General features: G+C 68.6%; 45 protein-coding genes and 1 pseudogene (2 of these 46 cut by a window edge). 35 read left to right on the forward strand and 11 right to left on the reverse strand.

From position 1 onward, the window contains the following. From mprF to ACFSC3_RS00935, 3 genes are all read left to right on the forward strand, one after another. On the forward strand, positions 1 to 2040 hold the 3' portion of the coding sequence (mprF, locus tag ACFSC3_RS00925) for a bifunctional lysylphosphatidylglycerol flippase/synthetase MprF (RefSeq protein WP_380937805.1). Its footprint begins 1026 nt before the window's first position; the window shows 2040 of its 3066 coding nt (coding positions 1027-3066); its start codon lies beyond the left edge, outside the window; its stop codon occupies positions 2038 to 2040. Further along, entirely contained in the window at positions 2037 to 2762 is a 726-nt protein-coding gene (locus ACFSC3_RS00930; protein WP_380937807.1) for an AcvB/VirJ family lysyl-phosphatidylglycerol hydrolase, read from the forward strand. The genes mprF and ACFSC3_RS00930 overlap by 4 nt, the downstream gene beginning before the upstream one ends. A 75-nt stretch (positions 2763 to 2837) precedes the next feature. Continuing rightward, positions 2838 to 6134, forward strand: a complete 3297-nt coding sequence (locus ACFSC3_RS00935; protein WP_380937809.1) for a trifunctional glycoside hydrolase family 18/polysaccharide deacetylase/glycosyltransferase family 2 protein — start codon at positions 2838 to 2840, stop codon at positions 6132 to 6134. A 201-nt stretch (positions 6135 to 6335) separates the two neighbouring features. On the opposite strand, the gene yghU is transcribed toward ACFSC3_RS00935, so the two are convergent. From yghU to ACFSC3_RS00955, 4 genes are all read right to left on the reverse strand, one after another. Continuing rightward, positions 6336 to 7208, reverse strand: a complete 873-nt coding sequence (yghU, locus tag ACFSC3_RS00940) for a glutathione-dependent disulfide-bond oxidoreductase (protein WP_380937811.1) — start codon at positions 7206 to 7208, stop codon at positions 6336 to 6338. 82 nt (positions 7209 to 7290) lie between these two features. Continuing rightward, complete coding sequence (locus ACFSC3_RS00945) at positions 7291 to 9222, reverse strand: S9 family peptidase (RefSeq protein ID WP_380937813.1); 1932 nt, start codon at positions 9220 to 9222, stop codon at positions 7291 to 7293. Positions 9223 to 9253: 31 nt separating this feature from the next. Further along, on the reverse strand, positions 9254 to 9931 hold the full coding sequence (locus ACFSC3_RS00950) for a CDP-alcohol phosphatidyltransferase family protein (RefSeq protein ID WP_380937815.1): 678 nt from the start codon (positions 9929 to 9931) through the stop codon (positions 9254 to 9256). Positions 9932 to 10045: 114 nt separating this feature from the next. Further along, the gene (locus tag ACFSC3_RS00955; protein WP_380937817.1) at positions 10046 to 10615 is read right to left on the reverse strand and encodes an RBBP9/YdeN family alpha/beta hydrolase; all 570 of its coding nucleotides are present in this window, start codon (positions 10613 to 10615) and stop codon (positions 10046 to 10048) included. Between the two features lie 223 nt (positions 10616 to 10838). On the opposite strand from ACFSC3_RS00955, the gene ACFSC3_RS00960 reads away from it, so the two are divergent. The 11 genes from ACFSC3_RS00960 to ACFSC3_RS01010 all read left to right on the forward strand — a co-directional run bounded on the left by ACFSC3_RS00960 (position 10839) and on the right by ACFSC3_RS01010 (position 23788). Then, positions 10839 to 13175, forward strand: coding sequence for a VIT domain-containing protein (locus tag ACFSC3_RS00960; protein WP_380937819.1), 2337 nt, complete (start codon positions 10839 to 10841; stop codon positions 13173 to 13175). Beyond that, positions 13142 to 13927, forward strand: coding sequence for an archaeosortase/exosortase family protein (locus tag ACFSC3_RS00965; protein WP_380937821.1), 786 nt, complete (start codon positions 13142 to 13144; stop codon positions 13925 to 13927). The genes ACFSC3_RS00960 and ACFSC3_RS00965 overlap by 34 nt, the downstream gene beginning before the upstream one ends. Continuing rightward, positions 13924 to 14421, forward strand: coding sequence for a hypothetical protein (locus ACFSC3_RS00970; RefSeq protein WP_380937823.1), 498 nt, complete (start codon positions 13924 to 13926; stop codon positions 14419 to 14421). Before ACFSC3_RS00965 ends, ACFSC3_RS00970 begins: the two co-directional genes overlap by 4 nt. 25 nt (positions 14422 to 14446) lie before the next feature. Beyond that, positions 14447 to 15157, forward strand: a complete 711-nt coding sequence (locus ACFSC3_RS00975) for a response regulator (protein ID WP_380937825.1) — start codon at positions 14447 to 14449, stop codon at positions 15155 to 15157. Next, positions 15148 to 16698 carry a sensor histidine kinase gene (locus ACFSC3_RS00980; RefSeq protein WP_380937827.1) on the forward strand — a complete coding sequence of 517 codons (1551 nt, stop codon included), beginning with the start codon at positions 15148 to 15150 and terminating at the stop codon, positions 16696 to 16698. The genes ACFSC3_RS00975 and ACFSC3_RS00980 overlap by 10 nt, the downstream gene beginning before the upstream one ends. Positions 16699 to 16833: 135 nt before the next feature. After that, on the forward strand, positions 16834 to 17274 hold the full coding sequence (locus ACFSC3_RS00985) for a hypothetical protein (RefSeq protein WP_380937829.1): 441 nt from the start codon (positions 16834 to 16836) through the stop codon (positions 17272 to 17274). A 188-nt stretch (positions 17275 to 17462) separates the two neighbouring features. Then, positions 17463 to 18560, forward strand: coding sequence for a PepSY-associated TM helix domain-containing protein (locus ACFSC3_RS00990; protein WP_380937831.1), 1098 nt, complete (start codon positions 17463 to 17465; stop codon positions 18558 to 18560). Positions 18561 to 18794: 234 nt separating this feature from the next. Continuing rightward, positions 18795 to 19436, forward strand: coding sequence for a choice-of-anchor C family protein (locus ACFSC3_RS00995; protein ID WP_380937833.1), 642 nt, complete (start codon positions 18795 to 18797; stop codon positions 19434 to 19436). Positions 19437 to 19710: 274 nt separating this feature from the next. Next, positions 19711 to 21750 (forward strand): HAD-IIB family hydrolase, encoded by a 2040-nt coding sequence (locus ACFSC3_RS01000; protein ID WP_380937835.1) that lies wholly within the window; start codon positions 19711 to 19713, stop codon positions 21748 to 21750. Beyond that, positions 21747 to 22880 carry a glycosyltransferase family 28 protein gene (locus tag ACFSC3_RS01005; RefSeq protein ID WP_380937837.1) on the forward strand — a complete coding sequence of 378 codons (1134 nt, stop codon included), beginning with the start codon at positions 21747 to 21749 and terminating at the stop codon, positions 22878 to 22880. The genes ACFSC3_RS01000 and ACFSC3_RS01005 overlap by 4 nt, the downstream gene beginning before the upstream one ends. Continuing rightward, positions 22877 to 23788, forward strand: a complete 912-nt coding sequence (locus ACFSC3_RS01010; protein ID WP_380937839.1) for a glycosyltransferase family 2 protein — start codon at positions 22877 to 22879, stop codon at positions 23786 to 23788. The genes ACFSC3_RS01005 and ACFSC3_RS01010 overlap by 4 nt, the downstream gene beginning before the upstream one ends. On the opposite strand, the gene ACFSC3_RS01015 is transcribed toward ACFSC3_RS01010, so the two are convergent. Together ACFSC3_RS01015 and ACFSC3_RS01020 are read right to left on the reverse strand one after the other, a co-directional pair. Then, entirely contained in the window at positions 23722 to 24819 is a 1098-nt protein-coding gene (locus ACFSC3_RS01015; protein WP_380937841.1) for a glycosyltransferase, read from the reverse strand. The two genes, ACFSC3_RS01010 and ACFSC3_RS01015, sit on opposite strands and share 67 nt — an antisense overlap. After that, a complete protein-coding gene (locus tag ACFSC3_RS01020; RefSeq protein WP_380937843.1) occupies positions 24820 to 24996 on the reverse strand; it encodes a hypothetical protein in 177 nt (58 codons plus the stop codon). Positions 24997 to 25121: 125 nt separating this feature from the next. On the opposite strand from ACFSC3_RS01020, the gene ACFSC3_RS01025 reads away from it, so the two are divergent. Further along, positions 25122 to 26117 (forward strand): LacI family DNA-binding transcriptional regulator, encoded by a 996-nt coding sequence (locus ACFSC3_RS01025; protein WP_380937845.1) that lies wholly within the window; start codon positions 25122 to 25124, stop codon positions 26115 to 26117. Here the strand turns inward: ACFSC3_RS01025 and ACFSC3_RS01030 are convergent. Then, positions 26109 to 27437, reverse strand: coding sequence for an MFS transporter (locus ACFSC3_RS01030; protein ID WP_380937847.1), 1329 nt, complete (start codon positions 27435 to 27437; stop codon positions 26109 to 26111). The two genes, ACFSC3_RS01025 and ACFSC3_RS01030, sit on opposite strands and share 9 nt — an antisense overlap. Positions 27438 to 27595: 158 nt before the next feature. On the opposite strand from ACFSC3_RS01030, the gene ACFSC3_RS01035 reads away from it, so the two are divergent. Both ACFSC3_RS01035 and ACFSC3_RS01040 read left to right on the forward strand, forming a co-directional pair. Continuing rightward, complete coding sequence (locus tag ACFSC3_RS01035) at positions 27596 to 30097, forward strand: TonB-dependent receptor domain-containing protein (protein ID WP_380938532.1); 2502 nt, start codon at positions 27596 to 27598, stop codon at positions 30095 to 30097. Beyond that, complete coding sequence (locus ACFSC3_RS01040) at positions 30084 to 31235, forward strand: glycoside hydrolase family 68 protein (RefSeq protein ID WP_380937850.1); 1152 nt, start codon at positions 30084 to 30086, stop codon at positions 31233 to 31235. Before ACFSC3_RS01035 ends, ACFSC3_RS01040 begins: the two co-directional genes overlap by 14 nt. 52 nt (positions 31236 to 31287) lie before the next feature. Here the strand turns inward: ACFSC3_RS01040 and ACFSC3_RS01045 are convergent, their stop codons facing one another. Beyond that, the gene (locus tag ACFSC3_RS01045) at positions 31288 to 32268 is read right to left on the reverse strand and encodes a cupin domain-containing protein (protein WP_380937852.1); all 981 of its coding nucleotides are present in this window, start codon (positions 32266 to 32268) and stop codon (positions 31288 to 31290) included. Between the two features lie 13 nt (positions 32269 to 32281). After that, positions 32282 to 33196: a VOC family protein gene (locus ACFSC3_RS01050; protein ID WP_380937854.1), complete on the reverse strand. Its 915-nt coding sequence runs from the start codon at positions 33194 to 33196 to the stop codon at positions 32282 to 32284. A gap of 98 nt (positions 33197 to 33294) precedes the next feature. Here ACFSC3_RS01050 and ACFSC3_RS01055 point away from each other — a divergent pair, with 98 nt between their 5' ends. From ACFSC3_RS01055 to ACFSC3_RS01115, 13 genes are all read left to right on the forward strand, one after another. Continuing rightward, entirely contained in the window at positions 33295 to 34203 is a 909-nt protein-coding gene (locus ACFSC3_RS01055; protein ID WP_380937856.1) for a LysR family transcriptional regulator, read from the forward strand. Between the two features lie 99 nt (positions 34204 to 34302). Then, positions 34303 to 35862: a bifunctional 3-(3-hydroxy-phenyl)propionate/3-hydroxycinnamic acid hydroxylase gene (locus ACFSC3_RS01060; protein WP_380937858.1), complete on the forward strand. Its 1560-nt coding sequence runs from the start codon at positions 34303 to 34305 to the stop codon at positions 35860 to 35862. Then, a complete protein-coding gene (locus ACFSC3_RS01065) occupies positions 35859 to 36698 on the forward strand; it encodes a fumarylacetoacetate hydrolase family protein (RefSeq protein ID WP_380937860.1) in 840 nt (279 codons plus the stop codon). Before ACFSC3_RS01060 ends, ACFSC3_RS01065 begins: the two co-directional genes overlap by 4 nt. A gap of 31 nt (positions 36699 to 36729) precedes the next feature. Continuing rightward, positions 36730 to 39063, forward strand: a complete 2334-nt coding sequence (locus tag ACFSC3_RS01070; RefSeq protein ID WP_380937862.1) for a TonB-dependent receptor — start codon at positions 36730 to 36732, stop codon at positions 39061 to 39063. Next, on the forward strand, positions 39063 to 40034 hold the full coding sequence (locus ACFSC3_RS01075; RefSeq protein ID WP_380937864.1) for an MBL fold metallo-hydrolase: 972 nt from the start codon (positions 39063 to 39065) through the stop codon (positions 40032 to 40034). The genes ACFSC3_RS01070 and ACFSC3_RS01075 overlap by 1 nt, the downstream gene beginning before the upstream one ends. Then, positions 40031 to 40876, forward strand: coding sequence for an alpha/beta hydrolase (locus ACFSC3_RS01080; protein WP_380937866.1), 846 nt, complete (start codon positions 40031 to 40033; stop codon positions 40874 to 40876). The genes ACFSC3_RS01075 and ACFSC3_RS01080 overlap by 4 nt, the downstream gene beginning before the upstream one ends. Further along, the gene (locus tag ACFSC3_RS01085) at positions 40873 to 42189 is read left to right on the forward strand and encodes a family 1 glycosylhydrolase (protein WP_380937868.1); all 1317 of its coding nucleotides are present in this window, start codon (positions 40873 to 40875) and stop codon (positions 42187 to 42189) included. Before ACFSC3_RS01080 ends, ACFSC3_RS01085 begins: the two co-directional genes overlap by 4 nt. 56 nt (positions 42190 to 42245) lie before the next feature. Further along, positions 42246 to 43127 (forward strand): alpha/beta hydrolase, encoded by an 882-nt coding sequence (locus tag ACFSC3_RS01090; protein WP_380937870.1) that lies wholly within the window; start codon positions 42246 to 42248, stop codon positions 43125 to 43127. Beyond that, positions 43124 to 43573 carry a hypothetical protein gene (locus tag ACFSC3_RS01095; protein WP_380937872.1) on the forward strand — a complete coding sequence of 150 codons (450 nt, stop codon included), beginning with the start codon at positions 43124 to 43126 and terminating at the stop codon, positions 43571 to 43573. Before ACFSC3_RS01090 ends, ACFSC3_RS01095 begins: the two co-directional genes overlap by 4 nt. A 10-nt stretch (positions 43574 to 43583) precedes the next feature. Then, complete coding sequence (locus ACFSC3_RS01100) at positions 43584 to 46901, forward strand: glycosyl hydrolase (RefSeq protein ID WP_380937874.1); 3318 nt, start codon at positions 43584 to 43586, stop codon at positions 46899 to 46901. 291 nt (positions 46902 to 47192) lie between these two features. Then, positions 47193 to 47441 carry a glutaredoxin domain-containing protein gene (locus ACFSC3_RS01105; protein ID WP_380937876.1) on the forward strand — a complete coding sequence of 83 codons (249 nt, stop codon included), beginning with the start codon at positions 47193 to 47195 and terminating at the stop codon, positions 47439 to 47441. A 114-nt stretch (positions 47442 to 47555) separates the two neighbouring features. Further along, complete coding sequence (locus ACFSC3_RS01110) at positions 47556 to 48296, forward strand: cytochrome c oxidase assembly protein (RefSeq protein WP_380937878.1); 741 nt, start codon at positions 47556 to 47558, stop codon at positions 48294 to 48296. Then, on the forward strand, positions 48293 to 48961 hold the full coding sequence (locus tag ACFSC3_RS01115; RefSeq protein ID WP_380937880.1) for a cytochrome b: 669 nt from the start codon (positions 48293 to 48295) through the stop codon (positions 48959 to 48961). The genes ACFSC3_RS01110 and ACFSC3_RS01115 overlap by 4 nt, the downstream gene beginning before the upstream one ends. Before the next feature lie 13 nt (positions 48962 to 48974). On the opposite strand, the pseudogene ACFSC3_RS01120 reads toward ACFSC3_RS01115, so the two are convergent. Next, positions 48975 to 49544: pseudogene (locus tag ACFSC3_RS01120) on the reverse strand (c-type cytochrome); the annotation flags it as partial. Here ACFSC3_RS01120 and ACFSC3_RS01125 point away from each other — a divergent pair. The 5 genes from ACFSC3_RS01125 to ACFSC3_RS01145 all read left to right on the forward strand — a co-directional run bounded on the left by ACFSC3_RS01125 (position 49536) and on the right by ACFSC3_RS01145 (position 55770). After that, positions 49536 to 49958: a c-type cytochrome gene (locus ACFSC3_RS01125; protein WP_380937882.1), complete on the forward strand. Its 423-nt coding sequence runs from the start codon at positions 49536 to 49538 to the stop codon at positions 49956 to 49958. The pseudogene ACFSC3_RS01120 and the gene ACFSC3_RS01125 sit on opposite strands and share 9 nt — an antisense overlap. Then, entirely contained in the window at positions 49951 to 50976 is a 1026-nt protein-coding gene (locus ACFSC3_RS01130) for a cytochrome c oxidase subunit II (RefSeq protein ID WP_380937884.1), read from the forward strand. The genes ACFSC3_RS01125 and ACFSC3_RS01130 overlap by 8 nt, the downstream gene beginning before the upstream one ends. Further along, entirely contained in the window at positions 50973 to 53513 is a 2541-nt protein-coding gene (locus ACFSC3_RS01135) for a cbb3-type cytochrome c oxidase subunit I (protein ID WP_380937886.1), read from the forward strand. The genes ACFSC3_RS01130 and ACFSC3_RS01135 overlap by 4 nt, the downstream gene beginning before the upstream one ends. After that, a complete protein-coding gene (locus ACFSC3_RS01140; protein WP_380937888.1) occupies positions 53510 to 53809 on the forward strand; it encodes a hypothetical protein in 300 nt (99 codons plus the stop codon). Before ACFSC3_RS01135 ends, ACFSC3_RS01140 begins: the two co-directional genes overlap by 4 nt. A 62-nt stretch (positions 53810 to 53871) precedes the next feature. After that, complete coding sequence (locus ACFSC3_RS01145; protein ID WP_380937890.1) at positions 53872 to 55770, forward strand: AI-2E family transporter; 1899 nt, start codon at positions 53872 to 53874, stop codon at positions 55768 to 55770. Positions 55771 to 55833: 63 nt separating this feature from the next. On the opposite strand, the gene ACFSC3_RS01150 is transcribed toward ACFSC3_RS01145, so the two are convergent. After that, on the reverse strand, positions 55834 to 57671 hold the 3' portion of the coding sequence (locus ACFSC3_RS01150) for a catalase (protein WP_380937892.1). It continues 235 nt past the right edge of the window; 1838 of the gene's 2073 nt are visible here — the last part of the coding sequence; the start codon falls outside the window, past its right edge; the stop codon is at positions 55834 to 55836.

A 57671-nucleotide genomic window follows, 5' to 3' on the forward strand; every position in this document is an offset into this window, starting at 1 on the left:
CTGGGCATGACCATCCCGTTGCCCGGACCGCGGCAGTTCCTGGCGCAACTGGCGATCGCCGCCGCCGACCTGTCCTGCGCCAGCGCCGCGCTGTTCGTCCTGATGCCCTCGGCCGCGCCCGCGCTGCTGCCGGCGTTCGTGCTCGCCTATGCGCTGGGGATCGTCGCATCGGTCGTCACGCACGTCCCCGGGGGGATCGGTGTGTTCGAGGCGGTGGTCGTCGCGGTGCTGCCGGGGGACAAGGCGGTGCTGCTCGCCGCGCTCGTCGTCTACCGCGTCGTCTATTATCTCGCGCCGCTGGTGCTCGGCATCCTGCTGCTCGCCCTTCACGAGGGGCGGCGCCAGCGTCATGCGGCCCGATTTCTGACGGGGATCGAGGCGGCGGTCGAAAGCGTCGCGCCGACCATGCTGGCCGCTGCGGCGTTCGGGGGCGGGGCGCTGCTGCTGCTGTCGGGCGCGTTGCCGGCCGAGCACGGCCGCCTCCGCGATCTGGCGCACGTCCTGCCGCTACCGTTCATCGAGGCGAGCCATCTCGCCGCCAGCGTGGTCGGCACGTTGCTGCTGCTGCTCGCGCCGGGGCTGTATCGGCGCCTCGACGGCGCCAATCTGGCGGCGCGGATATTGCTGGTCGCGGGTGCCGTGTTTTCGCTGGCGAAGGGCTTCGATTACGAGGAAGCGATCGTCTGTCTGGTGATCGCCGGGCTGCTGCAATGGACACGCGCGGCCTTTTACCGCCGCACTGCGCTGACCCAGATCCCGGTCAGTGGCGGCTGGCTGGTCAGCATCGCGACGGTGTTCGCCGCGGCGATGTGGGCGGGCTTCTTCGCGTTTCGTCATGTTCCCTATTCGGACGATCTGTGGTGGCGGGTCGCGTTGCGTGGCGGCGATGCTCCGCGCTTCCTGCGGGCGAGCTTGATCAGCGGGATACTGCTGGGCGCGGCGGTGACGTGGCGATTGCTGGCGCCGGCGCGTGCGCTGCCCGAAGCGGCCGCACCCGATCCCGAGCGACTGGCGCAGGCGCTGGACCATGCCGAACGATCGGACGCGATGCTCGCGCTGACCGGCGACAAGCGTTTCTTCTGGTCCGACGATGGCCGCGCCTTCGCCATGTATGCGGTGGCCGGCGACAGCTGGGCGGTGATGGGCGACCCGGTCGGCCCGCAGGATGCCTGGCCCGAACTGCTGTGGCAATTGCGCGAAGCGGCGCACCGGGTGCAGGCGCGGCTGCTGCTCTACGAAGTCTCGGGCGCGGTCCTCGACCTGGCGATCGGCATGGGGCTGGAGATCGTGAAGTTCGGCGAGGAGGCGGTGATCGACCTTGCCGAATTCGACCTGGAGACGCCGCGCCTGCGCAGCGTCCGCAAGGCGACGCGTGCGCTCGATCGCAAGGGGCTGAGCTTCCGCATCGTCCCCGCGGCGGCGCAGGGCTGCATCATCGACGAATTGCAGGCGGTGTCCGATGCCTGGCTGGCGGCGAAGGGCCAGCGGGAGAAGCGCTTCAGCCTGGGGCGGTTCGACCGCGACTATCTCTCACGCTTCGACATCGCGGTCGCGATGCTCGACGGGCGTGTCGTCGCCTTCGCCAACATCTGGGCGACGGCCAATCGCGGCGAGGCGTCGTTCGACCTGATGCGCCACAGCGACGACGCGCCGAGCGGGACGATGGATTTCCTGTTCGTCCACCTGGCGCTCTGGGCGAAGGCGCGCGGCTATCGTCGCTTCTCGCTCGGCATGGCGCCGCTGTCGGGAATTGCCGACCGCCGGCTGGCCCCGGCCTGGGCGCGGCTCGCGGCCTTCGCGTTCCGCCATGGCGAGCGGCTGTACGGCTTTCGGGGCTTGCGCGCTTACAAGGACAAGTTCGCCCCGCGGTGGGAGCCGCGCTATGTCGCCGGGCCGAGCGGGATCGGCCTGTTGCTCGCCCTGCGCGACGTGACCCGGCTGATCGGCGATCGCAATCCGGCCTCGGCCGCGACATCGGTGCCGCCGATCGCATCGACGCGGGTCGCATATGGGCTCGCGCTGGTGCCCGCGGCGGCATGACCCGCGGCCGATCGCGCTATCGCCGGACCGCCGCGGTCGTCGGCGCAGTGACGTTGCTGCTGACGACGCTCGTGGCCTGCGTGCCGGCGTTCCTGAGCGGCAGCCGGTATCAGGCGATCCCGGCGACCGGTGCGTTTCACGGGACCGCGGCTCTGTTCGTGTCGGGCGATGCGGGGCTGCGCTTCGGTATGGGCAAGCCCGTCGTGCGAGCCTTGGCGGCGCAGGGCATTCCGGTCGTCGGCATCAATTCGCCCAGCGCCTTCGGGGTGACGCGGACGCGGGAGCAGGTGGACGCGGTGCTGGCGGACGGCATCCGTCGCGCGTTGGCGACGCCGGGGACGCAGCGTCTGCTGCTGATCGGCCAGTCGTTCGGGGCCGACATGCTGTCGGTCGCCGCGCCCGATCTGCCGGTCGACCTGCGTCGTCATGTGGCGGCGGTCGTGCTGGTCGTACCGGCGCGTACCGCCTATTTCCGGTCCGATCCGCTGGGTCTGGCTTATCACCGCGCGCCGGACGCGCGGCCGGCGGCGGGGATGCGGACGCTCGACTGGGCGCCGGTCGTCTGTATCCAGGGGGCGGCGGAGAGCGACAGCCTGTGCCCGCTCGTTTCCGGACCGCGCGTCGCATCGATCGCGCTGCCGGGCGGGCATTTCCTGAATCATGACGATGCACGGCTGATCGGGACGATCCTGTCGCAGCTCGCCCGGCTCGGCATCGCGTGAGCCGACGGGGACGCATGACCGATCTGTAATCTCCCCCCAATCGTGCGCCCATGCGGCGGACGGCATGGGCGGAATATGAAACCGATCTTCTTCGATCCGACCGGCCGTCGCAGCCGTGTCGCCAAGCGTTCGCTGGCCCTCGTCATCCTGGCGATCGTCGCCGGCGCGGTGCTGTTCGCCAGCACCCTGGTCGCCGTCCCCGGATCGCGCCAGCTGACCTTGCCGCTGCCCCAGCCGCATGCCGCCGCCGTCCGCGGTACGCCGCCGCGCCACGGCATCGCCCGCTGGTTGCCGCGCACCACGGCACCGGGCGCGAACACGCCGCTGACGGTCGGTTTCTATGTTCCCGGCGACCAGTCCAGCCTCGCCTCGCTCCAGCGCAATATCCAGTCGCTCGACTGGGTCGTGCCCGCGACCGTGACGATCGCCGGCGGGACGAGCCCGACCCTGAAGGTCGATCCCGACCCGGTCTTCGCCCGCACGATCGCCGCCGCGCGCCGCGCGCCGCGCATCCTGCCGATGGTGCAGAATTTCGCGAACGGCGGCTGGGACGGGGAGGGGACCGCGGCGCAGCTTGCCGCGCCCACCGCGCGCGCGCAGCTGCTGAACCAGCTCGTCGCCCTGTCGCATACGCCGGGAACCTCCGGGCTGATGATGGATGTCGAGGCGCTGCCCGAGCGCGCGATGCCCGGCTATCTCGCGCTGCTCGCGCAGCTTCACGCCCGGATGCCGAAGGGCGCGCAACTGGCGGTGACGGTGCCGGCCGAGGACGACGCCTGGCCGCTCGCCGATCTGGCGCGCGTCGCCGATCGTGTCGTGCTGATGGCTTATGACCAGCATTACGACGGCGGCACGCCGGGTCCGATCGCCGCGCAGGACTGGTTCGTGCGCGAGGTGACGAAGGCGCGCAAGGCGGTCGGGCCGGACAAGCTGATCGTCGCGCTCGGCAGCTATGGCTATGACTGGCACGGCAAGACGACGGACGCGCTGTCGATCGAGGAAGCCTGGCTCGCCGCGCACGACAGCAGCGCCACGCCGACGTTCGATCCGGTCAGCGGCAACACGCAGTTCGCCTATGACGAAGACGGCGAGCGGCATGCGGTGTGGATGATGGATGCCGCCACCAGCTGGAACCAGCTCGTCGCGCTGAAGCGGATGGGCATCGACGATGTCGCGCTGTGGCGGCTCGGCAGCGAGGATTCGGGCATCTGGCCGGCGCTTGCCGCCTTCCGCACTGGCGGTCGCCCCGACCTGACCCACCCGCGTGCGATGCTGGAGACGGACGTCGAGGGCTCGGGCGAAATCCTGCGCATAACCGCTACCCCGACGCCGGGTGCGCGGACGCTCGACTTCGACGCGTCAGGGCTGATCCGTGACGAACGCTATGGCACGGTGCCGACGCCCTATGTCGTCCAGCGCACGGGTGCGGCCGATCCCAAGGCAATCGCGCTGACCTTCGACGACGGGCCGGACGGCACCTGGACGCCGCAGATCCTTGACGTGCTGGAACGCAGGCATGTGCCCGCGACCTTTTTCGTCATCGGCGAGAATGTCCTGCGCCACCCGGGGCTGGTCAACCGCATCGTGGCGGATGGCAGCGAGCTGGGTAACCACAGCTATACCCATCCCAACCTCGCCAGTGCGTCGGAGACGTCGGCCCGGCTGGAGATGAACGCGACGCAGCGTGTCGTGGAGGCCTATACCCGGCACCGTATGACGCTGTTCCGCGCGCCCTATTTCGGGGACGCGGAGCCGACGACGACCGACGAACTGCTGCCCGCGCTGACCGCGCAGCGGGCGGGCTATACCGTCGTCGGGCTGCACGTCGATCCGAACGACTGGCAGCGGCCGGGGGCGGACGCGATCGTCCATCAGGTGCTGGCGCAGGTCGCCGCCGCCACGCCGACGGTGTCGGGCAATGTCGTGCTGCTGCACGACGGTGGCGGTGATCGTGCGCAGACCGTGGCGGCGCTGCCGCGGATCATCGATGCCTTGCGCGCGCGAAGCTATCATTTCGTCACCGCGTCGCAGCTGGCCGGCGTGCCCCGCGCCGCCGCTATGCCGCCGGTCTTCGGCAGCGACCTGACCGCGGTGCGGATCGATCTCGCCAGCTTCCTAGTCGTCGCAGGCGTCGTCACGCTGCTGGGCTGGATCTTCGGCCTCGCCATCTCGCTCGGCATCGCCCGTGCCCTGTTGATGACGGGCCTCGCCTGGTGGCAGAGCCGGCGAACGAAGGCCGTTCCGCCGACCGCGACGCCGCGCGTGTCGGTGATCCTGCCCGCCTATAACGAGGAACGCGTCATCGCCGCCTCCGTCGCCCGCGTGCTGGCGAGCGACTATCCGGAGATCGAGGTGATCGTCGCCGACGACGGGTCGGCCGATGCGACCAGCGCGATCGTCGCGCGCGAATTCGGCCACGATCCGCGCGTGACGCTGCTGACGCTGAAGAACGGCGGCAAGGCGGCGGCGCTCAACCGCGCGCTGACCCATGCCTCGGGCGAGGTCGTCATCGCGCTGGACGCCGATACCCAGTTCGAGCCTGCGACGATCCGCCGCCTGGCGCGCTGGTTCGACGATCCACGCATCGGTGCGGTCGCGGGCGACGCGCGGGTCGGCAACCGGGTGAACCTGGTCACCCGCTGGCAGGCGGTCGAATATATCACCGCGCAGAACCTCGAACGCCGCGCGCTCGCCGGCTTCGATGCGATGACGGTCGTGCCCGGTGCGGTCGGCGCCTGGCGCCGCGCGACGCTGGATGCGGTGGGTGGATACCCCGAGGATACGCTGGCCGAGGATCAGGACCTGACGATCGCGATCCAGCGCGCCGGCTGGCGGGTGCTCTACGATCCGGAGGCGGTCGCCTGGACCGAGGCGCCCGAGACGTTCAAGGGCCTCGCCAAGCAGCGCTATCGCTGGGCGTTCGGCACGCTGCAATGCCTGTGGAAGCACCGGGCGGTGATGGCCAAGCGTCGCCCGCGCGGGCTCGGATTTGTCGGCCTGCCGCAGGCATGGGTGTTCCAGATCCTGTTTGCCGCGATCTCGCCGCTGATCGACCTGGCGCTGGTCATCTCGATCGGCGCGACCCTGCTCGGCATCGCGCAGCATGGCTGGGCGCAGACGGCGGGCGATGCGGGGACGATGGGGCTCTACTGGCTTGCCTTCACCAGCATCGACGTGTTCTGCGGCTGGGTCGCCTACCGACTCGACGCACCGCGGGTGCGCTATCCGGCGCACCTGCTGGTGGCGCAGCGGCTGGTCTATCGCCAGATCATGTACTGGGTGGTGGTCCGCGCCATCGCCGCGGCGATCGGCGGCTGGGTGGTCGGGTGGAGCAAGCTCGACCGCACGGGACGCGCGACAGCGGCGGCGTGATCGTCGCCCTCACCCTCACCCTCACCCTCACCCTCACCCTCACCCTCACCCTTCCGGCGCTCCGCGCCTCCCTCCCTCTCCCATCGGGAGAGGAGTGTCGGGTCGTCCATGCCCCCGGCATGGACTGAACAGCGCGGGGCGCTGTTCACCCGACACTGGGCCCGCCCGGCGCAGCCGGGTGGGAAGGGTGAGGGCGATGGCTTAGAAGGTGATGCCCTCGAAATCGCTCCCCGAATGCCGCTCGCGCAGGAACGTCCCCGGCTCGCCGCTCGCTTTGTTCACGATCGCGCCGCGTCGCACCGCCGGGCGTGCGCCGACCTCGTCGCGCCAGCGCTTCACATTGGGATATTCGTGCAGGCCGAGGAATTCCTCGGCCTTGTAGATGCCGGCGAACAGCCCGCCGTACCAGGGCCACGCCGCCATATCGGCGATCGTATAGTCGTCGCCCGCCAGATAGCGGTTCGCGGCCAGATGCGTGTCTAGCACGTGCAATTGCCGCTTCGCCTCCATCGCGTAGCGATCGATCGCATATTCGATCTTGAACGGCGCATAGGCGTAGAAATGCCCGAACCCGCCGCCGACGAACGGGGCGGAACCCATCTGCCACATCAGCCAGTTGATGGTGCGCGCCCGCGCATGACGATCGGTCGGCAGGAAGGCGCCGAACTTCTCGGCGAGGTACATCAGGATCGATCCGCTTTCGAACAGGCGGATTTCCGGGCTGACGGAGCGATCGACCAGTGCCGGGATCTTGGAATTGGGATTGACCGCGACGAAGCCGCTGCCGAACTGGTCGCCCTTGCCGATCTCGATGATCCAGGCGTCATATTCGGCGCCAGCATGGCCCGCCTCGATCAGCTCTTCGAGCAGGATCGTCACCTTCTGCCCGTTCGGCGTCGCCAGCGAATAGAGTTGCAGCGGATGCTCGCCGACCGGCAGGTCGCGCTCGCTGGTCGCGCCGGAGACGGGGCGGTTGATGCTGGCGAACTGGCCGCCATTGCCGGGGTTCCATTGCCACACCGCCGGCGGGACATAGCCGGCCGGTTGGTTGTTCGCCGCGTCGTCGTTCGCCATGTCGTCCCTCGCAAATGGTTGCGGGCGCGATATGGGGCCGGCGGGCGAGCGATCAATCGCCCGCCCGCGCGGGCGAACCGGCTTACGGCTTCGCGAACAACCGGCGCAGGAACAGCGTCTCGACTTCGCGGCGAAGGTCGTTGTTCGGCTTCTTCAGGAAGCCGTGGCCTTCGTCGGCGAACAGGACGTACCAAGTATCGTTCCCATTCGCGCGCAGCTTGGCGACGACCTGATCGCTCTCCGACTGCGGCACGCGCGGGTCGTTGGCGCCCTGCATCACCAGCATCGGCTTGGTGATCCGCGCGATGTTCGCCATCGGTGAGATCTTCGCGAACACCGCAGCCATCTTCGGATCGCGCTCGTCGCCATATTCGGCACGGCGGTTGTCGCGGCGATAGGCCTCGGTGTTCTGGAGGAAGGTCGTCCAGTTGCTGATGCCATAGCGTTCGACCCCGCCGACCAGCCGGTCGGAATAATGGGTCATGACGGCGAGGCTCATATAGCCGCCATAGGACTGGCCATAGACCGCGACGCGCTTCGCATCGAGCCCCGGCTGCGTGCCGATCCAGTCGAGCAACGCCCCGATGTCCCTGACCGAATCCTCGCGCTTCTCGGCATTGTCGAGGTTCAGATATTTGCGGCCATATCCGTCGCTGCCGCGCACATTGGGCAGGATGACGGTCGCCTGGAGCACGTCGGCGAAATATTGTGCGCCATAGTTCCAAGATGGCCGCGTCTGCGCCTCCGGCCCGCCGTGGATGTCGATGATGACCGGCGTGCGGGTGCCGGCGGGCAGGCCGGTCGGACGATAGACGAAGGCGGGGACCGACAGGCCGTCGAACGACTTGAAGCGGATCAGTTCGGGCTCGGCGAGCTTCGCGGGATCGAGATCGCCCAGTTCGGACGTCGTCCAGCGCGTGAGCCCTGCGCCGCCGACGTCCCACGCCCACACGTCGCCCGCCGATGTCGCCGAACTCAGCCCGATCGCCAGATTGCGACCGTTGGGCGAGAATTTGAGCGCCGTCAGCACGCCCTTCGGCAGGCTCGGCTGCGGCAGCGCGCGACGGGTTACGCGGTCCTGCACGACGACGCGGGAGACGCCGTCCTCGTTCACCGCATAGGCCAGCACCCGACCGTCCTTGGTCAGGTCGAAGCTTTCAACGTCCCATTTCAGCCCGGGCGTCAATACCGTCTGCGCGCCGGTCGCGATGTCGATCTCGACCAGCTGTCGCGTGTCGCTGTCACGGTCCGAGATCGCGATGATGCGGCGCCCGCCGGGCAGGTAGCGCGGCTGGCTGTAGGTCGCGGCCGCCGCAGTCGGGGCGATGCGCGTCGCCTTGCCGGTCGTCAGGTCGAGTTCGAACAGCTGATCCTCGCGGTTCGACAGGCTGCGCACGAAGATGAGCCTGGACGCGTCGGGCGCGATGTCGGCGGGCGCGACCGCCCCGTCTGCCTGAAAAAGCGTGCGCGGTGTGCCGCCGGTGCGCGGATCTAGGCCGAGGATCGTATAGGCCGCCGAGCCCTTGGTCGCGCGGCTCCATGCCAGCAACCGGCCGTCAGGGCTGAACACCGGGTTTGCGTTGCGCGTGTCGGCTTGCGTGAGCTGCGCCGCCGTCCCCGTCAGGCCGCGCGCGTAAAGCTGGAACCATTCGTCGCCGCCGGTGTCGCGGGTCAGCACGAAGCGGTCGGTGCCCGGGATGACGGTCGCGCCGGCGATCGGCTCGGCGGCGAAGGTCACCTGCGTGCGCGCGCCGCCGGGGCGGGCGACATGGTGCACCTGCTGCGTTGCGCCGAAGCGGGTGGCGATCAGCATCGACCCGTCGGGCATCCAGTCCTCGAACAGCGCGGCACGGCTGTTCTGGTAGCGCTGAACCGCCTCGCGCACGTCGGCGGGGATGTCGGGCACGTTCTGCAGCGTCGCGGTGCCGACCTGGCGGGTGGGGACGGTCTGCGCGGCGGCGGGAATCGCGAAGGCGAGGGCGACGGCGGGGGCGTATCTGAGCATGCGGGACATGGTCTGCACCCCGCCGTCCGGCGTCAAGCCTTCAGCGGCGTTCGCTGAGCGCCAGCTGCCGCCCGATGACGATGGTCTGGACGACGAACAACACGATCAGGATCGCCCCGATCGCGCCGACGAACAGGTCGAAGCCCGAGATGCGCCCGATCACGGTATGGCCGGTGCCGACCAGCATCATCAGCACCGTCATCGCGATCAGCATCAGCCGCAGCTCGGTCGGGCCGGCCGCAGCATAGGACAGGCGGAACTCGCCCAGCACCCGCGCCGACAGGAACGCATGGATCGACATCAGCAGGTAACCGGCCAGCGCGATCATCGCGACGTCCATCGTCACGAACGGCGACAGGCCGATGCCGGCGACGATCAGCAGATTGGCGAGCCCGTCGCAGCTATGGTCGATGAAATAGCCATAGGACGGCCGTTCGATCTTCCGATAGCGGGCGAGGCTGCCGTCCATCGAATCGCCGAACCACTGGACTGCATAGCCGGCGATCGACAGGGCCAGCCAGATGGTGCCGAGGTTACTCGCCAGATAGCCCGCAAACACCATGACCGCGCCGACCATGCCGAGCGCCGTAAGCTTGTCTGGGGTGACCCAGGCCGGCATCCGCGCGCACAGCCAGGTCAGAAGTCGGCGTTCGCTCGCCGCGAGCCAGTTCCCCTGAATCCGGTTCAGGGCCGGCGGGGCCGGAGAGGGTTGGTCCATAGGGTGCTATGCGCCTGCAACGCACGATCCGCAAACGAATGTCGGTCGCGCGGCGCTCCTATGCCCGCCGTCGTCACGAAAATGCAACATGTCACCGCTCGGCACGGCGCAGGATCAGCTGTCCCCGATCATCGCCAGCAATCGCCGCGCCTGCTGCGCGTCGCGCTCGACGATCGCGCCGGTGAAGCGCAGGATCATCGCGTGCAGCCGGCGCGTCGCGGTCCGCTCGGGCGCCGGCAGCGGTCCGTCGATCAGCCGGGCGCCCCATTCGTCGGACAGGCGTTGCGCCGCATCGGTCGCGCCGAGCACCAGCGTGGGAAAGGGCAGGGCGGAGCGCGGCGAGGCAAAGGCGCGGCCATCCGACCCGTCGGAATCCGGTGCGATCAACAGGGCACCGGCGACCCGCTCAACATAGGGACGCGGCGAGAGGCGCGCCCACCAGGCGGCCGCGGCGCAGCCGATGCCGTGCGCAACCAGCAGCACGCGTCGGTCCGCCTCCAGCATCGCGCGGTCGATCGCCGCCGCCGTGAGGCTGCGCTGGGCCGCCGTGTCCGCCCGTACCGCGATCTGCGCGGCGGGTGTGCCGACCGGCAGGTTCAGCAGGCTTTTCGGCGGCGCGGGGTGCCCGGCGGCGATCAAGGACACGATCGATACGTCACGGGTCGGCAAGGCGATGATGGACATGGCGGGCGTACCTTCCGGTCGGTCGATATGACGGCCACGACAGGATGCCCGTTCCGAAGGCGCGATGCGACGGCCTTTGCCCTCCTGTCACCGCGCAATTCGCCCGGACCACCGTCCTGCACGATTTCTCGACATATCGTGCGCGATCAATCCTTGCCCGGCAGACACGGGCTTCGCGACGGTCGGGCATCCATTGCGGCGTCCCAACCCGTGAGGTCGCCCGATGTCCTATCGTTTCGCCCCGTCCCCGATCGGCTTGCCGGCGCTGATTTTTGCCATCGGCCTGCCGATCGCCGCCATCCTGTGCGAACTGGTCGCCGGCTGGTGTGCCTCGCTGTTCTTCGACCCGCTGCCGACCTTCCTTCACCTGTTGCTCGTCGCGAGCGTGCCGATCGTGAACCTGTTGCTGTGGATGATCGTGCGCGAGGAGGGCGCGAGCGGCCCGCGCTGGCTGGCGGTGGCGGCTGGCGTAGCGATCGCGGTGGCGACGACCTACACGGTGCTGCTGCTGCCGATCCTGCCGATCTCGGTCCCTGCGATCTTGCTTTTTGGCCTCGGCCTGTTGCCGTTCGCGCCGCTCGCCGCGCTGGTCTTCGCCGTCCGATCGGTCCGGCGCATCCGGTGGAAGCGTCCGGTCGGGCGGCTGGTCGCGCTCGGCGTCGTGCTGGGCATCGCGGTGAGCGCGGCGGCGGATGCGCCGGCGACCGCGGTGCATCTGGCGGTCGACCGTTACGGCGGCTCGGACGACGACCGGCGCAGTGCGGTCCGGTTGATGCGCGCGGTGGGCAGCCGCGACCTGCTGCTGCGCCTGGCCTATGGCGAGGGCGGGCGGGTGACCGGACTGCTCGGCGCCTTCACCAGCCTGTGGTCGCACGGGCCGTTTAACGATGTCACCGACCGCAGCACCGACGCGCGCGAGCTCTATTATCGCGTGACGGGCGAGGCGTACAATGCGCGCGCCAAACCGGTCACCGGCCTCGCCGCGCGAGCCGACTGGTTCAATTTCGACCGCGACCTTGGCGGCGAGCAGGTCGGTGCGCGGGTGCCGGGGCTGAGCCTCACGGGATCGCGGATCGATGGGTCGGCAGCGGTCGCCGACAATCTCGCCTATGTCGAATGGACGGTGGAGGTCGCCAACGCCGCGGACATCCAGAACGAGGCGCGCTTCACGCTGGCGATGCCCGAGGGCGCGGTCGCTTCGCGCGCGACATTGTGGGTGAACGGCGAGCCGCGCGAGGCGAGCGTCGCCGGACGCGCCGCGGTGCGTGCGGCGTATCAGCGGGTGGTGAGCGCGCGGCGCGATCCGCTGCTGGTGACGACCGATGGCGCCGGTCGGCTTTTGGTGCAGGCGTTCCCCATCGCACCGCACGCGACGATGAAGCTCCGCATCGGCTACACTGCGCCCTTCGTCGTCGCAGGCGACGGCACGCGGACGCAGGCGTTGCCGGCGATCGTCGAACGGAACTTCGAGATCGCCGACGAACTGCGGCATCATGTCTGGATCGACGGCGATGCCCCGCTGGGAACGAAGGACACCGCCTTGTCTGCGGCGGGCACGGCGGTACGTGGAATCCTAGCGGATACCGAGCTGCTTGCCCGGCGGTCTGAATTCACCGCATCGGCACTCGTTACTCCGTCACTGCGTACCGGATTGGTTGCCGCCGCCAACACACTGCCGCCGCTGTCGGTCGAACAGCGCATCTCCCCATCGCGCGGCGACGCGAGCGCGGTGATGATCCTGTTCGACGCCTCCGCTCCGATGGCGGCGACCGGGGCGGCGCTGGCGCAGGCGCTGGATGCGATACCCGCCGGCCTGCCGGTCGGGCTGACAGTCGCCGCCGACGATCCGGTCACGATCCCGCCCGCGCCATGGTCGTCGGCACAACGGACCCGGATGCTCGACGCGCTCAAGGCGCTCGACTATCGTGGCGGGCAGGACGATCTGGAGGTGCTGGCCGACGCGGCGGCGCGGGTGGCACAGCCGGGCGGGCGGGTCATCTGGGTTCACGGCGCGCAACCGGTCGACGGCACCCGCTCGCGTGCCGCACTCGAACAGCTGCTGTCCCGGGCGACCGTGCTGCCGGAACTGATCCGTTATCAGGCCGTACCTGGGCGTGCGACGACGATGACCGGCCAGCCGCTGTTCGAAACCGCGCGGATGGTGACGCCAGGTACCGACCCTGTCGCCGACCTGCGTGCGATCTTCACAGGCCTGCGCGGTCCCGTCTGGCGTACCGACTATCGTCCGATCGCAGCGGGCACGGGTTCTCCGCACATCCTCCGGCTGTGGGCGGCTCGCGAGCTTGCGGCAAACGCGATGACAACCGGCAAGGCGCGTGATCTCCAGATATCGCTCGCCCGGCGACTGAATGTCGTCACGCCGGTCAGCGGAGCGGTGGTGCTGGAAACCGACCGCGACTATCGCGCCAACGACCTGCCGGTCCCCTCGGCCGACGACGTGCCGACGATACCGGAGCCGGAAACCTGGGCGCTGCTGGTCATCCTCGCGCTGGCTGCCGGCTGGCTATGGCGCCGGCGCGCCCGCGTGGTGGCAGCGTGATCCCGCTGCGGGTCGCGCTGACGGTCGCGTTCGTCGCCTGCTGGGATGCGTGGCGGTTGCTGCTGGTGCGCATCGACGACCCGACGACCGCGCTGCTGCTGGTGCCGGGTGTGGCATTGATCGGCTGGAGGCTGATCGCGGCGGAAGGGGCGGTGCGCGCGTTGCCGGTCGCGGCGGGTCTCGTGGCTTACGCCATCTTCTGCATCACCGGTCCGGCGCTGCTCCAGATCGGTGTCGCGAGCGGTGTGGTCGTCTGTCTCGCGATCGCCCGACTGAACGTCCCGAAACTTCCACTCGCCGGCCTCGCCGCGCTGCTGCTGCCGATCCTGCCGACGCTCGATTTCCTGCTGGCCTATCCGCTGCGCCGCCTCTCCGCGATCATCACCGTCGCGCTGTTGCGGATGAACGGCATTCCCGTGTCGCTCGACGGGATCGCCCTCGAATGGCGCGGGCAGCAGTTGTTGTTTGATGGGCCGTGCAGCGGGGTACGGATGCTGTGGGCGAGCCTCGTCCTCGCCAGCCTGATCGCGATCGCGCGGCAAATGGGTGCGCTAGGCTATACGCGGACATTGACGTTGGCCGTTGGAGTCGCGGTGTTCGGCAATGCGCTGCGAGCGGCCAGCCTGTTCTATGTCGAGAACGGCTTCGTCACCGGCTTCGGCGGACCGGTCGCGCATGAGGCGGTCGGGCTGCTCGCCTTCGCGATGATCGCCGCGGCGATGCTGGTCACGACGCGAAAGGCGATGGCATGAGATTCCTGCTCGCGCTCGCAGCCTTCGCCGCCGCCGCGGCTCCGTTCGTTCCCCAGCGCTCTGCGCCACCGCCCGCCGAAGTCGTCTGGCCGACGCAGGTCGACGGCCGACCACTGACCCGCATCGCGCCGACCGCGTTCGATCGTCGGCTGGCGCGCGACTTTCCTGGGCGGATCGCGCGGTTCAGCGACGGCCGCAGTCAGGTCGTACTGCGCCATGTCGGCGAAGCGACCCGCCAGCTGCATCCCGTGCGCGATTGCTTCGCCGCGATCGGATACCGCGTCGTGCCGGTGCCGATGCAGCGTAGTCCCAATGGCGCGCTGTCCTCCTGCTTCGAAGCGACGCGCGACGGCCGTACCTTGCGCATCTGCGAGCGCGTCGTCGCGACGGACGGATCCAGCATGCCCGATGTGTCGAGCTGGTACTGGCCCGCGCTGCTCGGGACGTCGCCCGGCCCCTGGCTCGCGATCACCATCGTCACGCGAATCCGTTGACGCGCCCCCGGCTTTGAGGGAACCCATGTACGCGATGCAGCACCACATCCTGGTCGTCGACGACGATCCGCACATCCGCGACCTGCTCGTCTTCGCGCTCGGCAAGGCGGGGATGACGACCGACCAGGCCGCGGATGGCGAAGCGGCGCTGGAGCGGGTCGGCCAGCGCATGCCCGACCTGATGGTCCTCGACATCAACATGCCGCGGCTCGACGGACTGGAGCTGTGCCGACGCCTGCGCAGCCGGGGCGGGGCGGAGGCGGACCTGCCGATCCTGTTCCTGTCCTCGCGCGACGACGAGGTCGATCGGATCGTCGGGATCGAGATCGGCGGCGACGATTATGTGACCAAGCCCTTCTCTCCGCGCGAGGTGGTGGCCCGCGTGGGCGCGATCCTGAAGCGCCGCATCGTGCCCCCGCCGACCCCGCCGCAACCGCGCGTACGCCATGGCCGGCTGCTGCTCGACGGCGACGCGTGGGAGGCGCGGTTCGACGACCGGCCCGTCGCGACCACCGCCACCGAATTCCAGTTGCTGATGCTGCTCGCCTCGATGCCGTCGAAGGTGTTCACCCGCGATAACATCATCGACTGGCTGCGCGGTCCCGGCTTTGCGGTGACCGACCGTACGATCGACAGCCACGTCCGCAACCTGCGCGCGAAATTCGCCGCCGTGGGCTGTGCGGACCTGATCGAGACGCGCTCGGGCGTCGGCTATCGCCTCGGCACGTGCGACTGATCGCTGCGGCCAAGGCCGTCGCCAAGCGGCACTGGCCGGCGCTCAGCCTGCGCACGATCCTGTTCGGGACATTGCTGTTCGTCGCCGCGCTGCCCGGCGTCGGTGCGATTTCTCTCAGGGTCTATGAGAATACGCTGGTCCAGCAGACCGAGGCGGAGCTGATCGCGCAGGGCGCCATGCTCGCCTCCGCCGCCCGCATCGCCTGGGGTGCGGCCCCGCGCTCCGGCCAGCCGCCGCAGCCGGAGCCGCCCGCGATCGACCTGCGGGTCGACCCGGTGTTGCCGCCCGCGCCCTTCGCGCGGCCCGCCGGCCCGCCCGACCCGCAAGCCCTGCGTATCGGCGAGGCACTGGCGCCGATGATCGACGATGCCGCGGCGATCACCCTGTCGAGCACGCGGTTGCTCGATCGCCACGGAGTCGTCGTCGGCGACGCGCTCGACCGCGGGCGCAGCTATGCGGCGCTGCCTGAGGTCCGCCGTGCGCTGGCCGGCCAGCCCGCGACGGTCCTCCGCAAGCGCAGCACCGACCCGTACAGCGCGTTCGAGGTTCTGAGCCGTGCCGCCGGCCTGCGCGTCCATCACGTCCGTCCGATCGTGGTCGACGGCCGCGTCGTCGGCGCGGTGATGCTGTCGCGCAGCCCGCGCGGGCTGTTCCTGGGTATCTATCAGGACCGGGGCAAGATCGCGCTCGGCGTCGCTTTGATCTTCACCACCTTGGTCGTGCTCGCCGGTCTGCTGTCGCGCGGCATCGCCCGCCCGATCCGCGCGCTCGCCGCTGCCAGCGAGGAAGTCGCGCGCGGCGGCACCCGCATCCCGGAGGCGCCCGCGACGGCCGCGATCGAGATCCGCGAGCTTTACGACAATTTCGGCGCGATGGCCGAGCGGATCGACCACCGCACCCGCTATCTGCGCGACTTCGCGACCGCGATGAGCCACGAGTTCAAGACGCCGCTGACCGGCATCCGCGGTGCGATCGAACTGCTGCGCGATCACGGGAGCGAGATGGCCCCCGACGAGCGCCGCCGCTTCCTCAACAACGCCAGCGCTGATGCCGACCGGCTGGCTCGGCTGGTCCAGCGCCTGCTCGACTTCGCGCGCGCCGATCTGTCGAGCTTCGACGAAGCCGCCCGCGCGGATATTGTCGCCGTCGCGCGGCGACTAACAGAGCGGGACGGGTCGCCGGTGGTGCATCTGGTGCTGCCCGATGATCCCGTCGACGCGCGGGTCGACGGCGAGACGCTGGCGACCGTGCTGGGCACGCTGATCGAGAACAGCCGTCAGGCCGGCGCGACGACTGTCACCATTACCGTCGCGAGGCGCCTATCAGACGCGACGATCCGCGTCGCGGACGACGGCGCCGGACTCGCGGAGGCCGACCGTGCGCGCATCTTCGAAGCGTTCTTCACCGGGCGGCGGGAGCAGGGCGGGACCGGGCTCGGCTTGCCGATCGCGCGGTCGTTGCTGTCGGTGACCGGCGGCGCGATCGCTCTGGTGCCGAGCGCGACGGGCGCCTGTTTCGAGATCACGCTCCAGCGAGCCTGAGCGGGTCGGTGACGGTCGGATCGATTCCAGCGACCCATCCCGGTCAGGCTGGATGACGAGCACGGTCGAACTGCGCCTGGATGTGAAATCCGCTCGGCAGCGGTTCTTGCGACGAGGAAGGGGCGATTTGACCGGGTGACACCGGGGCACGTCGCCGGTATCCGCACTCACGTGCAGGGCGTTCGGCATCTTCTGGCGCACCGTCGCCTCGTCATGGTGCTGTGCGCCGCGGCCCTGGTCTTCAAGCTGTTGGTGCCGACGGGCTACATGATCGCGGTCGATCATGGCCGCCTTGCCATCGTCGCTTGTCCGGGCACAGCGCCTGCGCCGCAGCCGATCCAGATGCACGGCGGTCATGGCGGCGGCCACGACACCGCGAAGGATCACGATAAGGCGGACCAGCCCTGCGCCTTTGCCGGCCTGTCGGCGGCGGCAACGGGTGCGATTGATCCGATCCAGCTCGTTGTGTTGCTCGCTTTCGTAATGGCGCTGGGGCTGTCGCGCGCGGCCCTGCCGTCGCCCGCCACAACGGCACGCCTGCGCCCACCGCTGCGCGGACCACCCATCCGCCTCTGACCGTGAGACGCGCGCCGTTCGAAAGAGCGGCGACGCATTCATAGCGAACGGCCCGCCGAACGGGCGGCCGGAGGTCATGCCATGTTCCGAACCACCACGTCGGCAACCGCCGATGCGTCCTGCCGACCGGCGGCAGTCAAGCCGTCGATCGACCGTTTCAGTGTCCACCCGAAGTCCGTCGCGATCTGATGGCGACCCTCCACGCGCGCACGCGCACGCTGTTGCGGCGCCTTCATCTGTGGCTTGGACTGATCCTCGGCCTGTTGTTCTCGGTCATCGGCCTGACGGGCTCCGCGCTCGTGTTCTACACGGCGATCGATGCGGGACTGCATCCGGCGATCCGGGTCGCGCATGCCGCGCCCGATCTGGACCGGGCGCTCGCGACCGGGCGGGCACGGTGGAACGACCCAAGCGGCAAATGGACGCTGGAGGTGACCGGCGACGGCGGCGCCATTCCCGCTCGTTATTATCCGGTCGCCGCCGGGCATGGCGATCATCAAATGGTCTGGTTCTCGCCCGATGGCACCCGAATCCTGCGCGCGGAGCCGTGGGGCGGCTATCTGATGAGCTGGGTCTACGAGCTGCACATGCAGTTGCTCGCCGGCGACGTCGGGTTGCAGATCGTCGGCTGGTCGGGTGTCGCGATGCTGGCGTTGCTGGTGACCGGGGTCATCGCTTGGTGGCCGCGCGGCAGTTGGGTAAAGGCGCTCGCCTTCAAGCGCGATGCAGCACCGATCCGGCGGCTGTACGACCTACACAAGCTGCCGGGGATCGCGAGCATGGGGCTGTTGGCGGTGCTGGTCGCGACGGGTGTCCTGCTCGCACTGCCCATGCTGGTGACGGCGATCTTCGCGCCTGCCACCGCTGTCGCCCCGAAGCCGGTCGGTGGCGTCGGGCAAGTCACGGTGGCCCGCGCGATCGCGGTCGCCCATCATGCGCTGCCCGATGGTCGCGTCGTCTTCATCGACATGCCCAACGCCCGTGACCTACCGATCCGGGTACGGCTCCAGGTGCCGGGTGATCCCCACGATCGATTTCCCGGTAGCTATGTCTTCGTCGATCGCACGTCCGGGCAGGTGCTGGCGCTCCACGATGTCCGACGCTTCGGCACCGGGACAACCCTCGCCAGCTGGATCCGCACGCTTCACGATGGCACCGTGGGTGGGCTGGCGACCCGTGTGCTCGCCATCATCCTGGGCTTTGTTCCGTCGATACTGTTCGCGACAGGACTGGCACACTGGTTGTCGCGGTGGCGCGCGAAACGATCGTTCCAGCCGAAAAAATAAATAATTTTTACTCGACCACGCGTTTTGCTGCGCCGCACAATCAAAAACCTTGTGTTGCAGCATGTTACGGACAGGCGGTGAAAACGGATCGTCCCAAAATGATACGTAAGCCGGCAAAATTGGGACGCCAGAACTTACAAATCCGCAAAAAGTTCCGACGGAACAAACGGTTAATTCGATCGTAACGACCCTCGCCAGTACGGCAAAGTTTCCTGTGAATTGAAGGGGTCGTTAATGCGTAAAATCCTGCTCGGCGCGCTCGCGCTCGTAGCCCTCCCATCGTCGGCTAACGCCGCCGCTTTCGTCAACGGCGGGTTCGAATCCGGTGTCGCCATCGGCTCGACCGGCTTCAACACGCTGACCAACGGGTCGACGGCGATCACCGGCTGGACCGTGACCGGCGACAGCATCGACTATGTCGGCAACTATTGGCAGGCCGGTGAAGGCAGCCGCAGCATCGACCTGAGCGGCGTCGGTCCGGGCGGGATCATGCAGACCTTCGACACGATCGTCGGCGTCACCTACAACGTCCGTTTCCTGCTCGCCGGCAATCCGGACGGCGGCCCGACCACCAAGGTCATGTCGACGGTCGCCAGCGGTAACCTGCCGCAGATCAGCTCGTTCAACATTGCCAACTCGACGCGCAGCGACATGAAGTGGGTGCCGGTCACCTACTCGTTCGTCGCAGGCGCGGACACCACGACGCTGGCGTTCACCTCGGGCACCCAGACCGCGTTCGGTGCGGCGCTGGACGGTGTGTCGGTTACGGCAGTGCCGGAACCGGCAACCTGGGCGATGATGCTGTTCGGCTTCGGTGCGATCGGCGGCGTTCTGCGTCGTTCGCGCAAGACCGGTTCGGCACGCGCCTACGCCTGATCGAATTTCCGATCGAACGAAGGGAGGTCGTCGGTACGTGCCGGCGGCCTCTTTTCGTTCGTCTGCTACGCATCCCGCTTCTGCGAATATTGAGGCAGCGCAGCAACATTTCGCTATGATCCAGATCACCAGCGACCGAAACCACACTGCCCATCGCGCGTAATTCGCCTGTCCCCAAAATGTCGAGTTCGGCGGACATCCTGCGCCGATCACTGTGCTCCCGCACTGACTGATGACGCGCGCCCCTCTGCTAGGATGCGTCGATATGCGAGTGATGAGCCTTGCGCTTGGCGGTTGCATCAAGGGGCCGCCGGTCGCCTTCGGGCTGACCGAGGATACAGGCGGGCACATCACCTATGCCTTGGGGGCGGCCCAGGCGCTCGCAGCACGCGATGACGTGACCGTGGTGGAGATCGTCACCCGGTTGATCGACGATCCGGCGCTGGGGCCGGCCTATTCGCAGCCTTACGAGCCGATCAGCGACAAGCTGGCCATCCGCCGGATCGACACCGGCACTCGCGCCTATCTGTCGAAGGAAGCGAACGCTGCCGACCGCCCGGCCTTCATCGCCGCGCTGATCCGTCATATCGAGACGAGCCGGCACCGGCCGGACATCATCCATGCCCATTTCGCCGATGCGGCCGAAGTCGCCGCCGCGGTGCGCGACCGGTTCGGCATTCCCTTCATCTACACCGCCCACTCGCTCGGCATCGACAAGGCCGCCAGCTGCGGATCGGGCGACCTCGACAGTCGTATCGCGCATGAGGCCCGCGCCATCGCACAGGCCGATGCGATCATCGCCTCATCCCGCGACGAGGCCGAGCGGCAGCTGATGCTCTATCCCGGCGCTTCCCCCGCCCGCATCCACTGCGTTCCGCCCGGAGCAGCGTTGACAGCGGATGGCGCGCCCGACATCGACGGCGCGGCGGCGCTGGTCGCGCCGTTCTTGCGCGATCCGGCCAAGCCGATGCTCCTCGCTATCGCCCGGCCGGTCCTGAAGAAGAACCTCGCCGCGCTCATCGACCTTTACGCCGCCGACGTGGACCTCAGACGGCGGTGCAATCTCGTGATCGTCGCGGGGCTGCGTGACGGACCCGACAGCGGCGAGGCGGAACAGCGCCGCGTCGTCGGCAGCCTGCTCGAACGGCTCGATCGGCACGACCTGTACGGATCGCTCGCGCTGCCGAAGCGCCATGGCGCGGGCGAGATCGCCGGGCTCTATGCGTTGGCGGCGGCGACCGGCGGGGTGTTCGTCAATCCCGCGCTCACCGAACCCTATGGTCTGACGCTGACGGAGGCCGCGACGCATGGCCTGCCGGTGGTCGCGACGATCCACGGCGGTCCCGCCGACATCGTCGCGCGACTGGGGCATGGGGTGGTCGCCGACCCGAATGACCCGGCGTGCTTCGCCGATGCGATCCGGCGGCTGATCGTCGATCGGACGGCGTGGCAGGCGGCTTCGGACAATGGCCGCGAAAGGTCACGCGATCTCGGCTGGCCGACCTATGCGACGCGCTTCGTCGGCATCGCGCGCGCCGTGATCGAACGTGTGCGGCGTCCGGCGGCGATGATCGCGCGGCCGGTGTTCGACGACCTGCTGCTGAGCGACATCGACCACACGCTGACCGGATGCGCGACCGGTGCCACCGCGCTGTGCGAGCTGCTGAAGCGGCGCCAGACGCTCGGCTTCGGCGTCGCGACGGGCCGGTCGTTGCAGGAGGCGCAGCGATTGCTCGCCGAATGGCGCTACCCCGATCCGGATCTGCTCATCACCTCGGTCGGGTCGGAAATTTATTGGCGCGAGGGGCGGTGCCTGTCCGCCGACGACGGCTTTGCCGCGCACATCGCGGAGGGTTGGCGCCCGCGCGCCGTCGCCAGCGCACTGGAAAGCCTGGCCGACCTCGTCCCCCAGCCGCCGGTCGACCAGCGACGGTTCAAGCTCAGCTATTTCGCTGATAGCGAGGCGGTCGCCGCGCGCGTCCGCGATCGGCTGGCGACGGCGGGCATCGCGGCGCGGGTCATCTACAGCCACGGGCGCCTGCTCGACGTGCTGCCGGAACGGGCGGGCAAGGGCGCCGCAATGGCCTGGGCGGCGCGGCGGCTGGGTCTGCCGCTGACGAAAGTTCACGCGGCCGGCGACAGCGGCAACGACCTCGACATGCTGGAGGCTTGCCCGAACGCGATCGTCGTCGCCAATCACGAACCGGCGCTGACCGCTCTACGCGCCGGCGGCCGCGCCTATTTCGCGCAGCGACCCTATGCCGGCGGCGTGGTCGAGGCACTCGATCGACGGTTCGGAGGAGTATCCGCATGACCGCGCCCATCGGCTATTTCGTCCATCACCAGGGGCGCGGCCATGCCGAACGGGCGGCCGCCATCGCAGCGGCGCTGCCGCCCGATCGGCCGATCACCCTCTTCACCGCACGCGCGGATATCTTCCCCGCACTGCCGCCACAGGCGCGGGTGGTGACGATACCGTCATTGTTCGAACCGCCCGCGGCCCCGCCGGTCGGCTTCGCCAAGGATCGTACGCCCGACACGCTGCATTGCGCGCCGCTGGGGTGGAGCACGATCACCGAGGCCGTGGCGACGATCGCGGCGTGGTTCGACAGCGCGCGGCCTGCCCTGTTTGTGACGGACGTCTCGGCCGAACTGGGCCAGCTCGCACGGATCGCGTCGGTGCCGCATGTCGCCGTGCTGCAACATGGCGACCGCGCCGATCCCGGACATATGGCGGCCTATGAGGGCGCGATCGGCATTCTCGCACCCTATCACCCCAGCCTGGAACAGCCCGGCCGGCCGGACTGGATGACCGCGAAGACCCATTATGCGCCCGGCGTCGGGATCGACGCGGACATGCCCGACCGCGCGACGGCACGCGCGGTGCTGGGTCTGCCGGCGGATGCGGAGATCGTGCTGGCGGTCGGCGGCGGCGGGGGCGGGGGGACGCCGGTCACGCCGCTGACGCTCGGCGCGCGCGCGGAGCCGGACAGCCTGTGGATCACGATCGGCGAGGTGCAGCACGACTGGCACGCGACGCCACCTGCCAATCTGCGCCACATGGGATGGGTCGCGAACCCGGAACATTGGATCGCCGCCGCCGACCGCATTGTTTCTTCGGCAGGAAACACCACCGTCCACATGATCGCGGCAGCGGGGCGGCCGTGGATCGTCGTGCCGGAATGGCGCTACTTCGACGAACAATTATGGAAGGCGCGGATGCTCGGGGCAGCGAGTGCGGCGGTCACGCTCGATCATTGGCCATCGCATGGGCTGGCGTGGCGCCACGCCTGGCAGGCGGCGCGAGCCTGCGACCCGACACGCCAGCGCGATCTGGTCGATCCCGATGCCGCGGCCGGTGCGGCGGCGTGGCTCGACCGGCTGGCGCGGTGGCGCGACGTGGAACCGGCGGCCAGCATCCTCGTGGCGGAGCCGATCGCATGACCCTGTCCGTCTGTACGCTCGGCAGCGGTCGCGACGCGCACCTGGTCAATCTGGTCCACGGCCTTAACCGCCAGACGCTGCCGCCGGCCGAACTGGTCGTGGGGGTGATGCAGGACACGCCTTACGACCTGCCGGAGGCGGGTTTTCCGATCCGCCAGATCCTGCTCGGCGGTGGCGGTATTCCGCTCGCCGCGGCGCGCAACGCCGCAGCGCGGGCGGCGGAGCGGGAGGCGATCGCGTTCCTCGATATCGACTGTATTCCCGATCCGGCGTTCGTCGCCGATTATGCCGGATTGATCGACGGCCGCGATGCACTGTTGATGGGGGAGGTTCAGTATCTGCCGGCCGGCGCAACGGCGGGCGGGCTGGATTTCGCGCATTTCGCGACGGTCGGCGAGACGCATTGCGATCGCGCCGGACCGCCGGTCGAGCCGCTCGGCGACTGTACCGACTATCGCTGCTTCTGGTCGCTCAACTTCGCAATGCGCCGCGACCGTTTCCTGGCGCTGGGCGGGTTCGACGAGCGCTATGTCGGCTATGGCGGCGAGGATACTGACTTTGGCCGGGTCGCCTTCACCGCCGGCGTCCCGTTCTTCTGGACGCGCGGCGCGCGCGCCTATCACCAGCATCATGCCCACCACATGCCGCCCGTCCATCACGTGGCCAGCGTCGTCGCCAATGCGCGGCGGTTCCGCGACAAATGGGGCGAATGGACGATGCCGCACTGGCTGCGCTGCTTCGAACTGATGGGGCTGATCGCCCGAGACGGTGACGATTATGTCATCCTGCGCGATGCCGACGAGCGTGACTTGGCGCTGACCCGTCAGCAATCGCACATGCCCTATGCCAGTACCGCGCGCGTCATGGCGGTGCTGGAGGCGCGCGCGCCCGAAATGGCGGCGGCGTAGCTGTCGGCGTAGCGCGCGACCATCGCCGGCGCGCCGAACATCGCCTCCGCCCGCGCGCGGCAGGCGTAAGGGGAAATATCCCCGGCCGTCCGCATCGCAGCGGCAAGCGTGTCGACCGACGCTACGACCGCGCCGCAATCGCCGACGACTTCCGCCAGCGCCCCGCGATCGAGCGCCACCACCGGCGTCCCGCACGCCAGCGCCTCCGCCGCGACGAGGCCGAAGGGCTCGTCCCAGCGCGGCGTGCACAGCAGCATTGCCGCCGTCCGCATCCGCTCCACCAGCGCGTCGCCCGCCAGATGTCCCAGATAGCGATGCCCGCCGACGATAAGCGGCTCCACCTCGGCGAAATAGGTGGCGCAGTCGATCGGCCCGACGATATCGAGCGCGATCCCCGCCGCGGTCGCCGCCTGCAGCGCCTCGACCGTGCCCTTCGTCGGCGTGATCCGCCCGCACCATAGCGCCCGGTCGCCCTTGTCGGCGGAAAAGCGAAATCGGTCGAGATCGATGCCGTTGTGCGCGACCGCGATGCGTCCGTCGGCGGTCCCGGCCCAGAGCGGCAACTGGCTGGCTGACGTCACCGTCAGGCGCAGCCACGGCGCCATATTACGTGCGACCGCCTCGCGTAGCCGGGCGAACGGGGGCACGTGGAGTGACGTCACCATCGGCACGCCGTCGCGCATCGCCCAGTCGTGGATCGGCGCGGACAGGCTGTTGTTGTGGACGACGTCGAACCCGCCTTCGCGGATCGCCTGCCACGCGCCGGCATAGGCGGTGTCGAGCCAGTCGCTCAATTCCTGCCGACCGTGCCAAAGCGCCCAGGGCAAAGTCGCCTCATAGGCTTCGGCCGCGATCGGGTGGAGTGGCAGGTCCGGGGCGCTGTCGCCGCTGGCGAACAGCGTCACATCGTGCCCTTCCGCGACAAGGGTGCGGACAAGCAGCGCCGCGTGCGCTTCCATTCCGCCCATAAAGGGCTCGGCGATGGGATGGCGCAGATGGGCGACCACCGCGACCCGCAATCGGCGTGACATTCATATCCCCTTGCTCGGCGTGAACAGTCCGAGCGAACGAATGCCGCCGACGTTCCGGACACTGTCGATCATCGTCGCATCAAATGCGCCTTCGCCCTTCACGAGCGTGCGGATTGGCAGATCGAAGCGCGGGCCCGCGCGCGGCGCAAGTCGGATTTGCGAGTGCTCTGCCGGCATTGAAGTGTCGGAGGGATGCTTATTACGAAGAGAAACGACGGACGGACTTGAACGTCGTCCCGGATCGGGTGAATGCTGGGTTAGGGACGTGGTTGTCGACGTCTGCGCAGGGAGTAAGGGTTTCGATGAAACGGCCAGGCCTCGTCGAAATCGCCAAGATCGCGGGCGTCTCGGTGTCGACGGTGTCGCGGGCGCTGTCGGATCATTCGCGGGTGTCGAGCGCGACGAAGGCGCGGATCCGTGCGCTTGCGGCCGAGCAGGGCTTTCGGCTGAACCAGACCGCCAGCGCTCTGCGGCGCCAGCGGACGGGCGCGATCGGTGTCGTCATTCCGCTCGGCCACGAAGTCGACCAAAGCCTGTCGGACCCGTTCTTCATGGCGCTGCTCGGCCCGCTGGCGGATGCGCTGGCGGATGCCGGCTACGATCTGCTGCTGTCGCGGGTGATCCCGCGGGGGACCGACTGGCTGGACGACATCGTCCGCTCCGGGCGCGTCGATGGGGTGATCCTGATCGGCCAGTCGAACCAGACGGATGTGATCGAGGCGGTGGCGCGCGGGCCGGAGCCTTTGGTGGTCTGGGGCGCCTCTCGGCAGGGCATGGCGCAGGTTACGGTCGGGACCGACAACCGCGCCGGCGGCGAGATGGCGGCGCGGCACCTCATTTCGATCGGCCGCCGCCGCCTGGCCTTTCTCGGTGACCCGAGCGTTCCCGAATTCGCCGACCGCTACGCCGGTTTCCACGGCGTGGTCGCTGCGGCGCCCGGCGTCGAGGAAACGGTGTTGCCGCTCCACCTGACCGAGGGGGATGCCTATAGCGAGACCGCGCGGTTCCTGTCCGCCAACGTCTCGCCCGACGGCATCTTCGCCGCGTCCGACGTCGTCGCAATGAGCGCGATGCGCGCGGTCGCCGACCGTGGTCTGAGCGTCCCGCACGACGTCGCGGTGATCGGCTTCGACGACATCGGCCTCGCCGCGCATGTCGTCCCGCCGCTGACCACGATCCGCCAGGACGTGCGCCGCGGCGCGCGGCTGCTGGTCAAGATATTGCTCAGCCGGATCGAGGGTGGGGCGGCAGAGTCGGTGACGATGCGGCCCGAACTGATCCTGCGCGCGTCAGCCTGAGACGACCGCCACGCTCGCGCGCCGGCCGGCGGCGACCCGGAGCGTCGCAATCGATGCGCACAGCATCAGCCCACCCGCCAGCATCAGCACGTTGCGCGGATCGCCGCCCAGCAGCGGGCGATAGATCAGCGGCATGATCAGCGTCTCGATCATCATCGGGATGACGATGAACATGTTGAAGATGCCCATGTAGATGCCGGTCCGCTCCGGCGGGATCGATCCGGCAAGCATGATGTACGGATTGCCCATCAGGCTCGCCCAGCCGATGCCGATGCCGATCATCGGCACGAACAGCGCGAGCCGGCTGTCCGCCCACGGCAGCGCGAGCATCGCGACACCCGACAGCAGCATGGCGGCGGCATGGACTGACCTTGCCCCGGCTGCCCTGGCGATCGGCACCATCGCGAAGGCGGCGAGGAACGCGATGAAATTATAGAGTGCCCCCGCCTGGCCCGCGACCAAGGTCGCCTGGCGGAAGGCGGGGCTCGCCGCATCCGCGGTGTCGAACAGCGAGCGGCCGATCGCAAAGGCGACATATTGCCAATAGGCGAACATCGCGAACCACTGGAACAGCATGGCGAGCGCGAGTTGGCGCATCGCGAGCGGCATCTCGCGCACCGCATCGGCCAGGTCGGCCAGCGCCGAACGCGCCGACAGCGGGCGCGCGGAGATCGCGGCGGCCTCGCCGGCATCGAGCGGCAGTTCGGGGACGCGGATCACCGACCAGAGGATCGTCGAGATCGACAGCACCGCCCCGATGACGAACGCGATCCGCGTGATCTCCGGAATGCCGTTCGTATCGATCAAATCCGCGCTGATCCCGCCCCAGACGAGCATCGACGGCGCCAGATAGGACAGGGTCTGCGCCAGACCGGTGAAGGCCGACTGCGTCAGGAACCCGGCCGCGCGCTGCGAATCGTCGAGCCGGTCGCTGACATAGGCGCGGTACGGCTCCATCGTCACATTGTTCGCAGCATCCAAAATCCACAGCAGGCTGGCCGCGACCCACAACGCCGGGCTGTACGGCATGGCGAGCAGCCCCAGGCTGCACAGGATCGCGCCGATCAGGAAATAGGGCGTGCGTCGGCCGAAGCGGGTCTGGGTGCGGTCGCTCAAGGCGCCGATGATCGGCTGGACGAGCAGGCCGGTGACCGGGCCGGCGAGCCAGAGCAGCGGCATCGTCGCTTCGTCGGCGCCCAGATAGCTGTAGATCGGCCCCATGTTCGCTTGTTGCAGGCCGAACGAGAATTGCAGGCCGAAGAAGCCGAGGTTCATCTCCGCGATGCGCATCGCCGACAATCGCGGTTTGCCGATCTTCATCCTCGCCTCGTCCTTCTGCCTCAGCCTGTGTCGGCCGTTATTCGCGACTACGTCAACGCGCAAACGTTTGCAATATTACTGTTGCAAACGTTTGCGCAAATGTTATGGCCTCGCAACGAGCCGTTCGAACGGCCCCGTATTTTCCAGGAGAGGACATGATGAAGGCGACTCACTTCCTGCTGGCGACGACCATCCTCGCGGCCCCGGTGCCCGCGATGGCGCAGAGCACGACCGCGACTCCGGCTGCGCAAGCCACCGATCCCGCCGCCCAGCAGGATGCCAACCCGGGCGAAGAGATCGTCGTGACCGCGGTCGCGCAGGGCACCAACCGGCTCGACAGCTCGGTGACGGTCAGCTCGATCAGCGCCGATTCGCTCGTCCAGCTCTCGCCGCGCACCTCGGGTGAACTGCTGCGCAACCTGCCGGGCATCCGCGTCGAGGCTTCGGGCGGCGACGGTAACGCCAACATCTCGGTCCGCGGCCTGCCGGTCGCATCGGGCGGGTCGAAGTTCCTTCAGCTGCAGGAAGACGGGCTGCCGGTTCTCGAATTCGGCGACATCACCTTCGGCAACGCCGACATCTTCCTGCGCGCCGACTTCAATGTCCGCACGGTCGAATCGGTGCGCGGCGGCTCGGCCTCGACCTTCGCGTCGAACTCGCCCGGTGGTGTCATCAACTTCATCAGCAAGACGGGCGAAAAGGCCGGCGGCGCCTTCCAGGTGACGAGCGGCATCGACTATCGCGATTTCCGGACTGACTTCGACTACGGCGGGCGCCTGTCGAACAGCGTGACCTATCACATCGGCGGCTTCTCGCGGATCGGTGACGGCCAGCGCGACGTCGGCTACGACGCGGTGCGTGGCGGGCAGATCAAGGCCAACATCACCAAGACGTTCGCGAGCGGCGGTTATGTCCGCCTGTACGGTAAATACCTGAACGACCGCGCGATCGGCTATCTGCCGAACCCGGTGCTGGTGACCGGCAGCAACGCCGATCCCGACTATCGCAACCTCACCAATTTCTCGATCAACAACGACACGCTGCACAGCCGCTACATCCAGACCGCGCTGACGCTCGACGGTGCCAATCGTCCCGTGCGTCGTTCGATCGGCGACGGTCAGCATCCGGTGGTCGCCGCGATCGGCCTGGAAACCCAGATCCCGGTCGCCGAGGGATGGAACATCGTCGAGCGGTTCCGCTACGCCGATATCTCGGGCGGCTTCACCTCGCCGTTCCCGGCGGGCGCCGATAGTGCGCAGAACGTCGCCAACGCGCTGGGCGGCACCGGCGCGCAGCTGTTCTACGCCAGCGGCCCGAACGGCGGCCAGCGCATCACGACGCCGTCGACGCTCGGCGGTAATGGTCTGCTCGCCAATGTCGTGCTGTTCGACGTCGATCTGAAGAGCCTGAACAACATCACCAACGACATCCGCCTGAACGGCTCGGTCCCGGTCGGCAGCGGCACGATGTCGATCACCGGCGGCCTTTACGCCTCGCGTCAGGATATTCAGACCGACTGGCTGTGGACCTCGTTCGTCCAGACGGTCGAAGGCGGCGGGCGGTCGGCACTGGTCGATGTGCGCACCGCTGCCGGCGTGCCCGTGACGCAGAACGGCGTCCCCGGCTATTCGGCGAGCTTCTTCGGCAATTGCTGCCGTCGCAGCTACGATCTAGACTATACCACGCTCGCGCCGTTCGCGCAGGTCGGCCTCGAAATCGGCCGGGTGAACCTCGACGGCTCGCTGCGCTACGACATGGGCAAGGCGCGTGGCAGCGTGGCGGGGTCGGACCTCGGGTCGGCGTTCGGGTCGGGCATCACCGCGCTCGACATCAACGGCGACGGCACGATCAGCTCGCCCGAGCGGCAGGTTGCGGTCATCCCGTCGCGCCGCTCGCCGGTGAACTATGACTATAACTATCTGTCCTATTCGGCCGGCGTGAACTTCAAGCTGAGCGACGCCAGCGCGCTGTTCGCCCGCTACAGCCGTGGTGGCCGCGCGAACGCCGATCGTCTGACCTTCGGTCCGTCGATCAATCCGACCACCGGCGCGCTGACCGACGCCAGTGCCGCGGTCGACTTCGTCCGCCAGCTGGAGGGCGGGTTCAAGTTCCGCCAGAACGGCCTGTCCTTCTATGCGACCGGCTTCTGGGCACGTACCGAGGAACAGAATTTCGAGGCGACGACCCAGCGCTTCTTCGACCGCAATTACGAGGCGAAGGGCGTCGAGCTGGAAGGCCGCATCGCGCGCGGGGCCTTCAGCCTGTCGGCCGGCGGTACCTATACCGATGCGAAGATCACCCGCGACGTGCTCAACCCCGCAGTCGTCGGTAACCGCCCACGGCGCCAGGCGGAGTTCATCTATCAGGTGACGCCGCAGGTCGATCTCGACACGGTGACGTTCGGCGCCAACCTGATCGGCACCACCGCCAGCTATGCGCAGGACAACAACCAGCTGAAGATGCCGGCCTACAACCAGGTGAATGCCTTCGTGTCGTTCCGCCCGTTCGACGACATCACGGTGACCGTCAACGGCAACAACCTGTTCAATGCCAAGGGCATCACCGAAGTCGAGGAAGGCGCGATCCCGACCAACGGCATCGTCCGCGCCCGTTCGATCACCGGTCGCACGATCTCGGCGGCGCTGCGTGTCGGCTTCTGAGGCCCTGGCGGTGTCCAGCACGATCGACGCCTTCCGCTGGACCCCTGCGCATGTCGCCGCCATCGGCGACGGCGCAGGGGCCGCGGCTCCGCTGATCGAGCGGTTGCCGACTCCGGTCCTGCCCGGGATCGACATCTGGGATCACTGGCCGGTCATCGACCGCAACGGGCGGACGGTCGAATTTCCCGGCGGTCCGTTGGTCGTCGCGCTGACCGCGCCGGTGCTGCCCGATCCCGACGACCGTCACGCGATCGCGCGACTGCGGCTGATGCAGGTGGGGCCGGACGGCTGGCGCGACTTCGGTCATCTGCTGCCTGACGGCTTCGATCCCGGCAGCCGCGAATGGGCGGGAACGGCGGTGCTGGAGCACGACAGGCGCACGCTGTCGCTCTATTACACTTCGGCCGGGGTGCGGGGGGAGGCGAAGCCAAGCTTCCTCCAGCGCCTGTTGCTGACGCGCGGCAGGCTGACCTTCATCGGCGGCGCGGCGCGGGTGGCGGACTGGACGCCGCTCGAAGAGATCGTGACCCCCGACGACATCCTCTACCAGTCGGACATGACCGGGGGCGGCGCGGTCGGCGCGATCAAGGCGTTCCGCGATCCCTTTCCGTACATCGACCCCGATACCGGCCTTGAACACGTCCTGTTCACCGCCTCGCGTGCAGGCTCCGACAGTGCGTGGAACGGCCAGATCGGCATCGCGCGCCGCGAGGCCGAAGGCTGGGTACTGTTGCCGCCGCTGGTCGATGCGGATGGCGTGAACAACGAACTCGAACGCCCGCATATCGTCCGGCACGACGGGCGGCTGCTGCTGTTCTGGTCGACTCAGGCGAAGGTCTTCGCCGATGGCGGGCCGCGCGGACCGACCGGGCTGTATGGCGTGATCGCCGACAGCCTGTACGGACCGTGGCGTCCGCTCAACGGCACCGGGCTGGTGCTCGCCAATCCGGCCGAAGCGCCATTCCAAGCCTATAGCTGGCTGGTGAACGACGACCTGAGCGTGTGGAGCTTCGCCGATCTGGTCGGGTTGGCGAGCCCGCCGGTCGACGTCGCGCAGGCGCGCAGTGCCTTTGCCGGGACGCCGGCACCGGTGGTCTCGCTGGAGGTGGACGGGGACAGGACCCGCGTCATCGGGTGATCTGCGTGCCGGCCGGGCTGCGACGTCCACCTGACGCCGCAGCCCGCACCGCTCAGACCCGCTCTGCGTCGATTCCCGCCGGTATCTCCGCCAGCGGCACAGTCGTCGGTTCTGCCGGGTGCGAGAAGCGCTCGGTCGGCGTGCCCGCGTCCCACAGCGTTGCACCGTTCCCGTTGGCCGAGCAGAGCAGCCAGCGCGCCACGCCGCTGGCGATCCGCGTGGCATAGCTCGCGCCTGCGGGAATGTTCACCGCATCGCCACCGCTCAGCAGATGCGCCTCGCCGTCGATCGTCCATTCGACCGCACCGTCGAGGAGATAGGCGAAGACATGCGTGTCGCCATGGCGCAGCGTCGGCATCGTCGCGCCGCGCCCGCCCTCGATCACGCGCATGTCGACCATCGCATCGCTTTCGGCCGCCGTCAGCACCGCGGTCGAGAGATGCCCGGCCAGGACCGTGCGCCGGCCATAGCCCGCGTCGAGGAAATAGGATGCATGCGCACCCGGCAGCGCGCGGTCGCCGTCGTTCATGTCGGTCGCGGCGACATATTCGCCCTCGACCCGCATGATCCCGAACTTGCCCATCGCCGGACCCATGCGCGAAAAGTCGTAAGGGTGATCGGCGGGCGGCAGCGCGGTCATCCCCCACACTTCGCCGGCGTCGACGAAGAACTCCTCCCAACCGCCCGGCGCGACGATGCCGAAGAACTGGGTGCGCGGCGCGACGCTGCGATAGCTGTGGACGTCGCCGGGGCGGACATAGGCGAAATCGCCGGGCTGGAGGATGCGACTTTGGCCGTCGCACCAGACCTGCAGCCGACCGCGTGTGCAGAACCACGTATCGTGCTCGCGCTCGTGATAGTGGAGGGGGATCGGTCCCTTGTCGAGCGGGGCTTGGCAGACCACCGCGCCGAAGCCGCCCGCGGTCTCCTTCACGCCCGCCAGCGTATGGATCATCTGCCCCGCGACCAATGTGCAGCGGCCTTCGCCCGCCTTCAGGACATAGGGTCGGGCGGTGCCCGGCAGATCGGTCATGGTCGTCATCCTCTCAGGCAAAGGGTACTGCGAGTTGCGCCGCCTTGCAGTCGGCAGTCTTGGGCGGGCACAGGCCCCATTGATCGGTGCGACCCGGCGGCCAGGTCCAGTCGTCCGGCCCGCCGACGCGGTATTCGTCGTCGACCTGCAGCACTTCGGCGGTATGTTCGATCACGAAACCGTGCGGGTCGACGAAGTAGGTGAAGACGTTATCGCCAGGGCCGTGGCGACCCGGGCCCCAGCCGATCGTATGGCCGGCGTCGATCATCCGCCCCGACGCCTTCATCACGCCTTCCCAGCCGGGCAGGTTGAAGGCGACATGGTTCAACGTGTTGACGGGCGCATCGGCGATCACGATCGAGTGATGGTCGCTGTTGGTGCGCACGAAGCCCATCATCTTCGACCGGTCGGTCATGACGAAGCCCAACGCATCGACGAACCAGGCGACGTCACGCATGGTGTCGTCGCTGTTGAAATTGACGTGGGCGAGCCGCTCGGCGCGGTCGGGATCGAAGGGCAGGGGCGGGGCGGGGGCGTCGCCCTGAACGACCCGGATGGTGCGGCCCGCGCGGTCGCGCACCGAAAAGCCGGTGCCGCCGCCGTGTTCGCTCCAGTCGGCCACGCTCGCATCGAGCGTCGCGCTGGCCGTGAGCGCGCGGTCTAGCAGTTCGTCGAGATCGGTCGTTCCGGCCGCGCGAAAGGTCATCGACCGCATGCGCGACGCGGGTGCGCGATGCAGCGCCAGCACGTGGCAGTCGGACCCGGTCGCGCGCAACCAGGCGCTGTCGCCCCGCCGATCGGCCAGCGTCAGGCCCCACACGCGCGTATAGAAATGGACCGCGCCGTCGAGATCGGCGAGCTCCAGATCGACGCTGCGCAGACCCGTGATGGGGAATGCCGGGTCGGGGACACCGGTGATGTCGGCCATGATCCTCTCCCGGCCCGTGATCGGGCATCGCTGCCATAAAGCCGCTCGACCCTATCCAAGTCCAATAATAGCTTTTGGGCGATCCATCGGATAGGGCTATGGACATGCTCGATCCGCGCCTGCTTCGCACCTATGCCGCCGTCTGCCGCGAAGGCTCGATCAGCGGGGCGGCGCGGGCGCTCAACATCTCGCAGCCGTCGGTATCGGTGGCGATCGCGCAGCTGGAGGGCAATCTCGCGTGCACGCTGTTCGAGCGGACGCGCGCGGGCATCGTGCTGACCCCGGCGGGCGCCAAGCTGCGTCGCCGGGCCGAGATGATGGAGACTTTGGTCCGCGAGGCCGAGGCGGAGGTCGCTCGGGCGAGCGAGGGCGTGCGCGGGCCGTTGACGATCGCCGGCACACCGGGCGCGCTGGTCAGCCTGGTGCCGCAGGTGGTCGAGCGGGTCGAGCGCGCCGGGCGGTTCGAACTTAACATCTTGGAACGCGCGGATCACGAAGCGCTCGACCTGCTGCGCAAAGGGGACATTGAGATCGCGCTGGGCACCACCGGCATCGAGACGGCACCGGCCGACGTCGAGGAGACGAGCGTGCTGCAGGATCCCTTCGCGCTGATCGTCGGGCGGGCGCATGATGCGCTCGGCGCCGAAGTGACGCTGGCGGAGGCGGGGCGGTTCGGCTGGGTCATGCCGCATGCGCAGGGCGGATTCCGGCGCCAGATCGAGGCGCTGTTCCTGGGCGGCGAGACGCCGTTGCCGCGCGACGTCATCCGCTCCGATTCGCTGCTGACGACCAAGGCGATCGTCCGCCGCACCGCGCATGTCACCATTCTGCCCCACGGCGTCGTCGCGGCCGAACTGTCGATCGGCGTGCTGCGCGCCGTCCGGCTGCGCGGCGCAAGCTTCCACCGCCGCATCGGCATGCGGACGTTGAAGGGGCGGCCTTTGTCCGATCTGGCGGCGGAATTCTTCGAGGGGCTGCATGCAGTGCGCGCGAAGCATAGCCAATAACTATGCAAGTCGCATAATCGCATATTTTACATTATCGGTGACGCCTGCGCTTATCCCGCACAGCCGCAGCACAAGCGGCGTGGGGAGGATTGGCAGCGCATGGTTACGCGCATAGCGACGACAGGCACCGATGCCGCCACGGTCGACGTGGCGATCGTCGGGTGCGGTCCGGTCGGCGCGCTGGCTGCGAACCTGCTGGCGCTCGAAGGCCTATCGGTCCTCGCGATCGACCGTGAGCCCGCCCCGCACCCCCAGCCGCGTGCGGTTCACCTCGACCATGAGATGATGCGGCTGTTTCAGGCCGTCGGCCTCGACGCCCAACTCGCACCGCTGATGCGTGAGACCGAGGGGCATCTCCACATCGGCGCGGATCACGGCGTCATCCGCTATATGGGCACCGCCGGCCGGCCGAAGCCCTATGGCTGGGCCAACGACTATTTCTTCTGGCAGCCCGAACTTGAGGCGGTCCTTCGCGCGGGCCTCGATCGGTTCGACCGCGCGACGCTGGCGACATCGACCGAATGCACCGCGCTGATCCAGAACGACGATGGCGTCACGCTGACCCTGCGCGATAGCGATGGCGAGCGCATTGTGCGCGCCGGCTGGGTGATCGGCTGTGATGGCGCGCGCAGCTTCGTGCGGCGGGCGCTCGGCATCGCGCTCGACGATCTGCACTTTGACGAGCCGTGGCTGGTGGTCGATGCCGAAGTCGACGCCCCCGTCCGCTTTCCGCCGCTGACCGGCGTGCCGGCGCAGGCCGATCTTCAGCGACTGTCGGTGATGATGTGCGACCCTGCACGCCCCGCGACGATCGTACCGGGACGCGGTAACCATCGCCGCTGGGAATTCATGCTGCTGCCGGGTGAGGGCGATGTGGCGATGATGCAGCCGGCGGCGGTCGCGAGCCTCGTCGCGCCCTATCTGGAAGGCGTCCCGCACCGCATCGTCCGCGCGACGACCTATCGCTTCCACGGGCTGGTCGCGGATCAGTGGCGGGTCGGCCGCGTGCTGCTGGCCGGCGATGCCGCGCATCAGACGCCGCCCTTCTTCGGCCAGGGCATGTGCCATGGCATGCGCGACGTCGCGAACCTCGCCTGGAAGCTGGGGCTGATCGTGCGTGGCGAAGCGAGCGAGCGGCTGCTCGACAGCTATCAGCCCGAACGCGACCCGCATGTCCGCGCGGTCATCGGCGCGGCGGTCCGTGCCGGTCAGTATATCTGCATGCTCGACCCCGCCGCCGCGGCGGCGCGCGATGCCGAGATGCGCGCACGGGCGGCATCGGGGACGAACGAAACGGCGGCCGACCTGATCCCGGCGATCGCGAGCGGCGTGATTCTGGACGGCAGCGCCGGTGCGGGCGAACGCTTCGTCCAGCCGCGGCTGTCGGACGGCCGGCTGCTCGACAGCGCGATCGGCGCCGGCTGGCGACTGTTCACGCGGGGGACGGCGGCGCCCGACGCGCCGGTCGCGCTGCGCGCGATCGATGCGACCACACTCGACGACGGCGGCGCGATCCTCGGCTGGCTGGACGCACGCGGCGCCGACGCCGTTCTGGTTCGCCCCGACAACTACGTCTTCGGCACCGGTGCGCCCGTCGCGCTGGTCGCAGCCCTTGCCGATCGCATCGGCCTTCTTCAATCCGCAGGGGATTTCTCGTGAAACTGCTGAGCTTCCGCCGCCCCGACGGCACCCCCAGCTTCGGCCGCGTCGACGGCGACCGCGTCGTCGATCTGGCGCGTGACGGCGGCCCGACGAGCCTGCGCGCGGCGCTGGCGGCGGGCATGGCCTTCGATGGCACCGGCCCGGTCCATGCGCTGGCCGACGTCGTGCTGCTGCCCGTGATCCCCGATCCGGCGAAGATCCTGTGCGTCGGCCATAATTACGAGACGCACCGCCAGGAAACCGGCCGCGCGAAGGTCGAGCATCCGTCGATCTTCACCCGCTTCGCCGACACGCTGGTCGCCGATGGCCAGCCGATCATCCGCCCGCGCGTGTCGGGCGACCTCGATTACGAAGCCGAGCTGGCGATCGTCATCGGCCGCGGCGGACGCGCGATTTCGGAAGTCGACGCGCTCGATCACGTCGCCGGCTATGCCTGTTTCAACGACGCGAGCGTGCGCGACTGGCAGTGGCACACGACCCAGTTCGCACCAGGCAAGAACTTTCCCGGCACCGGCGCCTTCGGCCCCTATCTGGTCACGCCGGACGAGGCGGGCGACCTGTCGGACGTCCGCGTCGTCTCGCGCCTCAACGGCACCGTCATGCAGGACCAGCCGGTGCGTGACATGATCTTCCCTGTCGCGCGGATCATCGCCTATGTCTCCGCCTTCACGCCGCTGTCGCCCGGCGATGTGATCGCCACCGGCACGCCCGGCGGCGTCGGCGCCAAGCGTCAGCCGCCGGTGTGGATGCAGCCCGGCGACCGCATCGAGATCGACATCGGTCGGATCGGGACGCTCACCAATTTCATCGCACATGAAGAGACGCTCGCCTGACACAAGGCAGCGCGCAGCTAGGAGGAACGGGATGCGCAAGGTAATGACGATGCTGCTGGCGGGGGCCAGCCTGGCCGGTTTCACCGGCACTGCCGGGGCGCAGGTCGCGCAGCCGGTCAGCCCGACCGACACGCCGGCGGCCGCTGCGCAGGAGGCGGATGACACCGGCGCCCCCGGCGACATCATCGTCACCGCGACCCGCCGCGCCTCGCGCCTGCAGGACGTGCCGCTGGCGGTCAACGCGATCTCGGGCGACCAGCTGGTCGAAAGCGGCTTCCAGAGCCTGACCGACATCCAGTACCAGCTGCCCGGCGTGCAGTTCGGCAATTCGCCCAACGACGCCGGCTTCCGCCTGCGCGGCGTCGGGTCGGCAGGTGGCTTCTCGTCGTCGTCGGAACAGAATGTCGGCACGGTGGTCGATGGCGTCGTCGTTCCCTTCGGCAACCCGGTGCAGAGCCTGGGCGACCTGGAGCGTGTCGAAGTGCTGAAGGGTCCGCAGGGCACCCAGTTCGGCAAGAACGCCTCGTCGGGCGTCGTCAGCATCACCACCGCCAAGCCGCGGCTCGGCGAATTTGGCGGCACGGTCAACGCCTCCTATGGCGAACTGAACGATTATAATGTCGGCGCCAGCGTCAACGTGCCGTTGGGCCAGACCGCGGCCATGTCGGTCTATGGCTTCGCGCGCGGCTATGACGGGTTCGTGCGCAACGTCGTGCGGAACGAGGATTGGGGCAAGACCGATGCCTATGGCGGTCGCGCGAAGCTCTATTGGGAACCGAGCAGCGATTTCAGCGCCTATCTGATAGGCGACTGGTCGCGCAGCAAGCAGCTCGGGCCGGGCCAGCTCTGGACGTTCAATCGCCTGCCCAATCCGGTCAGCCCGGTCATCGCCGCGCGCAACGCCAGCGTGACCGCGCTGGGCGTGCGTCCCGGCTTCGATAACGAAGTGTCGGTGGAAAACACCGGCGGCCTGATCGACGAGCGCAACTATGGCGCCTCGCTCGAACTGAACGCCCGGCTGGGCGACTATAATCTGACGTCGATCACCGCCTATCGCCGGCTCGACCTGCGGCCCACGACCTTCGCCATCGACGCATTCCCGCAGGACGTCTTCACGGCGCGCGACAGCGGCAACGATCGCAATTTCCTGTCGCAGGAATTGCGCCTGACCTCGCCGACGGGCGCAACGTTCGAATATGTCGCCGGCGTCTATCTCTCGCGGCTGCGCACCGGGCTCGACGGGTTCTTCAACAGCGCCCAGCTGCGTCCGGCGCTGCCCTTCTCGGCGTCGCCGCAGCTGTCGATCACCGCGGGCCAGACGTCGACGCGGACCAAGTCCGACAGCGCCGCGGCCTTCTTCGATGGCGCGATCCGCGTCAGCGACACATTCCGCATCCTCGCCGGCGGCCGTTACAGCTACGACTGGGTCGATGCGTCGAGCCGGTCGGTGGTCGACCCGCTGTTCCCGTCGGGCGCTGGGCCGAACGGCTTCACCGTGCCCTATACGGCGCGCCCGCTGTCGACCGGCAGCACGAAGCGCGGCGACTGGTCGGGGCGCATCGGCTTCGAGGCGAAGCCGCAGGACGACATCCTGTTTTTCGGCACCGTGGCGCGGGGCTATCTGGGGCCGACGGTCACCTTCTCGGGGCTGACGGGATCGCGGGTGCAGGTCAATCCGCAGACGGTCGTCGACATCACGGTCGGTGCCAAGACCCAGCTGTTCGATCGCCGCCTCACGCTGAACGGCAACATCTTCTACGACATCTACAAAAACCTGCAGACGTCGGTGTTCAACGGGCTGGAATTCCTGACCGAGAATGCCGGCGGGTTCGAGGCTGCGGGCTTCGAGGTGGAGGCGTCGTGGCGTTTCAGCCGGATGTTCTCGGTCAACGCGGCCTATACCTATTCGGACACTTATTTCACCGATTACGTGACCGCGTGCCCGGACACGTCGGCGTCGACGACCATCGTGTGCAACCTGCCCGGCAACCAGTTCCAGGCGCGCGGGCTGCCGCTGTCGGGGGCGCCGAAGCATAGTGTCCAGGCGGGTGCGAACCTCGACATTCCGCTGTCGGATTCGCTGAAGCTCGACGGGTCGGCAACCTATTACTACCGTAGCGAAGTGACCTATGATCCCGGCGAACTCTATGCCCGCCAGCCGGGGTACGACCTGGTCGGTTTGAACATCGGCATCGGCGCACCCGATGGGCGCTGGCGGGTGGGCGCGTTCGCGCGCAACCTGTTCGACACCAAGTTCCAGTCGGCGGTTATCGTGCTGCCGTTCACGACGCCGGGCGGCGTGGTCAACTGGAACACGCGCGATGGACGCCGGACGCTGGGCGTCCAGCTGTCGGGCCGCTTCTGATGCGCGGGGCGTGGATGGCGGGGATGGCGCTTGCGTGCCTGCCCGCCATCGCCTCCGCCCAGAGCTGTCCGCCGTTGCGCTGGACGACGCTGGGCACGGCGGGCGGCCCGGTGCCGACGATCGATCGTGCGGAGCCGTCGAACCTGCTCCAGGCGGGGAAAGAGGCGATCCTGGTCGATACCGGCGACGGGACGGTCAACCAGCTGGCGAAGCAGCGCCTGACGCTCGCTGCGGTGCGGACGGTCATCCTCAGCCACCATCATCTCGACCACACGGGCGGGCTGGCCGCAGTCATCGGATTGCGCTGGATGAACGGCTTTCCGGGCGTCCTGACCCTCTATGGACCGCCGGGCACGCGCGCGCTGGTCGACGGCATTGTCGCGTCGATGGCGCCGCCCGCGCGGATCGGCTTCGGTCTGGGCAAGGCGCCGCCGCCCCCCGCGGGGTCGGTGCGTGTGGTCGAGGTCGGCGACGGTGCGCGCTTCACCATCGACGCGCTGGAGGTCGTGGCGGCGGCCAACAGCCACTTCGACCATGACGGCGGCGGCGCGTCGGCGGTGTCGCTGTCCTATCGCTTCACGCTCGGTGGCCGGGTCATCACCTACACCGGCGACACCGGCCCGAGCCCGGCGGTGACAAAGCTGGCCAAGGGCAGCGACATGCTGGTCAGCGAAGTCATCGACCTCGACCGATTGCTCGCGGGCATCCGTCGGCAGCGTCCGGACATGGATGCGGAGACGGCCGCCGGCATGACGCAGCATCTGCGCACGCACCACCTGTTGCCCGCGGACATCGGCGCGATTGCCGCCACGGCGGGCGTGAAGCGCGTGGTGCTGACCCACTTCGCGATCCCCGGGCCGCTCAGCGAGTCGGAAGCGACGCTGCGCAGCGGCATCGCCACGCGCTACGCCGGCCCGGTCGACCTGGCCCGCGACGGCGCAGCGTTCGACGTGGGATGCGCGCGCCCATGATCCAGCCGCCGGCCGAGCGCGACGCCATCGCCGCGATGGGCACCGTACTCGGGCCCGACGTGCTGGCGCGTGTGCAGTCGCTCTACCGTGCCGAGCAGGACGGTTTCGCCGCGACCCAGCCGGTTGCGGTCGCCGATGCCGCCTATGGCCCGCATGAGCGCCAGCGGCTCGATCTCTATACCCCCGCTGCTCCGGCCGCGCCGGTGCTGTTGTGGGTCCACGGCGGTGGCTTCGTTCGCGGCGAGAAGGCGAGCGACGCACATCCCTACAACGCGCACGTCGGACGTTGGGCGGCGCGTAACTGGCTGGTCGGTGCGGTGATGAACTATCGCCTGCTGCCCGACGCGCGCTGGCCATCGGGCGGGGAGGACGTCGCCGCCGCGGTCGACTGGCTGACCGCGAACGTCGCGGCGTCGGGCGGCGATCCGGCGCGCATCGTCGTCGCGGGAACCTCGGCCGGCGCGGTGCATGTCGCGACCGCCCTGCAATGTCGCCTGCTGCCATCCACCGTGCGCGGCGCGGTGCTGCTGTCGGGCCTCTACGGTGCAATGGCGCCCGAAGATCGCGACGTGCCCTATCTCGGCGAGACGAGCCCGCTCGATCCGGCGCGGATCGCCGCCGCCACGGGCGTGCCGATGCTGCTCGCCTGTGCCGAGCACGACCCCGCGCGCTTCCAGACGGAGACGCTGGCGCTGGCCGGCGCGGTGCAGGCGGCCAGCGGGCGACTGCCGCGGCTGTCGGTCGTTGCCGGGCACAATCACTTCAGCCTCGCCTGCCACCTGGGCGGCAACGACACGCGGCTGGCGAACGACATCCTCGATTTCGTGGAGACGATGACATGACGATCGATCGACGCGCGATTCTCGCCGGTGGTCTCGCCGCAGGCGCGGCGATGACGCTGCCCGGCGCGGCGCCGGCCGCGACCGGTGGCAGCTTTCACAAGGGCTTCCTCTGGGGCGCCTCGACCGCAGCGCATCAGATCGAGGGCAACAACACCGCGTCCGACCTCTGGCTGCTCGAACACGTCAAGCCGACCGTGTTCGCCGAGCCGTCGGGCGACGCCTGCAACAGCTTCGCCCTCTGGCCGACCGACATGGATCTGGTGAAGTCGCTGGGTCTGACCGCCTATCGCTTCAGCCTGGAATGGGCGCGGATCGAGCCTGAGCCCGGCGAATTCTCTATGGCGATGCTCGATCATTACAAGGCGATGATCGACGGTGCGCGTCAGCGCGGCCTGCACCCCGTGGTCACCTTCAACCACTTCACCGCGCCCCGCTGGTTCGCCGCGCAGGGCGGCTGGACGTCGGACGCCGCGCCGGGGCTGTTCGCGCGATATTGCGCGCGGGCAGCGAAGCATCTGGCGGCCGGGATCGGCCATGCGGTGACCCTGAACGAGCCGCAACTGCTCCACATCCTGAAATGGGGCGGGCTGCCGCCGCAGGTCTGGGCGATCCAGAAGGCGACGCTCGACGCCGCGGCGCGCCAGCTGGGCGTGCCCAAATTCTCGTCTGCCAACGTCGCCGACCTCGCCGACCTGCCGGCGATGGACCGCAACCTGCTAGCCGGACACCGCGCCGCGCGCGAGGCGATCAAGACCGTGCGCGCGGACCTGCCGGTCGGCGTCAGCATTGCGGTCGAGGACGACCAGGCGATCGGATCGGCCCCGCAGCGCGATCGCAAGCGGGCGGAGGCCTATGCGCCGTGGCTGGAAGTCGCGCGCAAGGACGATTTCATCGGCGTGCAGAACTACACCCGCGCCCGCTTCGACGCGAACGGCCCTGTCGCGCCGCCGGCGGCTGCGCCGCGCAGCGACCTCGGTCAGGAATTCTATCCGCCCTCGCTCGGCAATGCGGTGCGCTACGTCCACGCCGAGGCGCGGGTACCGGTGCTGGTGACCGAGCATGGCGTCGGCAGCGCCGACGATCGGCTGCGCCAGCAGCTGATCCCGCAGGCGCTCGCCGGGCTGAAGGCGGCGATGGACGATGGCGTCCCGGTGCTCGGGTACCTGCACTGGAGCCTGCTCGACAACTACGAATGGATCTTCGGCTACAAGCCCAAGTTCGGCCTGTTCGCGGTCGATCGCACGACCTTCAAGCGCACGCCCAAGCCGAGTGCGACCTTGCTCGGCGCGATCGCGCGGAGGAACGCCCTGTGAGAGTTGCGCTCGTCGCCCTGATCGCTCTCGCCGCCGCACCGCTCGGAGCGCAGACGATGCCCAGATTCGCAATCAAGCGAATAGAGGCGCCGCAGGAGGCAGGCGCGATCCTGCTGCCGGTAGCCGCGCCGTCCGACCCGAAGACCCCGCCCGAGAGCTGGGGCCTGCTGGTCGGTGACTTCCCCGATGGTTCGCACATGGAGCAGCGGATCGTTCGCAACGTGACGGCGCCGGCCATCTTCCCGGTTCTGCCGAAGCCCGGGACGGCCACCGGCGCTGCGGTCGTCGTCGCGCCGGGTGGGGCGTTCAAGTCGCTGTCGATCGATCAGGAAGGGTTCGATGTCGCGCGCAAGCTGGCGGATCGCGGCATTGCCGCCTTCGTCCTGAAATATCGCCTCAACCCGACGCCCGTCGACGACAACGAACACCTCGCCGCGGTCGGCCGGGTGTTTGCCGAGACCATCGCCCGCGGCACGCGACCGCAGCTGAAGGAACCGCGCGCCACCGAGGATGCGCTGGCCGCGCTGGCTCTGGTCCGCCGCGACGCCGCCCGCTTCGGCGTCGATCCGGCGCGAGTCGGGATGATCGGCTTTTCCGCCGGTGCCCAGACGGTTCTGAACGCCGCACTGGAAGGGAAGGGGGCCGCCCGCCCTGCCTTCATCGGCTTCATCTACGGACCGATGGACCCGGTGACGGTGCCGGCCGACGCGCCGCCGATGTTCGCGGCGATCGCGTTCGACGATCCGCTGTTCGGGCGCGGTGCGATGGGGGCGGTGGACAGTTGGCGCAAGGCGGGCGTGCGCACCGAGTTCCACGGATACGAACGCGGCGACCACGGCTTCGGCGCAGGCAAGCCGGGCACGACCAGCGTCGGGGTGATCGACGCCTTCCGCCTCTGGCTCGCGACCGACGGCTGGCTGGCGCCGCGCGCGCGATGATGTCGCCGGCCCGATACATCGCCATCGAAAGCGCGGTCAGTGCGGTGATTAACGCGGTGCTGAGCATCGCCTTCACGCTGGCCGTGTTCGGACGGGTGGCGCAGGTGCCGGCGGGCGACCTGATCTTCGACGCCGTGCCACAGACGTTCATGGTGGCGCTGATGGCGACACTGGTTCCGACGCTGCTGACGCGCAAGCGCCTGAAACAGGGGCGCGCGCCGACGATGGCGCGCTTTCCCGTGGCGTTGCCGCGATCGGCGCCGGTGCGTGCCCTGCTTGCCGCGGTGGTGCTGGCGTTGCTCGCCTGGGTCGCCCATCGCATGCTGCTGCCGATCAATGCGAGTTTCGCCTTTTCGAGCGTAGTGATCGCCAAGGCGCTGTACGGTGCCCTGCTCGGGCTGATCGTCACTGCGCTCGCCGTCCGGATCGCGCTCGGCGAAGAATGAGGGGATGACGATGCGAAGGTTGGTCTCCGGGGTCGCGTTGCTGGCGCTGGCCGTTTCCGCGGCAGCCGGTGCGCAGACTGCCGATCCGCTCGCCGAGGGCTTCCGCGATCCGCCCGCCGACGCGCGGCCGCGGACCTGGTGGCACTGGCTGAACGGCAACATCAGCGAGGAGGGGATCACCCGCGATCTGGAATGGATGAAGCGCGTCGGGCTGGGCGGCGTCCAGAATTTCGATGCATCGCTGATGGCACCGCAGATCGTCGAGAAGCGCGTGCCCTACATGTCGCCCGAATGGCAGCGCGCCTTTGCCCATAGCGCACGCACCGCAGACCGACTGGGGCTCGAACTTGCCATCGCCTCGTCCGCAGGCTGGAGCGAGACGGGCGGACCGTGGGTCGCGCCGGCGGACGGCATGAAGAAGCTCGTCTGGTCGGAGGTCGACGTCGATGGCGGCAAGCGGCTGGCGGGGGCGATGCCCCGTCCGCCATCGGTGACCGGCGCCTATGGCAGCGCCCCGTTCAGCGATCCGCTCGCGGCGTTCGAGGGCGGCCACCCACCGGCCAAGCCGCAGGCATCGGGCGACGTGCGCGTCCTCGCCTGGCCGATCCCGGCGAAGGCGCTCGGCCAGCCCAGGGCAACGGCGGCGGGTGCAGCGATCGACGCTGCCGCGCTGGTCGATGCCGACGAGGCGTCGGTCGCCTCGGTCCCGAAGGGCGACGGCACGACCCCGCCGGCGATCGTCTACGACTATGCCGCCCCGGTGACCGTGCAGGCGGCGACCTTCTACATGCCCGACGCACTGCCGCCCTTCGGCGACCCGGCCTATCTGCCGGTGCTGGAGGTCGCGGAGGGTACCGGCTGGCGGCGTCTGGCCGAACTGCCGCTATCGGGCGTGCCGACCACCGTCGCCTTCGCCCCCGTCACGGCGGCGCGCTTCCGCATCGTGCTCGGACCCAACACGGGGCCGAAGCGCCCGCCGCTCGACATGCCGGTGCCGGGTGCGCAGCTGGAGAATATCTTTCCGAGCCCAAAGCCCAGCACGAGCGTGCCCATCGGGACCTTCCGTCTCGATGCCGGGCCGCGGGTCGATCGGTTCGAGGCCAAGGCGGGATTTGCCACGGTCGGCGACTATTATGCGCTCGACGGCCGGGCGCCGGAGGCCGCCGGGGTCGCTCCGGCAAGCGTAATCGATCTCACCGACCGCCTGCGCCCCGACGGCACGCTCGACTGGACCGCACCCAAGGGCAGTCGCTGGCGCGTCGTCCGGCTGGGCTGGTCGCTGATCGGCAAGACCAACCACCCGGCCACACCGGATTCGACCGGGCTGGAGGTCGATAAGATGGATGGCGCCGCGGTGCGCCGCTACCTCGACACCTATCTGGCGCGGTACAAGGCGGCGGCGGGCGAAGGCATGATCGGCGCGCGCGGCGTGCGGGCGCTGCTGACCGACAGTATCGAAGCGGGGCCGGCGAACTGGACCCCCGCGCTGCTCGACCGGTTCAAGGCATTGCGCGGCTATGACCCCACGCCCTGGCTGCCTGCGCTGACCGGCGTGGTGGTCGACAGCCGCGCGCGCAGCGACGCCTTCCTCTACGACTGGCGCCGGACGCTGGCCGATCTCGTCGCGAGCGAACATTATGGGACCGTCGCCAGGGTCGCGCATGATGCGGGTCTGACGGTCTATGGCGAGGCGCTGGAGGACCAGCGGCCGCAGCTGGGCGACGACATGGCGATGCGCGCCCATGCCGATGTGCCGATGGCGGCGATGTGGACGTTCCGCAAGGACGGTGCCCCGCGCCCGACGCTGATCGGAGACGCGCTGGGGGCCGCGTCGATCGCGCATGTCGCGGGCAAGCGCTATGTCGCGGCGGAGAGTTTCACCTCCTTCGGCGCGCCCTGGGCGTTCGCGCCGGCCGATCTGAAGCGCGTCGCCGATCTGGAATTCGCGCTCGGCATCAACCGGCCGGTCATCCACACCTCGGTCCACAATCCGGTCGAGAGCAAGGCGCCGGGCCTGAGCCTTGCGGTGTTCGGACAATATTTCAATCGCTTCGACAGCTGGGCCGAAATGGCGCGGCCGTGGGTCGATTATCTCGCGCGCACCGGCTTCCTGCTTCAGCAGGGTCGCCACGTCGCCGACGTCGCCTGGTTCTATGGCGAGGAAGCGCCGCTGACCGCGATCTTCGGCCGCGCGGTTCCTGCCGACCTGCCCACTCGGCACGGCTTCGACATGGTCAATGCCGCGATCCTCGCCGAGCTGAAGGTCGACGGGCGGGAGCTGGCGACGCCGGGCGGTGCCCGCTACCGCGCGCTGTATCTGGGCGGCAGCAGCGCGCGGATGACCCTGCCGACGCTGCGCCGCGTCGTGGCGATCGCCGAGGCCGGTATCCCGGTGATCGGCGCGGCGCCGACCGGCTCGCCCGCACTCGGCGACGATGTGCCAGAGTATCGCGCTCTGGTCGCACGGTTGCAGCCGAAGCTCGCGCCGATCGCCGGTGGCGACATCGATGCCGCGCTGGTCGGGGCAGGGATCACGCCCGACCTGACCGTGACGGGCGGTGCAACGCCGCTGTTCCAGCATCGTCGCACCGATGCCGCCGACATCTATTTCCTGTCGAGCCGCAGCCCGCAGGCGGCAAGCGTCGAAGCCCGCTTCCGCGTGGCGCCCGGCCGCCGGCCCGAAATCTGGCATGCCGACACCGGCGTGGTCGAGGCGGTATCGTATCGCCGCGACGGTGACACGGTCGTCGTACCGCTCGACCTGGCGGCGGAGGACAGCCGCCTCGTCATCTTCCGCGGGACCGGTGCGGCGGATGCGATGACCGCGGCGGCGCAGTCCGAGCGGGTGGTCGCCACGCTCGACAGTGCCTGGTCGGTCTCGCTCCAGCCCGGACGCGGGGCGCCGGAGACGATCACGCTCGATCGTCTCGCGGGACTGGAAACGCAGGCCGATCCGGCGGTACGCTATTTCTCGGGCATCGCGACCTATCGTCGCACCATCGACCTGCCGAAGACCGCTGCGGCCGAGCGGCTGTCGCTCGACCTGGGGCAAGTCGGTGACGTCGCGGAAGTGCGGGTGAACGGCCGCGTCGTCGGTCAATCCTGGCATGCCCCCTGGCGCGTCGCGCTCGGCGATGCGCTGCGCCCAGGCCGCAACACGATCGAGGTGCGCGTCGCCAACCTCTGGGTCAATCGTCTGATCGGCGATGCCCAGCCCGGCGCGACGAAGGTCACCTGGACGTCGCTGCCGACCTATCGCCCCGACGCTCCGCTGCGTCCCTCCGGCCTGATCGGGCCGGTTCGCATCCTCGCCACGTCGGCGAAGTGACGAGGGGGCGCGTAGAGGCTGTCGGGCCATAGCGAACGGCACACTGGGAAGCGCGTTCGTTCCACCGAAGCGCTTTTCCAAACCCTCGATCGTTATACTCGTCATTCTTTGAACGGTCTGGCTTGCAAGTCATTGGAACGACAGTAGCTTGCAGCGGATCGGTACCTTGCCGCGAGTGACCGGCCCAAGCGCGCATCGCCGCTCTTTGCGAAATTGCGCCGATGCTTCGGAACGACCGGCGGAGTTGCTCGCTCTCAGCGCGTGAGCGCCCGACGTCCGCGGAGAAATCGAATGACCGAGAACAAATCTGCCACGCTGTATCGCATGGTGCTGCCCGACCACACCTGCCCCTTCGGCGTCCGCGCCAAGCAGCTCCTCGAGACCGCCGGGTTCGAGGTCGACGACCAAATCCTGCGGTCTCGCGAAGAGGTCGAAGCTTTCAAGGAGGAGCAAGGCGTCGAGACCACGCCCCAAATCTTCATCGATGGCGAGCGGATCGGCGGGAGCGACGATCTCGAACGCTATCTGGAAACGGCTTGATCGCCGATCCGACCGTGAGCGTTACAGTACGCAACTCGGGCATTGCCGGCGCGGCGGTGACGATTGTCGGGGCGGCAGATTGCGCCGGGTCGAGGGGTCAGTAGGGTAGTGCGGATGACGACGACCGCACAAGCGCCGCTGTGGCAGCCCTATTGCGGCGCTGCCCCCGATCCGGCGCATTGGTTGGCGCATTGGAACTGGGACCCGGTGCTGCTGGCCGTTCTGGCGGGCATGCTGGGTGTCGGTTTCGTCATGGCGCGCGCGCGGGCGTGGAGCCAGCTCGGTGTCGCGGCGACGATGCTTGTCTTGTTCGTGAGCCCGCTCTGCGCGCTGGGTTCGGCGCTGTTCGTCGCACGATCGGTCCATCATCTGGCGCTCGTGCTAGTAGTTGCGCCGTTGCTGGTCGCGGCGGTCGGGCAGGCGGCCTTCCCCAAGCTGTCGCTGACCGGGGCGACCGTCATCCAGACCGCGATCTTCTGGCTGTGGCATGTGCCAGCCTTCTATGAGCGCGCCATGTCGGCCGATCTCGTCTTCTGGGCGATGCAGCTGTCGATCACGATCAGCGCCGCGATCTGGTGGACGTCGCTGCGTCGGGCGGGGACAATGGAGGCGGCGGCCGGCGTGCTGGCGCAGATGGTCCAGATGGGCGTGCTCGGGGCGCTGCTGGTGTTCGCCGGCCGCGCCTTCTACGCACCCCATGCCCATACGACGGCGGCCTGGGGGCTGTCGGCGCTTGAGGACCAGCAACTCGCCGGGCTGATGATGTGGGTGGTCGGCGGGGGTGCCTATCTGCTGATCGCGACGGTCGTCCTCTGGCGCGCGCTTGCCCCGTCCGCCGAGCCGCGCTCCGCATGAGCAGGCTTCAGGCGTGGGCGCATCGTTATCGCAAGCGGGGCCGATACACGCCCGTCGGCGTCGCGTTCCACTGGATCATGGCCGCGGTCGTGATCTTTCAGCTCGGTACCGGCTGGTGGATCCAGCGCTATCTGGTCGGCGGCGAGAAGCTTGCGGCCTATGCACTCCATTCGGAGATCGGGCTGACCCTGCTGGCACTGGGTCTGCTGCGGCTGTTGTGGCGGCTGATCGTGCCGGGGCCGATCAACGACGCCGACAAGCCGGGTTTCTCGTCGACGGTCGCCCATGTGACCCACGGCGTCTTCTATGCGCTGTTCACCCTGCTGCCTGTGTCGGGTTGGGCGATGTGGTCGGCGATCCAGCCCGCCCAGCCGCTGTATCTGGCCGGTATCATCCCGATCCCGGCAATGCCGTTCCACGACCTGTCACGCGCGTGGCAGTTCCGCGTGCTCGACTGGGCGATGGACTTGCATGTCGGCGGCGTGATCGTGCTGGCGCTGCTTGTGCCCGCGCATGCGCTGGCTGCGATCAAGCACCATCTGGTCGATCGGGACGACGTGTTCGAGGGCATGTTGCCGGAACTGACCGATCACCGCCACCATCCGCAAGGCCCGCAGCATACGCCGCCACCGCTTGCCGATCCGCAGCCGGGAGCGCGCGGCTGATGCTCGTCATCGCTCCGTCCGCATCGCCATATCGCTTGCCCGACGCCCAGTCGTCGAGCTGGCGCGCGAGATATGCCGCGGGTTGCCCCGCCAGCGGCGGATTGCCCGCGTTCCCGTGGCCGTCGGCGCCATGGCAACTGGCGCACGACGCGATCCTGCGCGCGGGGACACCGTCATGATAAATGCTCGCCGCGTTGCAGGCGGCACTCGCGGCCTTCGCGATGGCGCCGGCATCCCAGGGCAGGGCTGCGTAATAGGCGGTGACCTTTTCGCGCGCCTGTCGGTCGAGGCTACGGGCGATCCGATACATCTGCGGGTTGCGTCGCGCGCCGGAGGCGAAATGTTCGAGCTGGCGCAGGGCATAGCCCTGGTCGAGCCCGGCCAGGCGCGGCGCGAGGTTGCCGTCGCCTTGCCCGCGCGTTCCGTGGCAGGTCGAACAGGCCCCCGCCGCCCCGGCAGCGCTACCGCTGAAGGCGATCGTCTCCCCGGTCGCCTCGAACGGATCGGTCGCGTTCATCGGCGACGAGCAGCCGGAGAGGGCAAGGGCGGCCAGCGCGAGCGGGAAGAGGGGCGAGTGCGTCATCGGTGGAGCCTCCAACCCCGCCGCCGGAGCGCGGGTTCCAAACTAGGTGCGCTGGTCGCCGTTGCCGCGCTGGCCGCGATGACCGCCGCGTGCAAGCCGCCGCCCGCCGCGCGCCATGATTTCGACCCCGCCGCGGTGGAGCGTGGGCGCGAGGTTGTCGCGGCAGCCGGCTGTGCCGCCTGCCACGCCTTCCCTGACATCGCCTGGCCGAAAGGGCGCGCCGGCCCCGACCTGACCCGCTTCGACGGCTATGGTCCGATCGCCGGCGCGCTACCCAACACGCCGGCCAATCTCGCCGCCTTCGTCCGCAACGCGCCCGCGGCCAAGCCCGGCAGCACGATGCCCGCGATGCCCATCACCCGATCCGAGGCGCGCGATGTCGCCGCCTATCTTTATGGTATTTCCGATGACTGATCGCTCGACCGCCTTCGACGCGTGGTGGGGATGGCCGCCGCCCGTGCTCGACCCGGCCGGCCCCTATGCGGAAAGCGTGACCGTGCTCGCCTGGGTGTTGTTCGGCATGGGCGTGGTGGTCACGGCGATCGTCGCCGCCGCGCTCTATGTCGCGCTGGCGGGTCCGGCTCGCCTAAAGGCGAAGCTGGGCGGCGAAAAGATGGTCTGGGTGATGGGCATAGGCTTCCCCGCGGTCGTGCTGACCGGTCTGCTGATCTGGGGCCTGACGCTAACCGCCTCGCTGACCGACCCCGTCCGCGGCGACGAACAGCGCATCCGCGTCACCGGCCATATGTGGTGGTGGGATGTCGAATATCTAGATGCGCAGGGCCGTGTCGTCCTGCGCGACGCCAACGAACTGCATCTGCCGGTCGGGCGACCGGTCGTGCTCGAACTGCGCAGCGTCGATGTCATCCACAGCTTCTGGGTGCCGAACCTGTCGGGCAAGGAGGACATGATCCCCGGCCGCACGAATTTCCTGAAGGTGCAGGCCGACCGGGCGGGTCGCTACGGCGGCATCTGCGCCGAATATTGCGGCGGACCGCATGCGCTGATGGGCTTCGTCGTCGCGGCGCATAACGATGCCGATTATCGGCGACTGCTGGCGGGCGGCGGGTTTGCGACGCCGGCCCGCATCGATCCGCAGGCTGTGCCCGGGCGGATGCCGGCGATCAGGCGCGCAACGGCGGCTACCGCGTCGGGCGCACCCGATGGGCAGGCGCTGTTCATGGCGAACGGCTGTGCGGCCTGTCACCGGGTCGCAGGGACGGCGGCTAACGGGTTGTCGGGGCCGGACCTGACGCATCTGTCGCGCCGCCTGTCGCTGGGCGCGGGCATCCTCCCGAACAATCGCGGCACGCTGCAAGGCTGGATCGCCGACAGCCAGGCGTTGAAGCCGGGCAACCGCATGCCGAGCTACGACATGCTCTCGGCACGGGAGGTCGCCGCTATCGCCGCCTGGCTGGACACGCCGCGATGAGCGAGACCGGGTTCGACCACGCGCTGTACGACCGCTTCCCGACGCAAGGCCCCCGGCCCGACGGCGAGTTAGAGGAGCTGGAACGCATCTGGTGTGCGCCCAGGGGGTGGCAGCTGCTGACCGCGGTCAACAACAACTACATCGGCATCTATTACATCGGGACGGCCTTCCTGTTCTTCGTGCTCGCCGGCGTCCTGTCGCTCGGCATGCGCGTGCAGCTCGCCGCGCCGTTGATGACGTTCCTGCCGGTCGACACCTACAACCAGTTCTTCACCATGCACGGCACGGTGATGATGTTCCTGTTCGCGGTGCCGATGGTCGAGGCGATCGGCGTGCTGTTGCTACCGCAGATGCTGGCGGCGCGCGACCTGCCGTTCCCCCGGCTGTCGGCGTACGCGTTCTGGGCCTATTTCGTCGGCGGGCTGCTGTTCTTCTGTTCGCTGTTCGTGGGGCTGGCCCCCGATGGCGGTTGGTTCATGTATCCGCCGCTCACCAGCATCGCCTTCAGCCCCGGTATCAACACCGACTTCTGGCTGCTGGGCATCGGCTTCATCGAGATTTCGGCGATCGCCGGCGCGATCGAGATCATCGTCGGCGTGCTGCGCACCCGCGCGCCGGGCATGACGCTCAGCCGCATGCCGGTCTTTGCCTGGGCCATGCTGGTCTTCGCGGTGATGATCGTCGTCGCTTTCCCGAGCGTCATCCTCGGCACATTGCTCCTCGAACTGGAACGCGCCTTCAACTGGCCATTCTTCGACCCCACGCGCGGCGGCGACCCGATGCTGTGGCAGCATCTGTTCTGGTTCTTCGGCCACCCCGAGGTCTACATCATCTTCCTGCCAGCCGCCGGCCTGATGAGCATGATGGTGGCGACGATCGCGCGCACCGAACTCGTCGGCTATCGCCTGAACGTCCTCGCGATCATCGCGACCGGCTTCATCAGCTTCGGCGTGTGGGCGCACCATATGTTCGCAACCGGCATGCCGCGCGTTTCCACTGGCTATTTCAGCGCCGCCAGCATGGCGGTCAGCCTGCCTGCTGGCATCCAGGTCTTCTGCTGGATCGCGACGCTGGCGAACGGAAAAATCCGCTGGTCGGTCCCGGCGCTGTTCGTGATCGGCGGGCTGCTGGTGTTCGTCATGGGTGGCCTGACCGGCGTCATGGTCGGCATGGTCCCGTTCGACTGGCAGGCGCATGATTCCTACTTCATCGTCGCGCACCTGCATTATGTGCTGATCGGGGGCATGGTGCTGCCGATGTTCGGCGCCTTCTATTACTGGTTCGGGATGAGCAGTTCGCGTGCCCTGTCCGAACGGGTGGGGCGGTGGGTGTTCTGGCTGATCTTCACCGGTATCCACATCACCTTCCTGCCGATGCACCTGACCGGGCTGATGGGCATGCCGCGGCGGGTCTATACCTATCTGCCCGGGCGCGGGCTCGATCTGCTGAATCTGGTGTCGACTGTCGGCGCCTTCGTGATCGCGATCGGCGTGCTGCTGTTCATCATCGATGCCGCCGCCAAGTTCCGTATGTCGGCGGAGGAGGAGGCAGGCAACGTCTATGGCGGCGGAACGCTCGAATGGTTGCCGACGGGGCTGTATTCCACCCGCTCGATCCCGATCGTTCATAGCCGCGAGCCTTTGTGGGACGACCCCGACCTTGCCCGGCGGGTGGAGGAGGGGCGCTACTTCCTGCCCGGCAGCGCGACCGGGCTGCGCGAGACGCTGATCACCAGCCCGATCAATGCCGAGCCGCAGTACCTGCAGATCATGCCCGGCCCGTCGCCCTGGCCACTGGCGGCGGCGGTCGGGACCGCGCTGCATTTCCTCGCGCTGACCGTGCAGGCCTATGGCTTCTCGCTGTTCTGCGGTGTCGTCGCTATCGCGTGCGTGCTGCGCTGGCTGTGGGAAACCGACCGGCCGTTGAAACACGAACAAGCCGATGTCGGCGGCGGGATCGTCCTGCCGATCGCGATCACCGGGCCGTCGAGCCACGGCTGGTGGGCGCTCAATACGCTGATGGTCGTGATGGGGATGATCGCCTTTATGGCGGTGTTCGGCTATCTCTACCTCTACGGCCTCCGCCCCGATATCTGGATTGCTCCGCCGCCGCTTTGGCAGACGGCGGTGGTGAGCGGGTTGGTGATTGCCGCCTTCCTGCTGGCGAAGGCCTCGCGCGGCCTTCTCGCGCGATCGGAAAAGAACGTCTTTCCGGGGCAGGGGCCGTGGCTGCTCGCCGCTCTGGCAAGTGGCGCGCTGGCGCTGTCGGCCTGGCTGGACTGGTCCGGCTGGCAGGCGGCCGGACTGGCGCCCGATGCCAGCGGGCAAGGTGCCACTGTCTTCGCACTGGTCGCCTTCCAGGGCGTCTGCGCGGCCATCGCGGTCATCATGGGCCTGTATCTCGGCTATCGCAGCGGGCGCGGGCTGGTGTCGGGGCCGGCGAACGTCACGCTCGACATCGTCACGCGCTTCATCGGCTATGTCGCGGTGCAGGGGCTGGCGACATCGCTGGTCTGCCGGCTGTTTCCGGGGGGATGACGATGCCGGGGCCGTATAGCGAGACGACGGACTGGCAAGGGACCGCCTGGGCATTCGCGATCTGGGCGGCGCATTTCTCGCTGCTGTGGGGCGCGAGCAGCGTGTTTCCGGACCAGCCGCCCGCTCGCTGGATCGCGCTGGCCGGGACCTTGGTCGCGATCGGCGGGCTCGCGATCCTGTGGCGCGTGCGGATCAGAGCAAAGGGCGACCCGCGCGACAGCCGCATTCTGACGCTTGCGACCGGCGTATCGGCGCTCGCCGTGCTGTTCGGTGCCCTGCCGGCATTGGTCGGCTGACGCAAGATCGCCACGGACCGAACTGATCTGACGCGAGTTTCCTGCTGTCGAAGGGATAGCAGATGAACGAGGGAACGGGGCGGCCAGACTTGGCGACGGGGGTCACGGCCGCCAAGGTTCCGAGCAGGGACGGGTTGCTGGGGCTGGCGGTGGCCGTCGTCGTGATCGCGGGCCTGTTCCTGGCGAAGGACGTGCTGGTTCCGATCACGCTGGCGGTCCTGCTGTCGTTCGTGCTGTCGCCGATCGTGCTGCTGCTCCGACGCCTGCGCGTGCCGAAGGGGCTGGCGGTCTTCGTGGCTGTGCTGGGGGCGCTGGGCGTGCTGGGCGGGATCGGGTCGCTCGTCGGGCTTCAGGCCGCGTCGCTGTCCGACAAGGTGCCCGGCTATGTCGCGACGGCTCAGGTCAAGGTCGACAACGCGACCCGCATGGTGACGCAGCGCCTGCCGTTCCTCGCACCGAACACCGCGCCGCCGACGATCGCGGCAGACCCCAAAGTGGTCCGCGGTACGCGCAGCCACCCGCTGAACGTCCGCGTCGTCGAAAAGCAGATTCCGGTACTGCAACAGGTCGGCGGCTATCTGGAGCCCGTGGTCGCGCCGTTCGAGACGTTCGTCATCGTGCTGGTCGTCGCCATCTTCATACTGATGCAGAAGGAGGACCTGCGCGACCGCATGATCCGCCTGTTCGGATCGTCCGACCTGCATCGTACCACCGCGGCAATGGACGACGCCGCCGGGCGGTTGAGCCGCTATTTCCTCTCGCAACTCGCGGTCAACGCCAGTTTCGGCCTGACAGTCGGCATCGGGTTGTGGTTGATCGGCCTGCCAGTGCCTGCGCTGTGGGGCATCCTCGCCGGCATCCTGCGGTTCGTGCCCTATATCGGCGCCCTGCTGGGGGCGGCCCTGCCATTGGCGGTCGCGGCCGGGGCTGATCCGGGCTGGACGACGATGCTGATGGTCGCGGGGCTGTTCATCCTGCTCGAGCCGCTGATCGGCTATGTCATCGAACCGTTGCTCTACGGCCATTCGACGGGCCTATCGCCGCTGTCGGTCGTGCTGGCGGCGGTGTTCTGGACCTGGATCTGGGGACCGGTCGGACTGGTCCTGTCGATGCCGTTGACATTGCTGCTGGTGGTGCTGGGCCGGCACATCCCGAGCCTTGAGTTTCTTGATGTGCTGCTCGGCGATCGTCCGGCGCTGACTCCGGTCGAAAGCTTCTACCAGCGGATGCTGGCGGAGGACCCGGACGAGGCGCTGGAACAGGCCGAGAGCCAGCTCGTCGAACGCTCGCTGACGGCCTATTATGACGAGGTCGCGCTGGCCGCGCTCAAGTTGGCCGCCGCCGATGTCGAACGCGGAGCGATCACGCGGGAGCGGGCAGGGCGCGTGGTCGATTCCATGCTGGTCCTGATCGACGAACTGGAAGGGCAGGAGGACACGGCCGTGCCCGCGAGGCGGCGCGATGGGCCACTCCAGCCGCTGTCCGCCGAGGCCGCCGGATTCGAGGAAACCGCGCCACCCTCGCTCCCCACGGTGCCGGCCGGTTGGGAGGGGGACGGACGCGTGCTGTGCATCGCCGGTCGGGGCGTACTGGACGATGCGGTGACGGCAATGCTGGAGCAGTTGCTGTCAAAACGCGGGTTCGGCGTGAACCGCGTTCCGCACGAGGCCGGGTCGCGCGCGAATATCGGACGGCTCGATGCATCGGGCGCCCGGCTGGTGTGCATCTCCTATCTGGAGATCGGCGGATCGCCTTCGCACCTGCGCTATCTGGTCCGCCGTATCCGCGCGCGGGTCGGCGACGTGCCGATCCTCGTCGGCTTGTGGCCCGAGGGAGAGGCCGCGCTGACCGACCGCGAGATCCAGCGGACATTGGGCGCCGACCTCTATGTCGGCACGCTGGGCGCGGCGGTCGAGGCGTGCCTCGATTATGCCGATCGCGAGGTGGATGTCGCCGCCTGACGGACGATCAGGCGGCGTCGATGGGCGGTGGGGCGAGCGGCGAAACCCGCTCGCCCGATCGGGTCACGCCAGCGTGCGAACGCCCGGTTCCCGCGCATAGAAGCGACGGGCGGCGGCGGCGACGAACGCGTCATCCGGCGCGGTCACACCCTCGTCCGCCTCGACCCCGGCCTTGTCGAGCAGGGGTTTGGCGTCCGCGCTCGCGCCGATGGCTTTCAGGTGGCCGAAGGCGTCCATGACGAACTGCACCGCGGCGGCTTCCTTCAGCAGCGCCTTGCAGCCGTCGCTTGACACCACGACCGCCACGGCGTCGAAGATCTGGCTGGGCGTGCCGGCAAGCTGCCCGTCCGCCTTGCGCTTCGATCCGTCCGCCAGCGTCGCGCCACCGACCTTGGGGGCGACCAGGACGGCCTTGCCCTCAGCAGCCTCGACCGCCGACACCAGCGTGTCGATCGCCGTGCCGTCGCTGCCATCGGTGAACAGGATGCCGACGCTGCGCCCCTCCAGCGTGTCCTTCATGTTCTTGTGGATCGACAGCGCGTCGGACGGTGCCATGTCGACCGGCTCGCGGGCGGCCGCCGCCTTTTCCGGCAGGTCGATGCCCAGACCATCCGCGACGCGCTTCGCCAGATCCTCGTCGACGTTGCGCAGATTGGCTACCATACGCGGCGGAACCTGATCGAGCACGCCGACCTTCGACAGTTCGAATACGAAGGACGACGCGATATGCGCCTGTTCGTTTTCGGTCTGCGACCGGTAGAACAGCCGGGCCTGGCTGTAATGATCGGCGAACAGCTCGGCCCGAACGCGCAGCTTGTCGCCATGTTCGTCCGGCCCAGTCGCCGCATTCACGGTGGCGAAGCCGCGCTCGACGCTCTCGCGTGGACCGCCGTCCTCGCCGTGGGCGGCCAGGCTATTCGGCTCGTAGTTGGCGCGGCCCTTGGGAACGTGGGTCTGCATCTTGCCGTCGCGCTGGAAATTCCCGAATGGACAGCGCGGGGCGTTGATCGGGATCTGGTGGAAATTGGTCGTCCCCAGTCGCGAATTCTGCGTGTCGAGATAGCTGAACAGCCGCCCCTGGAGCAGCGGGTCGTTCGAGAAATCGATGCCCGGCACGATGTTGGTCGGCAGGAAGGCGACCTGCTCCGTCTCTGCGAAGAAATTGTCCGGATTGCGGTTGAGCGTCAGCGTGCCGATGATCCGCACGGGCACGTCGTCTTCCGGAATCAGCTTCGTTGCGTCGAGGACGTCATAAGGCTGGGCTTCCGCGAAATCCTGATCGAACACCTGGATGCCCAGATCCCATTGCGGGAAGGCGCCGGTGTCGATCGCTTCCCACAGATCGCGGCGCTGATAGTCGTTGTCGGCAGCCTGGAGCTTGAGCGCCTCGTCCCAGATGGTCGATTGCAGGCCAAGCCGCGGCTTCCAGTGGAATTTGACGAAGCTCGCTTTCCCCTCAGCGTTGACCAGCTTGAAGGTATGGACACCGAAGCCCTCCATCGTCCGGAACGAGCGGGGCAGGGTGCGGTCCGACATCGCCCACATCAGCATGTGGGTCGTCTCGGGCATCAGCGACGCCCAGTCCCAGAAGGTGTCATGCGCGCTGCCCGCCTGCGGATAGGCGCGATCGGCCTCCATCTTCACCGAATGGACAAGGTCGGGAAATTTGATCGCATCCTGAATGAAGAAGACGGGAATGTTGTTGCCGACCAGATCCCAATTGCCCTCGCGAGTGTAGAATTTCACCGCGAAGCCGCGGACGTCGCGCGGAGTGTCGACCGAGCCCGCACCGCCGGCGACCGTCGAGAAACGGACGAAGACTTCGGTCTGCTCACCCTTAGTGAAGACCGCGGCCTTGCTGAGGTCGGAGATGTCGTCGGTCGCCTCGAAGACGCCATGCG

Source organism: Sphingomonas floccifaciens, from assembly GCF_042681125.1.
Taxonomy (GTDB): domain Bacteria; phylum Pseudomonadota; class Alphaproteobacteria; order Sphingomonadales; family Sphingomonadaceae; genus Sphingomonas; species Sphingomonas floccifaciens.

Excerpts from the sequence above, each read along its gene's own strand:
- ACFSC3_RS00930 (WP_380937807.1), top strand. The coding sequence starts at position 2,037 with ATGACCCGCGGCCGATCGCGCTATCGCCGGACCGCCGCGGTCGTCGGC.
- ACFSC3_RS00935 (WP_380937809.1), top strand. The coding sequence starts at position 2,838 with ATGAAACCGATCTTCTTCGATCCGACCGGCCGTCGCAGCCGTGTCGCC.
- yghU (WP_380937811.1), bottom strand. The coding sequence starts at position 7,208 with ATGGCGAACGACGACGCGGCGAACAACCAACCGGCCGGCTATGTCCCG.
- ACFSC3_RS00945 (WP_380937813.1), bottom strand. The coding sequence starts at position 9,222 with ATGTCCCGCATGCTCAGATACGCCCCCGCCGTCGCCCTCGCCTTCGCG.
- ACFSC3_RS00950 (WP_380937815.1), bottom strand. The coding sequence starts at position 9,931 with ATGGACCAACCCTCTCCGGCCCCGCCGGCCCTGAACCGGATTCAGGGG.
- ACFSC3_RS00955 (WP_380937817.1), bottom strand. The coding sequence starts at position 10,615 with ATGTCCATCATCGCCTTGCCGACCCGTGACGTATCGATCGTGTCCTTG.
- ACFSC3_RS00960 (WP_380937819.1), top strand. The coding sequence starts at position 10,839 with ATGTCCTATCGTTTCGCCCCGTCCCCGATCGGCTTGCCGGCGCTGATT.
- ACFSC3_RS00965 (WP_380937821.1), top strand. The coding sequence starts at position 13,142 with ATGGCGCCGGCGCGCCCGCGTGGTGGCAGCGTGATCCCGCTGCGGGTC.
- ACFSC3_RS00970 (WP_380937823.1), top strand. The coding sequence starts at position 13,924 with ATGAGATTCCTGCTCGCGCTCGCAGCCTTCGCCGCCGCCGCGGCTCCG.
- ACFSC3_RS00975 (WP_380937825.1), top strand. The coding sequence starts at position 14,447 with ATGTACGCGATGCAGCACCACATCCTGGTCGTCGACGACGATCCGCAC.
- ACFSC3_RS00990 (WP_380937831.1), top strand. The coding sequence starts at position 17,463 with ATGGCGACCCTCCACGCGCGCACGCGCACGCTGTTGCGGCGCCTTCAT.
- ACFSC3_RS00995 (WP_380937833.1), top strand. The coding sequence starts at position 18,795 with ATGCGTAAAATCCTGCTCGGCGCGCTCGCGCTCGTAGCCCTCCCATCG.
- ACFSC3_RS01000 (WP_380937835.1), top strand. The coding sequence starts at position 19,711 with ATGAGCCTTGCGCTTGGCGGTTGCATCAAGGGGCCGCCGGTCGCCTTC.
- ACFSC3_RS01005 (WP_380937837.1), top strand. The coding sequence starts at position 21,747 with ATGACCGCGCCCATCGGCTATTTCGTCCATCACCAGGGGCGCGGCCAT.
- ACFSC3_RS01010 (WP_380937839.1), top strand. The coding sequence starts at position 22,877 with ATGACCCTGTCCGTCTGTACGCTCGGCAGCGGTCGCGACGCGCACCTG.
- ACFSC3_RS01015 (WP_380937841.1), bottom strand. The coding sequence starts at position 24,819 with ATGTCACGCCGATTGCGGGTCGCGGTGGTCGCCCATCTGCGCCATCCC.
- ACFSC3_RS01020 (WP_380937843.1), bottom strand. The coding sequence starts at position 24,996 with ATGCCGGCAGAGCACTCGCAAATCCGACTTGCGCCGCGCGCGGGCCCG.
- ACFSC3_RS01025 (WP_380937845.1), top strand. The coding sequence starts at position 25,122 with ATGAAACGGCCAGGCCTCGTCGAAATCGCCAAGATCGCGGGCGTCTCG.
- ACFSC3_RS01030 (WP_380937847.1), bottom strand. The coding sequence starts at position 27,437 with ATGAAGATCGGCAAACCGCGATTGTCGGCGATGCGCATCGCGGAGATG.
- ACFSC3_RS01035 (WP_380938532.1), top strand. The coding sequence starts at position 27,596 with ATGAAGGCGACTCACTTCCTGCTGGCGACGACCATCCTCGCGGCCCCG.
- ACFSC3_RS01045 (WP_380937852.1), bottom strand. The coding sequence starts at position 32,268 with ATGACCGATCTGCCGGGCACCGCCCGACCCTATGTCCTGAAGGCGGGC.
- ACFSC3_RS01050 (WP_380937854.1), bottom strand. The coding sequence starts at position 33,196 with ATGGCCGACATCACCGGTGTCCCCGACCCGGCATTCCCCATCACGGGT.
- ACFSC3_RS01055 (WP_380937856.1), top strand. The coding sequence starts at position 33,295 with ATGGACATGCTCGATCCGCGCCTGCTTCGCACCTATGCCGCCGTCTGC.
- ACFSC3_RS01060 (WP_380937858.1), top strand. The coding sequence starts at position 34,303 with ATGGTTACGCGCATAGCGACGACAGGCACCGATGCCGCCACGGTCGAC.
- ACFSC3_RS01070 (WP_380937862.1), top strand. The coding sequence starts at position 36,730 with ATGCGCAAGGTAATGACGATGCTGCTGGCGGGGGCCAGCCTGGCCGGT.
- ACFSC3_RS01075 (WP_380937864.1), top strand. The coding sequence starts at position 39,063 with ATGCGCGGGGCGTGGATGGCGGGGATGGCGCTTGCGTGCCTGCCCGCC.
- ACFSC3_RS01080 (WP_380937866.1), top strand. The coding sequence starts at position 40,031 with ATGATCCAGCCGCCGGCCGAGCGCGACGCCATCGCCGCGATGGGCACC.
- ACFSC3_RS01085 (WP_380937868.1), top strand. The coding sequence starts at position 40,873 with ATGACGATCGATCGACGCGCGATTCTCGCCGGTGGTCTCGCCGCAGGC.
- ACFSC3_RS01090 (WP_380937870.1), top strand. The coding sequence starts at position 42,246 with ATGCCCAGATTCGCAATCAAGCGAATAGAGGCGCCGCAGGAGGCAGGC.
- ACFSC3_RS01095 (WP_380937872.1), top strand. The coding sequence starts at position 43,124 with ATGATGTCGCCGGCCCGATACATCGCCATCGAAAGCGCGGTCAGTGCG.
- ACFSC3_RS01100 (WP_380937874.1), top strand. The coding sequence starts at position 43,584 with ATGCGAAGGTTGGTCTCCGGGGTCGCGTTGCTGGCGCTGGCCGTTTCC.
- ACFSC3_RS01105 (WP_380937876.1), top strand. The coding sequence starts at position 47,193 with ATGACCGAGAACAAATCTGCCACGCTGTATCGCATGGTGCTGCCCGAC.
- ACFSC3_RS01110 (WP_380937878.1), top strand. The coding sequence starts at position 47,556 with ATGACGACGACCGCACAAGCGCCGCTGTGGCAGCCCTATTGCGGCGCT.
- ACFSC3_RS01115 (WP_380937880.1), top strand. The coding sequence starts at position 48,293 with ATGAGCAGGCTTCAGGCGTGGGCGCATCGTTATCGCAAGCGGGGCCGA.
- ACFSC3_RS01130 (WP_380937884.1), top strand. The coding sequence starts at position 49,951 with ATGACTGATCGCTCGACCGCCTTCGACGCGTGGTGGGGATGGCCGCCG.
- ACFSC3_RS01135 (WP_380937886.1), top strand. The coding sequence starts at position 50,973 with ATGAGCGAGACCGGGTTCGACCACGCGCTGTACGACCGCTTCCCGACG.
- ACFSC3_RS01140 (WP_380937888.1), top strand. The coding sequence starts at position 53,510 with ATGACGATGCCGGGGCCGTATAGCGAGACGACGGACTGGCAAGGGACC.
- ACFSC3_RS01145 (WP_380937890.1), top strand. The coding sequence starts at position 53,872 with ATGAACGAGGGAACGGGGCGGCCAGACTTGGCGACGGGGGTCACGGCC.